This window comes from Streptomyces sp. NPDC050534 (genome assembly GCF_044457745.1).
GTDB lineage: Bacteria > Actinomycetota > Actinomycetes > Streptomycetales > Streptomycetaceae > Streptomyces.
Window position 1 is genome coordinate 455,929 of sequence record NZ_JBITHF010000005.1, and the last position, 56,948, is coordinate 512,876.

At 72.1% G+C, this 56,948-nt stretch carries 48 protein-coding genes and 1 tRNA gene (2 of these 49 only partly in view); 21 read left to right on the forward strand and 28 right to left on the reverse strand.

Translation table 11 applies throughout. From position 1 onward, the window contains the following. Nucleotides 1-709: the 5' portion of a transglycosylase family protein gene (locus ACIBN2_RS19370; RefSeq protein ID WP_399135687.1), read on the reverse strand. The gene continues 470 nt to the left of window position 1, outside the view; the window shows 709 of its 1,179 coding nt (coding positions 1-709); the start codon lies at nt 707-709; its stop codon lies off the left edge, out of view. 279 nt (nt 710-988) lie between these two features. On the opposite strand from ACIBN2_RS19370, the gene gndA reads away from it, so the two are divergent. After that, nucleotides 989-2,428, forward strand: coding sequence for an NADP-dependent phosphogluconate dehydrogenase (gene gndA / locus ACIBN2_RS19375; protein ID WP_399135688.1), 1,440 nt, complete (start codon nt 989-991; stop codon nt 2,426-2,428). A 448-nt stretch (nt 2,429-2,876) separates the two neighbouring features. Here gndA and ACIBN2_RS19380 read toward each other — a convergent pair whose 3' ends face one another. The 6 genes from ACIBN2_RS19380 to ACIBN2_RS19405 form a co-directional block, all read right to left on the reverse strand. Then, nucleotides 2,877-3,545 (reverse strand): aspartate/glutamate racemase family protein, encoded by a 669-nt coding sequence (locus ACIBN2_RS19380; protein WP_399135689.1) that lies wholly within the window; start codon nt 3,543-3,545, stop codon nt 2,877-2,879. 55 nt (nt 3,546-3,600) lie between these two features. Next, on the reverse strand, nt 3,601-3,759 hold the full coding sequence (locus ACIBN2_RS19385) for a hypothetical protein (protein WP_399135690.1): 159 nt from the start codon (nt 3,757-3,759) through the stop codon (nt 3,601-3,603). A 149-nt stretch (nt 3,760-3,908) separates the two neighbouring features. After that, nucleotides 3,909-4,262, reverse strand: coding sequence for a GNAT family N-acetyltransferase (locus tag ACIBN2_RS19390; RefSeq protein ID WP_399135691.1), 354 nt, complete (start codon nt 4,260-4,262; stop codon nt 3,909-3,911). Nucleotides 4,263-4,294: 32 nt separating this feature from the next. After that, a complete protein-coding gene (gene panD / locus ACIBN2_RS19395; RefSeq protein WP_399135692.1) occupies nt 4,295-4,714 on the reverse strand; it encodes an aspartate 1-decarboxylase in 420 nt (139 codons plus the stop codon). 266 nt (nt 4,715-4,980) lie between these two features. After that, nucleotides 4,981-7,842 carry a glycosyl hydrolase gene (locus tag ACIBN2_RS19400; RefSeq protein WP_399135693.1) on the reverse strand — a complete coding sequence of 954 codons (2,862 nt, stop codon included), beginning with the start codon at nt 7,840-7,842 and terminating at the stop codon, nt 4,981-4,983. A gap of 264 nt (nt 7,843-8,106) precedes the next feature. Next, nucleotides 8,107-10,023, reverse strand: coding sequence for an ABC transporter ATP-binding protein (locus tag ACIBN2_RS19405; protein ID WP_399135834.1), 1,917 nt, complete (start codon nt 10,021-10,023; stop codon nt 8,107-8,109). A 174-nt stretch (nt 10,024-10,197) separates the two neighbouring features. Here ACIBN2_RS19405 and ACIBN2_RS19410 point away from each other — a divergent pair, with 174 nt between their 5' ends. Next, nucleotides 10,198-11,175, forward strand: a complete 978-nt coding sequence (locus ACIBN2_RS19410; protein ID WP_399135694.1) for a YbhN family protein — start codon at nt 10,198-10,200, stop codon at nt 11,173-11,175. Nucleotides 11,176-11,212: 37 nt separating this feature from the next. Here the strand turns inward: ACIBN2_RS19410 and ACIBN2_RS19415 are convergent, their stop codons facing one another. Next, nucleotides 11,213-11,926 (reverse strand): SDR family NAD(P)-dependent oxidoreductase, encoded by a 714-nt coding sequence (locus ACIBN2_RS19415; RefSeq protein WP_399135695.1) that lies wholly within the window; start codon nt 11,924-11,926, stop codon nt 11,213-11,215. Between the two features lie 56 nt (nt 11,927-11,982). On the opposite strand from ACIBN2_RS19415, the gene ACIBN2_RS19420 reads away from it, so the two are divergent. Next, complete coding sequence (locus ACIBN2_RS19420; RefSeq protein WP_399135696.1) at nt 11,983-12,747, forward strand: crotonase/enoyl-CoA hydratase family protein; 765 nt, start codon at nt 11,983-11,985, stop codon at nt 12,745-12,747. Between the two features lie 167 nt (nt 12,748-12,914). Next, nucleotides 12,915-14,021, forward strand: a complete 1,107-nt coding sequence (locus tag ACIBN2_RS19425) for a mechanosensitive ion channel family protein (protein WP_399135697.1) — start codon at nt 12,915-12,917, stop codon at nt 14,019-14,021. A gap of 42 nt (nt 14,022-14,063) precedes the next feature. On the opposite strand, the gene ACIBN2_RS19430 is transcribed toward ACIBN2_RS19425, so the two are convergent. Beyond that, the gene (locus ACIBN2_RS19430) at nt 14,064-15,626 is read right to left on the reverse strand and encodes a M1 family metallopeptidase (protein WP_399135698.1); all 1,563 of its coding nucleotides are present in this window, start codon (nt 15,624-15,626) and stop codon (nt 14,064-14,066) included. A 272-nt stretch (nt 15,627-15,898) separates the two neighbouring features. On the opposite strand from ACIBN2_RS19430, the gene ACIBN2_RS19435 reads away from it, so the two are divergent. Continuing rightward, complete coding sequence (locus tag ACIBN2_RS19435) at nt 15,899-18,118, forward strand: NADP-dependent isocitrate dehydrogenase (protein WP_399135699.1); 2,220 nt, start codon at nt 15,899-15,901, stop codon at nt 18,116-18,118. Between the two features lie 157 nt (nt 18,119-18,275). Continuing rightward, a complete protein-coding gene (locus ACIBN2_RS19440) occupies nt 18,276-18,575 on the forward strand; it encodes a hypothetical protein (protein ID WP_399135700.1) in 300 nt (99 codons plus the stop codon). Here the strand turns inward: ACIBN2_RS19440 and ACIBN2_RS19445 are convergent. Then, nucleotides 18,559-19,686 (reverse strand): DNA glycosylase AlkZ-like family protein, encoded by a 1,128-nt coding sequence (locus tag ACIBN2_RS19445; RefSeq protein WP_399135701.1) that lies wholly within the window; start codon nt 19,684-19,686, stop codon nt 18,559-18,561. The genes ACIBN2_RS19440 and ACIBN2_RS19445 overlap by 17 nt on opposite strands. 134 nt (nt 19,687-19,820) lie before the next feature. On the opposite strand from ACIBN2_RS19445, the gene ACIBN2_RS19450 reads away from it, so the two are divergent. Both ACIBN2_RS19450 and ACIBN2_RS19455 read left to right on the forward strand, forming a co-directional pair. Next, on the forward strand, nt 19,821-20,621 hold the full coding sequence (locus ACIBN2_RS19450) for an N-formylglutamate amidohydrolase (RefSeq protein ID WP_399135702.1): 801 nt from the start codon (nt 19,821-19,823) through the stop codon (nt 20,619-20,621). Nucleotides 20,622-20,687: 66 nt separating this feature from the next. Beyond that, the gene (locus ACIBN2_RS19455; RefSeq protein WP_399135703.1) at nt 20,688-21,908 is read left to right on the forward strand and encodes a cytochrome P450; all 1,221 of its coding nucleotides are present in this window, start codon (nt 20,688-20,690) and stop codon (nt 21,906-21,908) included. A gap of 18 nt (nt 21,909-21,926) precedes the next feature. Here the strand turns inward: ACIBN2_RS19455 and ACIBN2_RS19460 are convergent, their stop codons facing one another. Genes ACIBN2_RS19460 through ACIBN2_RS19470 form a run of 3 tightly spaced genes read right to left on the reverse strand, consistent with a single transcriptional unit; the run spans nt 21,927 to nt 24,489 of the window. Next, a complete protein-coding gene (locus ACIBN2_RS19460; protein ID WP_399135704.1) occupies nt 21,927-22,400 on the reverse strand; it encodes a hypothetical protein in 474 nt (157 codons plus the stop codon). A 17-nt stretch (nt 22,401-22,417) separates the two neighbouring features. Beyond that, complete coding sequence (locus tag ACIBN2_RS19465; protein WP_399135705.1) at nt 22,418-22,993, reverse strand: RNA polymerase sigma factor; 576 nt, start codon at nt 22,991-22,993, stop codon at nt 22,418-22,420. A 59-nt stretch (nt 22,994-23,052) separates the two neighbouring features. After that, nucleotides 23,053-24,489 (reverse strand): S8/S53 family peptidase, encoded by a 1,437-nt coding sequence (locus tag ACIBN2_RS19470; protein ID WP_399135706.1) that lies wholly within the window; start codon nt 24,487-24,489, stop codon nt 23,053-23,055. A 148-nt stretch (nt 24,490-24,637) separates the two neighbouring features. Here ACIBN2_RS19470 and ACIBN2_RS19475 point away from each other — a divergent pair, with 148 nt between their 5' ends. Beyond that, nucleotides 24,638-27,202: a CHAT domain-containing protein gene (locus tag ACIBN2_RS19475; protein WP_399135835.1), complete on the forward strand. Its 2,565-nt coding sequence runs from the start codon at nt 24,638-24,640 to the stop codon at nt 27,200-27,202. Nucleotides 27,203-27,296: 94 nt separating this feature from the next. Here ACIBN2_RS19475 and ACIBN2_RS19480 read toward each other — a convergent pair whose 3' ends face one another. Next, a complete protein-coding gene (locus ACIBN2_RS19480) occupies nt 27,297-29,201 on the reverse strand; it encodes a LuxR C-terminal-related transcriptional regulator (protein ID WP_399135707.1) in 1,905 nt (634 codons plus the stop codon). A gap of 71 nt (nt 29,202-29,272) precedes the next feature. On the opposite strand from ACIBN2_RS19480, the gene ACIBN2_RS19485 reads away from it, so the two are divergent. Both ACIBN2_RS19485 and ACIBN2_RS19490 read left to right on the forward strand, forming a co-directional pair. Next, entirely contained in the window at nt 29,273-30,358 is a 1,086-nt protein-coding gene (locus ACIBN2_RS19485; protein ID WP_399135708.1) for a M12 family metallopeptidase, read from the forward strand. Between the two features lie 563 nt (nt 30,359-30,921). Further along, nucleotides 30,922-32,196 carry a hypothetical protein gene (locus ACIBN2_RS19490; RefSeq protein ID WP_399135709.1) on the forward strand — a complete coding sequence of 425 codons (1,275 nt, stop codon included), beginning with the start codon at nt 30,922-30,924 and terminating at the stop codon, nt 32,194-32,196. Between the two features lie 135 nt (nt 32,197-32,331). On the opposite strand, the gene ACIBN2_RS19495 is transcribed toward ACIBN2_RS19490, so the two are convergent. The 4 genes from ACIBN2_RS19495 to ACIBN2_RS19510 form a co-directional block, all read right to left on the reverse strand. Next, the gene (locus tag ACIBN2_RS19495) at nt 32,332-32,922 is read right to left on the reverse strand and encodes a sigma-70 family RNA polymerase sigma factor (RefSeq protein WP_399135710.1); all 591 of its coding nucleotides are present in this window, start codon (nt 32,920-32,922) and stop codon (nt 32,332-32,334) included. A gap of 110 nt (nt 32,923-33,032) precedes the next feature. Further along, nucleotides 33,033-33,698 carry a hypothetical protein gene (locus tag ACIBN2_RS19500; protein WP_399135711.1) on the reverse strand — a complete coding sequence of 222 codons (666 nt, stop codon included), beginning with the start codon at nt 33,696-33,698 and terminating at the stop codon, nt 33,033-33,035. A gap of 31 nt (nt 33,699-33,729) precedes the next feature. Continuing rightward, entirely contained in the window at nt 33,730-35,169 is a 1,440-nt protein-coding gene (locus ACIBN2_RS19505; RefSeq protein ID WP_399135712.1) for an NAD-dependent succinate-semialdehyde dehydrogenase, read from the reverse strand. Between the two features lie 49 nt (nt 35,170-35,218). Beyond that, nucleotides 35,219-36,487 (reverse strand): aspartate aminotransferase family protein, encoded by a 1,269-nt coding sequence (locus ACIBN2_RS19510; protein ID WP_399135713.1) that lies wholly within the window; start codon nt 36,485-36,487, stop codon nt 35,219-35,221. A gap of 226 nt (nt 36,488-36,713) precedes the next feature. On the opposite strand from ACIBN2_RS19510, the gene ACIBN2_RS19515 reads away from it, so the two are divergent. From ACIBN2_RS19515 to ACIBN2_RS19555, 9 genes are all read left to right on the forward strand, one after another. Further along, nucleotides 36,714-38,354, forward strand: coding sequence for a PucR family transcriptional regulator (locus ACIBN2_RS19515; protein ID WP_399135714.1), 1,641 nt, complete (start codon nt 36,714-36,716; stop codon nt 38,352-38,354). A gap of 188 nt (nt 38,355-38,542) precedes the next feature. Next, a complete protein-coding gene (locus tag ACIBN2_RS19520) occupies nt 38,543-39,016 on the forward strand; it encodes a GAF domain-containing protein (RefSeq protein ID WP_399135715.1) in 474 nt (157 codons plus the stop codon). Between the two features lie 216 nt (nt 39,017-39,232). Then, entirely contained in the window at nt 39,233-40,420 is a 1,188-nt protein-coding gene (locus ACIBN2_RS19525) for a glycosyltransferase (protein WP_399135716.1), read from the forward strand. A gap of 345 nt (nt 40,421-40,765) precedes the next feature. Continuing rightward, complete coding sequence (locus ACIBN2_RS19530) at nt 40,766-41,323, forward strand: winged helix-turn-helix domain-containing protein (RefSeq protein ID WP_399135717.1); 558 nt, start codon at nt 40,766-40,768, stop codon at nt 41,321-41,323. A 13-nt stretch (nt 41,324-41,336) separates the two neighbouring features. Then, nucleotides 41,337-42,569 carry an acyl-CoA dehydrogenase family protein gene (locus tag ACIBN2_RS19535; protein WP_399135718.1) on the forward strand — a complete coding sequence of 411 codons (1,233 nt, stop codon included), beginning with the start codon at nt 41,337-41,339 and terminating at the stop codon, nt 42,567-42,569. Between the two features lie 439 nt (nt 42,570-43,008). Further along, on the forward strand, nt 43,009-44,118 hold the full coding sequence (locus ACIBN2_RS19540; RefSeq protein ID WP_399135719.1) for an aliphatic sulfonate ABC transporter substrate-binding protein: 1,110 nt from the start codon (nt 43,009-43,011) through the stop codon (nt 44,116-44,118). A gap of 40 nt (nt 44,119-44,158) precedes the next feature. After that, entirely contained in the window at nt 44,159-44,956 is a 798-nt protein-coding gene (locus tag ACIBN2_RS19545) for an ABC transporter ATP-binding protein (RefSeq protein WP_399135720.1), read from the forward strand. Beyond that, nucleotides 44,943-45,869, forward strand: coding sequence for an ABC transporter permease (locus ACIBN2_RS19550; RefSeq protein ID WP_399135721.1), 927 nt, complete (start codon nt 44,943-44,945; stop codon nt 45,867-45,869). Before ACIBN2_RS19545 ends, ACIBN2_RS19550 begins: the two co-directional genes overlap by 14 nt. Nucleotides 45,870-45,902: 33 nt before the next feature. Then, complete coding sequence (locus ACIBN2_RS19555) at nt 45,903-46,538, forward strand: cation transporter (protein WP_399135722.1); 636 nt, start codon at nt 45,903-45,905, stop codon at nt 46,536-46,538. Between the two features lie 31 nt (nt 46,539-46,569). On the opposite strand, the gene ACIBN2_RS19560 is transcribed toward ACIBN2_RS19555, so the two are convergent. Then, nucleotides 46,570-46,646, reverse strand: a tRNA-Pro gene (locus ACIBN2_RS19560). Nucleotides 46,647-46,756: 110 nt separating this feature from the next. Then, nucleotides 46,757-48,208, reverse strand: coding sequence for an MFS transporter (locus ACIBN2_RS19565; RefSeq protein ID WP_399135723.1), 1,452 nt, complete (start codon nt 48,206-48,208; stop codon nt 46,757-46,759). A gap of 235 nt (nt 48,209-48,443) precedes the next feature. Here ACIBN2_RS19565 and ACIBN2_RS19570 point away from each other — a divergent pair, with 235 nt between their 5' ends. After that, a complete protein-coding gene (locus tag ACIBN2_RS19570; protein ID WP_399135724.1) occupies nt 48,444-49,022 on the forward strand; it encodes a TetR/AcrR family transcriptional regulator in 579 nt (192 codons plus the stop codon). Nucleotides 49,023-49,049: 27 nt separating this feature from the next. Here the strand turns inward: ACIBN2_RS19570 and ACIBN2_RS19575 are convergent, their stop codons facing one another. The 8 genes from ACIBN2_RS19575 to ACIBN2_RS19610 form a co-directional block, all read right to left on the reverse strand. After that, nucleotides 49,050-49,703, reverse strand: coding sequence for a LuxR C-terminal-related transcriptional regulator (locus ACIBN2_RS19575; RefSeq protein ID WP_399135836.1), 654 nt, complete (start codon nt 49,701-49,703; stop codon nt 49,050-49,052). A gap of 41 nt (nt 49,704-49,744) precedes the next feature. After that, a complete protein-coding gene (locus ACIBN2_RS19580) occupies nt 49,745-51,070 on the reverse strand; it encodes a sensor histidine kinase (RefSeq protein WP_399135725.1) in 1,326 nt (441 codons plus the stop codon). Beyond that, nucleotides 51,067-51,960, reverse strand: coding sequence for an alpha/beta fold hydrolase (locus tag ACIBN2_RS19585; RefSeq protein ID WP_399135726.1), 894 nt, complete (start codon nt 51,958-51,960; stop codon nt 51,067-51,069). The genes ACIBN2_RS19580 and ACIBN2_RS19585 overlap by 4 nt, the downstream gene beginning before the upstream one ends. 90 nt (nt 51,961-52,050) lie before the next feature. Further along, complete coding sequence (locus ACIBN2_RS19590; protein ID WP_399135727.1) at nt 52,051-53,373, reverse strand: MFS transporter; 1,323 nt, start codon at nt 53,371-53,373, stop codon at nt 52,051-52,053. Nucleotides 53,374-53,522: 149 nt separating this feature from the next. Continuing rightward, nucleotides 53,523-54,473, reverse strand: a complete 951-nt coding sequence (locus ACIBN2_RS19595) for a catechol 2,3-dioxygenase (RefSeq protein ID WP_399135728.1) — start codon at nt 54,471-54,473, stop codon at nt 53,523-53,525. After that, entirely contained in the window at nt 54,470-55,573 is a 1,104-nt protein-coding gene (locus ACIBN2_RS19600) for a 4-oxalomesaconate tautomerase (protein WP_399135729.1), read from the reverse strand. The genes ACIBN2_RS19595 and ACIBN2_RS19600 overlap by 4 nt, the downstream gene beginning before the upstream one ends. Then, nucleotides 55,570-56,274 carry a 4-carboxy-4-hydroxy-2-oxoadipate aldolase/oxaloacetate decarboxylase gene (locus ACIBN2_RS19605; RefSeq protein ID WP_399135730.1) on the reverse strand — a complete coding sequence of 235 codons (705 nt, stop codon included), beginning with the start codon at nt 56,272-56,274 and terminating at the stop codon, nt 55,570-55,572. Before ACIBN2_RS19605 ends, ACIBN2_RS19600 begins: the two co-directional genes overlap by 4 nt. After that, on the reverse strand, nt 56,271-56,948 hold the 3' portion of the coding sequence (locus ACIBN2_RS19610) for a PIG-L deacetylase family protein (RefSeq protein WP_399135731.1). The gene runs 72 nt beyond the window's last position; 678 of the gene's 750 nt are visible here — the last part of the coding sequence; its start codon lies off the right edge, out of view; its stop codon occupies nt 56,271-56,273. The genes ACIBN2_RS19605 and ACIBN2_RS19610 overlap by 4 nt, the downstream gene beginning before the upstream one ends.

A 56,948-nucleotide genomic window follows, 5' to 3' on the forward strand; every position in this document is an offset into this window, starting at 1 on the left:
TGGGGTGCGTGGACGAGGAGTCGCTCGTCCCGGTGGTGTGCGTCGTGGGGGCCTTGCCGTGCAGGTTCAGCCGCTGGCCCGGCAGGATCAGGTCCGGGTCCGCGCCGATGGTCTTCCGGTTCGCCGCGTACAGCCGGTGCCAGCCGCCGCTCACGTGCTCGGTCTCGGCGATCTCGGAGAGGCTGTCCCCGCGCACCACGGTGTACATCTCGGCGCTGCCCGCCCGCGACTGGGGCGTGGTCTGCGGCTGCACGTCCTGCACCGACGTCTTCTTGACGCTGCTCCGGGTGCTCCGCGCACTCCCGTCGGGGTGGACGGCCGCGGTGTCCCCCACCCGGGCCAGCCCCGCCTTCACCGAGCACACCGGCCAGGCGCGCGGCCCCTGCCCGTCCAGGACCTTCTCGGCGACCGCGATCTGCTGGTCCTTGGTGGCCAGATCCGCGCGCGCCGCGTACTTCGTGCCGCCGTACGCCTCCCAGGTGGACTGGGTGAACTGGAGTCCGCCGTAGAAGCCGTTGCCGGTGTTGACGCTCCAGTTGCTGGTCGACTCGCAGGCGGCGACCTTGTTCCAGGTGGACACGTCGGCGGCATGGGCGGTGCCGGTGCCGATCAGCGGGATCGCCATGCCGGCGCTGCCGGCGGTGACGGTGAGTGAGGCGCGGTTGATCCTGTTCGGCTGGTACCGGCGGTGCCGGCCGCGTAGGGCCATGGAGATCCCCCTCGACATGCGTCAGAAGGGCCAAAAGTAAGCGCCCCGAACAGGCCATGACAAGGCGGCAATCGGCCGCTCTGAACACACAAGCACCCAGACATTCACGCCAGTTGCACACCGGCTGAGGCGGGTGGGGCCCGTGGTGCGTATCTGCCTGCGGCACGTCGGGCACCCCGGACATGCGCACGGCGTACCGGCAAGTCAGGATGGTCGGTGGGGCGATACTGACGGGCACGACCGGCACCACCGATAACGGATCCTTAGGAGCCAAACCGAATGAGCACTTCAGCCCAGATCGGCGTCACGGGACTGGCGGTCATGGGCCGCAACCTCGCCCGTAACTTCGCGCGCAACGGCTACACGGTCGCCTTGCACAACCGGACGGCGGCGCGCACGCACGCCCTGGTCGAGGAGTTCGGAAACGAGGGCGACTTCATCGCGGCCGAGACCGCCAAGGAGTTCGTGGCGGCACTGGAGCGGCCGCGGCGCCTGGTCATCATGGTCAAGGCCGGCGAGCCCACGGACGCGGTGATCCACGAGTTCGCCCCGCTCCTGGAGCCCGGCGACATGATCATCGACGGTGGCAACGCGCACTTCGCGGACACCCGGCGCCGGGAGCGCGAACTGCGCGAGCAGGGCATCCACTTCGTCGGCATGGGCGTCTCCGGCGGCGAGGAGGGCGCGCTCAACGGCCCGAGCATCATGCCCGGCGGCCCCAAGGAGTCCTACGACTCCCTCGGCCCGATGCTGGAGAAGATCTCCGCGAAGGCGAAGGACGGCTCACCCTGCGTGACGCACGTCGGTCCCGACGGCGCCGGCCACTTCGTGAAGATGGTCCACAACGGCATCGAGTACGCCGACATGCAGCTGATCGGCGAGGCGTACCAGCTGCTGCGCGACGTCGCCGGGTACTCCCCCGCCCAGATCGCCGACATCTTCCGCACCTGGAACACGGGCCGTCTCGACTCCTACCTGATCGAGATCACCGCCGAGGTGCTGTCCCATGTGGACGCCGCGACGGGCAAGCCGTTCGTGGATGTCGTGGTGGACCAGGCGGAGCAGAAGGGCACCGGCCGCTGGACCGTCCAGATCGCCCTCGACCTCGGCGTCCCGGTGTCCGGCATCGCGGAGGCGGTCTTCGCCCGCTCCCTGTCCGGGCACGCGGCCCTGCGCGAGGCGTCCCGGGGGCTGGCCGGCCCGAAGGCGGCCCCGCTCTCCGAGTCCGAGGCGGCGGCCTTCGCCGACCGCGTCGAGCAGGCGCTGTACGCGTCGAAGATCGTCTCCTACACCCAGGGCTTCCACGAGGTCCAGGCCGGCAGCGACGAGTACGACTGGGACATCGACCTGGGCGCGGTCTCCGCGATCTGGCGCGGCGGCTGCATCATCCGCGCGGCCTTCCTGGACCGCATCCGCGCCGCGTACGACGCCCGCGCCGAGCTGCCCAGCCTGCTCTCCGACGACACCTTCGCCCAGGAGATCGCGGCCGCGCAGGACGACTGGCGCGAGGTGCTGATCGCGGCGACGCGCCAGGGGGTTCCGACGCCGGGCTTCGCGGCGGCGCTGGCGTACTACGACGCGCTGCGTGCCGAGCGGTTGCCTGCGGCGCTCACGCAGGGGCAGCGGGACTTCTTCGGGGCGCACACGTATCGGCGGGTGGACCAGGACGGTGCGTTCCACACGCTGTGGGGTGGGGACCGGTCCGAGGTTTCCGCCTAGGGGGGTGGGGGGGTTCTTTGATCGCGCGAGTGCCGGTTGTTCTTGGCTGGTCGCGCAGTTCCCCGCGCCCCTGAAGGCGTTGCGGTGGGCGAGTGTTCTCACACTCGCCCACCGCTTTTCCCTTTCCGGCCTGCTACCTCAGGGGTGGGCCCGGCTGAGGGTTCGGGACCGGTTCCGGGCCCGGGGGGACCGGGGACGGGGAGGGGTCCGGGGGCGGAGTGGGCGTCGGGGGCGAGGGCGGCTGCGGCGGCGGAGTGGGCTCCGGGCCGGGCGGCTGCGGAGTCGGGACCGGTGAGGGGTACGGGTCGGGGGGTTGCGGGTCCGGGCCGCCGGGTGTGGGTCCTGGTGGCACGGGCTCGGGGTACGGGTCGGTCATGGGGTCCTCCCGCCAGTCGGTCGACGTCGGCTCTCGACTAATCCCCCGCGTACCCGACGCCCGCCTCCCCACTCACCCGCTCGTAGGACGGTGAGGGCCCCAAGTGGGCGCCTGCCGCTTGCCGATCCGGGCTGCCGCCGCCAGCCCCGGGCGGGGGCTCGACAGGACCGGCACCGTGGTCGACGTCAGGTGTTCGGCCGGGGCCATGGAGCCCTGGGCCAGGACGATCGCGTCGGCGTCGGTGACCGTGTCGATCGCGGCCGCGACGAGACGGGCGCAGCCGTCGGTGTCGCCGGACCCGAAACGCTCCCAGGCGCCCTCGACGAGCCGGGTCCGCACCCGGACCGCGCGTCCGGCCCGCCGGGCCTCCTCCTGGATCAGGGACGTCGTGGGGCCGAACGTGCTCTCCACCGTGGCCAGGACCACGATGCGGGGGCCCGCGGCCACCGCGGCGGCGGCCATCGGGCGGTCGGAGCGCAGCACGGGGACTGCGGCGGCGGCCGCCTCCGCGACGCCGCCGATGGTGGAGCAGGTGCACAGGACGGCCGAAGCACCCTCGCCAACTGCCGTGTCCAGTACGGCGCGCAGCTCGTCCGCCACCGCCTCGGGGCCCTCGCGGCGGGCCCGGGTCAGCAACTCCTCGTCCACGAAGTGCCGTAGCTCCAGGCCCGGGTGGTGCTCGTCGCGCAGGGCGTCGAAGACCGGGACGTGGAGGGGGGAGGTGTGCAGGAGGGCGAGCATGGGGTCGCGGGACCTTTCACGGGCAGGACGGCGGCGGACGTGGTGTGCCAGGTTTTCATGCGCGTGGCAGCAGCCGCACGGCCGTCTCGGCGATCACGTCGGGTGTCGGTCCCACGTCCAGCGAGGCGCCCTTCTCGTCCGGTTCGAGCGGTTCGAGCGCGGCCTCCTGCGAGTCGAGCAGCATGGGGTCCGTCTTGCCCTGCTGGTCAGCCATGCTGCCTCGTCGATCGGCACTGGCTTCCAGAGTCCTGCCTACGTCATCACCTGCGCAGTCCGGACAGGTCCAGAGGGGGGCAGTCCGGTCGAGGGGCGTGGCCGAGGGTGGTTGATCGAAGGTCGATCGGACGGGCCGTACGCGACCTGTCAGAAACGGCCCGGGTGTTCCGTCAGCCAGTGCTTCGCCGCGCGCAGCAGCTCCGGGTCGGCCGCCGGGGCCTCGTCGGGGTGGCGTTCGGCCCATTTGACGACGTACGGGCAGAGGGGGGCGACGACGATTCCCTCGCGTTCGGCGATGGCGTACAGCTCGCGGGCCAGCGAGCCCGCGATGCCCTTCCCCTCGTGCGCCGGCTCCACGATGGTGTGCACGGGGACCAGGGCGCGCGCGGGGGCGTCGAGGACGAAGTACTCGATGTGGCCGACGACTTCGCCTTCCGTGCCGTCGCCGGTCGCCTCCAGGCGGCCCGCCGCCCGGTTGTCGCGGATCTCGATGTCGCTCATCGGCACGCTCCTGGTCCCACGGTCGGTGAAGGTCAGGCCCGTACGGCCTGCGGGCTGCGCTCCTGGTCCGAGCCCGGCACCGGCTCGGACGGGTCGGCGCCCAGGGCCGCGATGCGGTTGTCGCGGTCCACGTGCACGACCCGGGGTTCGAGTGCCCTGGCCTCGGCGTCGGTCACCTGAGCGTAGCTGATGATGATCACCAGGTCGCCGGGGTGCACGAGATGCGCGGCGGCACCGTTGATCCCGATCACACCCGAGCCCCGCTCGCCCTCGATGACGTACGTCTCCAGCCGCGAGCCGTTGGTGATGTCGACGATGTGGACCAGCTCGCCGGGCAGCAGGTCGGCGGCGTCGAGCAGGTCGGCGTCGATGGTCACCGATCCCACGTAGTGCAGGTCGGCCTGCGTGACGGTGGCTCGATGGATCTTGGACTTGAACATGGTGCGCAGCATTCAGTGCTCCCGAAATCCGCTCCCTGCCTGATATGGCCAGGTCAAGGGCTGTGTTTTCAGCCTACAACGGCGCGCTCTGCTTCGGCCCGGCCGTCGGCCGGACCGACATCAGGGTAGGGACCGGCACGCCGGAAGCGCATCGAGATCTGGGTCACGTGGCTCTCTGCGTTCAGCGGGGCGAGTACGAGGTCCGCCCGGAGCCACGGCCTGCTCGGGCAGGGCGCGGCGCCGGACGGAACTCATCGCCTGTGGTGCTGATCAGGCATTCAGTTGTAGGGCAGCTGGACGGTGGACTTGGTGCCGGTGGCGACGGTGCTGGGGGCGTGACCCAGGGCGTTCCAGATCTTGACCTGTACGGTCCCGTTCTTCAGGTCGCAGGAAGTGCCGGTCGCGGAGGCCAGTCCGGCCTTGTCCGTGTAGTGCTCCCAGCCGGGGACGGGGTCGGTGGCGAAGTACCGGTAGGTCTCGACGCGGTCCCACGTCCCGCTGCCGGTGCAGTCGTAGGACACCTGCAGCTGGACTCCGTTGCCGACGTTCTCCTGGGCGTCGACGGCCAGATCGAACTGGGTGGTCCCGCCCGCGTACTTCATGTTCAGCCCGGCGGCGGTGAAGGTCTGCGGTTTGTACGGAGTGCCGTCGTGATTGACGCTGTCGGCCGACGCCACGGTCACGCTGTCCGCGGTCCCGGCCGTGCCCGCCAGCGTCCCGTCGGTGCTCAGATACAGCGTGGGCGACGTCCCCGGGTCCCCGGGCGGCGTGGGTGTCGGGGTCGGCGTGGGGGTGGGCGTGGGGGTTGGGGTGGGATCGGTGCCGCCGGGTCCGCTGCCGCCGGTCCAGGTGTGGGCGCCGGCCGTGACCGTCTTCCCGGCGGGCACCTGCACGGTGGTTCCGTCGGAGAAGTGCACGGTGGTGTCCGCGGCGGTGGTGTTGGCGGCGACGTAGGTGCGTTCGCCGTTCTTGACGAAGACCGCGGTCAGCGGGCTGTCGGCGGTGACGCCGGTGTCCACGGTGCCCAGCGCGGCAAGGTTACGGATCCAGTGGAAGGTGTGGGCCTTGCTCTCGCCCTCCTCTGAGGTGAAGGAGCTGTTGGCGCGGAAGTCGGCCAGGGCCGCGTCGCCGTCGCCCAGCGCCAGGTACTCGTACCAGATGTCGGGCCAGATGCCGGGCTGGGTCTTGCCGGCCTGGTCGAGCATCTCCTGGTAATTGGCCTTCACGTAGGCCGGGTTGTCGCCGAGGTAGAGGTGTCCGCCGGTCACCGGCAGCAGGTTGATGCCCTGGATCTGTTCGGGGGCGCTGGAGAACCAGGTGGAATAGGCGCCTCCGTTGCTCCAGACCATGCCGACCTCCTTGTGCGCGAAGTCGCTCGGGTAGACCTGGTGATGGGTGTCGAACCAGTAGTCCTCGATGGCGGCGGCCTGAGTGGTGTACATGTAGATGCCCGCGTCCCGGACGGCCTTGTTCCCGGTGACGGTGCCCCACTGGATGAGCGCGTTGTCGAAGTTCATCCCCTCGGAGGACGACTCCTGGTTGTTGCCCGCGGCGAACGAGCCGTGCCCGGAGGCCCAGTCGTGGCCGGCGTAGATGTCGAAGTCCCGCAGGTAGGGGAACCGCTTGTCGGTGCGGTCGTAGTTGTTGGCGTCCCGGATGAGCAGGTCCACCATGCCGCCGTAATGGTCGGCGTCGGCCCAGGTGGGGTCGAACCTCGCGAGGGTCGCGGCCGCGGCGATGTAGTAGCCGTAGTGGAAGTGGTGGTCGTTCAGCTCCTGGTCGGACCCGTAGGAGGCCGGATATCCGATCAGGGTGCCCCACTTGCCGTCGTAGTAGAACAGGTGGCCCGTCTTGCCCGGCGAGGCGGTGAACCAGTCCGTGAGCTTGGACTTGATCGCGGACAGGGCGGCGTCGCGGACGGCGGTGTCACCGCTCTGGTCGGCGATCTCCGCCAGTCGTGCGGCGCGCCCCAGGCCCTTGCCGGTCCAGTACGTGTCGTCGCTCTGCTGGCGCGTCGGGTCGGCCTTCTCGGCGTCGAGGTAGTTCTGCAGCGTCGCCGCGTCGGCGCCGGAACTGTCGGCGACCCCCGGTACCTCGGGCAGCACTCCATGGAAGACCATCGACGTCGAGAAGGACGTGACGCCGGTGAGCACCTTCAGCGGGCCACGGGAGGAGATGTACGTCTGCGGCAGCGGACTGCCCTCGGACAGGTGGCGCCACTGGTGCGGCAGCAGGGCCGCGACCGTGCCGGTGGCCGACCCCTCGAGGGCCGTGGTCGTGTAGCGGTAGGTGGTGGTGACCGTGCTGTCGGCCTCGTCGTACCGGTAGGACACGGAGGTGCCGGTGACGTGGTCGTAGGCGTACTTGGCGTACTCGGTCGCGAGCGCGGCCCGGTCGGCGCTCGAGGTGGACGGCGTCGTCGGCAGTACGGCGACGGAGAAGTAGTCCTTGCCCGCGAGCGAGGAGGTGAAGGTGGATCCACCGACCGACCAGGAGGCCCCGCTCGGGGCGAAGGCGACGTAGTCGTGTCCGCCGACCGTGTAGCCGATCATGGAGCCGGAGTTGGACCAGATGTCCACGGTCGCGTCGGCGGCGGCCTTGATCTGCGCGGCGCCGCCCGTCGCACGGAAGTAGGCGAACGGCAGGCCGGAGCCGATGGTCGCGCGCAGGGTGTGCGCACCGTCGCTGAGGTACGGACTGACGGTCCAGTCGGTCCAGTCGTCGACCTTCACCTCGGGGGCGGCCAGGCCGGAGACGCCGACGACGAAGTCCTCCTTGTAGTCGAAGTGGTACTCGCCCACGCCCTTGCCGCTGCCGGAGATCGTCGGCTTGGTGCTGTAGGAGACCCCCAGCCCGCCGGACTGTGCCCGGAAACCGAGCGGCTGCGCGAACAGCGGCTCTCCGTAAGCGCAGTTGGTGCGCTTCCACAGGATCGACGACCACCAGTCGTTGGTGGGTACGGCGCCTGACGGGGCGTCGGACGTCACCCAGTGGCGCGGGTCGGTGGACAGGTCCGCGCACCCCGAGGGCAGCGGGCCGGGTGCCGTGGTGGTGTAGCTGCCGGCGCCCACCGTGTCGGCGCCGGCCGACGCGGAGCCGAGCACCGTGAGGACGGCGCTGAGGAGAGCGACGACGGCCACGAACACGGCCGCCCGCCGCCGGGGCGCGGACCACGGCGCCGTTCTTAACGGCTGAACTCTGTACGGCTGAACTGTGTCTCTTGACATCGGTGCACCCTTCGGCAGGAGGGAAAGCAGTACTTTCGTTTCCCAGGTCTAGGCCATACATGACCCGGGCTCTTGCAAATTGAGAGCGCTCTCAAGCCGGGAAGGCTAGGATCACTCCGGGTGACCGTCAATACAGTGCGCAATGATTGTTCGACCCGACGCCCCTGACGCCGGCTGTTACGCCACCGCCTCCCCGGCGGCGATGTCCGTCACGCCGGCGGTCTCCGTCACGTCGGCGGTCTGCTGCTCGAACTGCGTCTGATACAGCTCCGCGTACCGCCCGCCCGCTGCGAGCAACTCCTCGTGCGTCCCCCGCTCGACGATCGATCCGCCCTCGATCACCAGGATCACGTCCGCCGCCCGCACGGTCGACAGCCGGTGGGCGATGACGACCGCGGTGCGGCCGGCCAGGGCCTCGGTCAGGGCCTCCTGGACCGCGGCCTCGGAGGTGTTGTCGAGGTGGGCGGTGGCCTCGTCGAGGATGACGACACGCTGGCGGGCCAGCAGCAGGCGGGCGATGGTCATGCGCTGGCGCTCGCCGCCGGAGAGGCGGTAGCCGCGTTCGCCGACGACCGTCTCCAGGCCGTCGGGCAGGGACCGTACGAGATCGTCGAGGCGGGAGCGGCGCAGCGCGTCCCACAGCTGGGCGTCAGTGGCCTCGGGGGCCGCGAGCAGGAGGTTGGCGCGGACGGTGTCGTGGAAGAGGTGGCCGTCCTGGGTGACCATGCCGAGCGTGGCCCGCAGCGAGGCGGCCGTGAGGTCGCGGACGTCGGTGCCGCCGATGCGTACGGCGCCCTCGTCCACGTCGTACAGGCGCGGCAGCAGTTGCGCGATGGTCGACTTGCCCGCGCCGGAGGAGCCGACGATGGCGACCGTCTGGCCCGGTTCGGCGCGGAAGGAGACGCCGTGCAGGACCTCCGTGCCGCCGCGGGTGTCGAGGGAGGCGACCTCCTCCAGGGAGGCGAGGGAGACCTTGTCGGCGGACGGGTAGCCGAAGCGGACGTCGTCGAACTCGACGGAGACCGGGCCGTCGGGCACGGCGCGCGCGTCCGGCTTCTCCTCGATCAGCGGTTTGAGGTCGAGCACCTCGAAGACGCGCTCGAAGCTGACCAGGGCGCTCATCACCTCGACGCGTGCGCCGGCGAGCGCGGTGAGCGGCGCGTACATGCGGGTCAGCAGCAGCGCCAGTGAGACGACCGCGCCCGGCTGCAGGCTGCCGCGCAGGGCGAACCAGCCGCCGAGGCCGTACACCAGGGCGAGGGCCAGCGAGGAGACCAGGGTCAGGGCGGTGATGAACACCGACTGGGCGGTGGCGGTCCGTACGCCGATCTCGGCGACCCGGCGGGCGCGCCCGGCGAACTCCACGGACTCCTCCTCGGGACGTCCGAAGAGCTTGACCAGGGTGGCTCCGGGGGCGGAGAACCGTTCGGTCATACGGGTGCCCATCGACGCGTTCAGCTCGGCCGCCTCCCGCTGCATACGGGCCATCCGGCTGCCCATGCGCCGGGCCGGCACCACGAAGACCGGGAGCAGGACGAGTGCGAGCAGGGTGATCTGCCAGGACAGGGTGAGCATCACGACGAGCGTGAGCACCAGGGTGACCAGGTTGGTGACCACGCCGGACAGGGTGTTGCTGAAGGCACGCTGCGCGCCGATGACGTCGTTGTTGAGTCGGGAGACCAGCGCGCCCGTACGTGTGCGTGTGAAGAACGCGACCGGCATCCGCTGCACATGATCGAACACGGCCGTCCGCAGGTCGAGGATGAGCCCCTCGCCGAGCGTCGACGAGAGCCTCCGGCCGAGAATGCCCAGGGCCGCCTCCGCCACCGCGATCAGCGCGATGAGCAGGGCAAGTCGTACGACCTTGCCCTCGTCGTCGCCCGACACGATCGCGTTCACGACGCGCCCGGCCAGGACGGGGGTCGCGACGGCGAGCAGCGCCGTCACCACCCCGAGCAGCACGAACTGCGCCATACGGGCGCGGTGCGGGCGGGCGAAAGTGGCGATACGGCGCAGCGTGGCACGCGCCACAGGATGCCGTTGCTGCTGGGCCGTCATGACACTGTGCAGCTGTGTCCAGGCTGTGGTCTCCATGCTCATGGGAGAGACCGTAGAACCTCGAGCGTTGTTGAGGTCAACACTTCCGCTGCTCCGTCCCCACGCACGAAGGACCCCATGGCTCTCCCTCCCCACCCGCTTCCCGTCCGTAAGACGCTGTCCGCGATCCCGCAACCCGCAGTTGGCGCGGTGCGGAGAACCTCTCCAGGTGTGACCGCGGTTCAACTCCCCCAAGGCCCTCCTCCGGGACGACTCCCCCGTCGCGTCCCGGTCCGCCGGATCCTCTGCCTGGTTCCGCTCCTGCTGGTCGCCGTCGTCGCCGTGCAGCACCGGTCGGTGCTCGAGGAGGGCTTCGGTCATCTGCGGGCCGCGGAGTGGCCGTGGCTGCTGGCGGCCGCCGGTGCCACCTGTCTGACCTGGGTGGCGGCCGCCTTCACCCGGCAGGGCGCGGTCGTCGACCGGCTGCCCAGGCGGCGGCTGCTCGCCACGCAGTTCGCGGCCGGCTCGGCCAACCACCTGCTGCCGACCGGCCTCGGCGCGGGGGCGGTGAACCTGCGCTTCATGACGGTCTGCGGCATCCCGCTCGCCCGCTCCTCGGCCGCCCTGGCCCTGTATCTGCTGGCGGAGTCGGTCACCCGCGTGGCCCTGCTGATCACGCTGCTGCTCGCCTTCCCCGGCGCGCTGCGCTTCGGCAGCCTGCTGCCCCAGGGCTCGACGGGCCCGCTGCTGCTCGCCGTCGCCGCGGTCGTGCTGGCGGCCGCCGCACTCCTGCTTCTCGTACGACGGCTGCGGACGGCCGCGCTGTCCTTCCTGCGCACGGCGCTGGGCGAGCTGCGCTCGGTGCACACCCGTCCCTCCCGGGCGCTGGCCCTGTGGGGCGGTTCGCTCGCCTTCCCCGCGCTCCAGGCGGCCGGGCTGGTCCTGGTCGGCCTGTCGCTGGGGCTGCCGGTGCCGCCCGTGCACATGGCCGTGGCGTACCTGGCGGCGACGGTCGCCGTCGCGGTGGTGCCGACGCCGGGCGGGATCGGCTCGGTGGAGGCCGCGCTGATCGTGGCCCTGGTGGCGGCTGGCGCCCCGGCCACCGTGGCCACGGCCGTCGTCCTCGCCTACCGGATCATCACGGTGTGGCTGCCGCTGGTGCCGGGGGCGCTGACGCTGGGCGCGCTGGTGCGGCTGAAGGTCATCTGAACCGGGCGGGGTGTCACCAGCGCTGTCACCAGGGCTGTCACCAGGGCACGGGCTCGCCGTCCCGGAAGAAGCCCCCGCTCGGTCCGTCGTCGGGCAGTGTCGCCGCCCAGACGATCCCGGCGGCGCCCTCTCGCACGGGGCGGCCGCCGCGGCCGCCCATGTCGGTGGCGACCCAGCCGGGGCAGATCGCGTTGACGAGGACGCGCTGCCCGCTCAGCTCACCGGCGAGCAGCCGGGTCAGCGCGTTCAGTGCGGCCTTGGAGACGCTGTAGGCGGGCGTCCCGCCGCTCATCGACGCCAGCGAACCGCCCTCGCTGCTCACCATGACCACGCGAGGGTGCGGGCTGCGCCGAAGCAGCGGCAGCAGCGCCTGGGTGACGCGCCAGGCCCCGAACAGGTTGGTGTCCAGGGCGCGTTGGACCTCGCCGAGGTCGGCGGAGCGGGCCCGGGCCCAGGTGTCGTAGAGGATGGCGGCGTTGTTGACGACGACGTCCGTGCGCCCGAACTCGCGGGTGACCCGCTCGGCCATGGCGGCCACGCTCGCGGCGTCGGCGACGTCGAGCTGTACGGCGAGAACCCGATCCCCGCTCGGGTCGATGCGCGCGGCGGCGGCGCGTCCCTTGCCGAGGTCGCGCGAGCCGAGCACCACGCGGTGGTCGCATCCGGCGAGCTGCCGTACGACCTCGAAACCGATGCCGCGGTTGGCTCCGGTCACGACGGCGACCGGCAGTCCCACGCCTTCGACCGCCATCAGGAACACTCCCTCTGTAGGGAACATCAGCGTCGCACGAGGAAAGGGGACCCGAGATGCCGGTCCGTACCGAGCGCCAGGGGCACGTCACCACCGTCGTCCTCTCCCGCCCCGAGGCCCGCAACGCGGTGGACGGCCCGACGGCCGCCGAACTCGCGCACGCCTTCCGGGAGTTCGAGGCGGACGAGGAGGCGCGGGTGGCGGTGCTGTGGGGCGAGGGCGGCACGTTCTGCGCGGGCGCCGACCTCAAGGCGATCGGCACCGGACGCGGCAACCGTGTCGCGGAGGACGGCGACGGCCCGATGGGTCCCACCCGGCTGCGGCTGTCCAAGCCGGTGATCGCCGCGGTCGCGGGACACGCGGTGGCGGGCGGCCTGGAGCTGGCCCTGTGGTGCGATCTGCGGGTGGCCGAGGAGGACGCTGTCTTCGGCGTGTTCTGCCGCCGCTGGGGCGTGCCGCTGATCGACGGCGGCACGGTCCGCCTCCCCCGTCTGATCGGGCAGAGCCGCGCGATGGACATGATCCTCACGGGCCGCCCGGTCCCGGCCCGGGAGGCACACGACATGGGCCTCGCCAACCGCGTGGTCCCCACCGGCACGGCGCGCACCGAGGCCGAGGCACTCGCCACGGAGATCGCCCGCTTCCCGCAGGCATGCCTGCGGGGCGACCGGGCGTCGGTACTGGAACAGGACGGCAAGGACGAGACCGACGCGATGCGCGGTGAACTCCGCCATGGAATGGCCGTGTTGGCGGAGAGCTTGGAGGGGGCGGCACGGTTCGCCTCCGGGGCGGGTCGGCACGGGTCGTTCCGGGACATGTGACGGACCCCGGTTCGGCCGCGATGCGTTCCCGTGCGGAACCACGTTGCCCCATACGGCAGGATGGGCGGCCGTACATTCGAGATTCGAGCAGGTGGAAACGTGACGACACTTCACATCCGGTACTCCGCGGCGCCGTCCGCCGCAGAACTGCTTTCCGGAGGTGACCGGTGAACCGCGCAGTCACCGTGGACGACCTGGTCATCGCCGGAATCGCGGTGGCAGCGGGCCTGCTGGCCGCGTTCCTGATGCGCATTCTGATGCGCTGGCTGGGCAAGCACGCCGACCGCACCCGCTGGAGCGGCGACGACGTCATCGTCGACGCGCTGCGTACGGTCCTGCCGTGGGCGGCGATCGTCGGAGGCGCCGCCTCCGCCGGTGCGGCGCTGCCGCTGACCAGAACCGTTCAGAACCACGTCAACCAGGTGCTGACGGTGGTGCTCATCTTCGTCGTCACGGTGACGGCGGCCCGGGTGATCGCCGGCCTGGTGCGGATGGTCACCACCTCCCGATCCGGCGTCGCCGGATCGGCCACGATCTTCGTCAACATCACCCGCGTGCTGGTCCTGGCGATCGGCTTCCTGGTGGTGCTCCAGACGCTGGGCATCTCCATAGCGCCGATGCTCACCGCCTTGGGCGTGGGTGGTCTCGCGGTCGCGCTCGCGCTGCAGGACACGCTCGCCAACCTCTTCGCCGGCATCCACATCCTCGCCTCCAAGACCGTGCAGCCCGGCGACTACATCCAGCTGAGCAGCGGTGAGGAGGGCTACGTCGAGGACATCAACTGGCGTCAGACCACGGTCCGCGCGCTCTCCAACAACCTCGTCGTCATCCCCAACGGCGAGCTCGCCCGGACGAACATGACCAACTACATGCGTCCCGAGCAGCGGCTGACGATCCTGGTCCAGGTGGGCGTCGCGTACGACAGCGACCTCGACCAGGTGGAGCGGGTGACGACGGAGGTCATCGCTGACGTGATGACGCGGGTCGACGGCGCGATCCCGGAGCACGAGCCCGCGATCCGCTTCCACACCTTCGGCGACTCGCGCATCGGCTTCACGGTCATCCTGGGCGTGGGCGAGTTCAGCGACCAGTTCCGTATCAAGCACGAGTTCATCAAGGCGCTGCACCGGCGCTACCGCGAGGAGGGCATCCGCATCCCGGCGCCCGCGCGGACCGTGGCGCTCCAGCAGGGCTCGGTGGTGATCCCGCAGCAGCGCCACGCCGAGCCGGCCGGCGTCGAGGCGGACGAGGTGTCCCCCGCCCGCCGCGACTGACAACTACCGCCCGGCGTCAGGCCGTCGACGGCTCACGTCGGGTCAGAGCGTCGCCGAGTTGTCGTGGTGGTGCCCGCCCCTGCGGCTGTGCGGTGAGGCGAGCGCCGAGTTCACCGGCGTGACCGTCCAGTCCGGGTGGCCGGGCATCCGCGGCGTCTTCGTGCCGTACAGCCAGTCCGTCAGGAAACCGGACTGGTCCTGACCGGAGACCTCCGAGGCGACGGCGATGTAGTCCTGCGTCGTCGCCGAGGAGTTGCGGTGCCGGTCCAGGAAGGTCCGCTCGATCGCGCTGAAGACGTCCTCGCCGACCGCCTGGCGCAGGGCGTACAGGACCAGCACGCCGCCGAGGTAGCGCTGGCTGTCGAACAGGTCGGCCGCGTTCGGCGCGGCCACCGGGCCCGAGTCGTGGCGCCACTGGTCGCCGCGGGCGTAGGTGTCCTTCATCCGGGCTTCCATACTGGTCAGGCCGAGGGAGTCGGCCCAGCCGCGTTCGTAGCGGTACAGCAGCCCGTAGAAGTCGGCGTGACCCTCGTTCAGCCACAGGTCGGCCCAGTTGCCCGGGCTGACGAGGTTGCCGAACCAGGAGTGGACCAGCTCGTGCATCATGTGCGAGCCGATGCTCTTCTCCGGCTGGAGCAGGAAGTTCGGCTTGTACAGGGTGAGGGTCTGCGTCTCCAGGCCGGTGAAGTCGAAGGCGGCCGCGTCGTCGGAGTTGCACGGCAGCAGCCCGTACGTCTCGAACGGGAAGGCGCCCAGGCGCACTTCGAGCCACTGGACCAGGTTCGGGGTGAGCGCGAGCGCCGGTTCGAGGGCGGCGGCGCGGGCGGTGGGCACGACGTCCCGCAGCGGCAGGCCGTTCGGGCCCTGCCGCTCCTTGATCACGTAGTCGCCGACGGTTATCTGCACCAGCTCGGTGGCGATCGGCGAGCGGGACCGGTAGCAGTACGCCGTACGGCCGTCGGCGAGGGCCTCGGTACCGGTCAGGACGCCGTTCGCGACGCCGCGCAGCCCGCTCGGGACCGTGATGCGGAAGCTGAAGTCCGCTTTGTCCGACGGGTGGTCGTTGCACGGGAAGGCGGTGTGCGCGGAGTCCGGCTGCGGGCACAGCGCGAAGCCGTCCGGCGTGGGCACCCAGGCGGTGTGGGCCAGGGTGCGGCGCGGGTCGGCGGAGTACTCCACCCGGACCCTGACCCGGGCCTGCGGGGCCAGGGCGGTCTTCGGCGTGATGCGCAGCTTCTCGCCGGACTGCTCGAAGGCGGCCTTGTGCCCGTCGACGCGGACCGTGCGGATGTCGAGGCCGAGGGCGTCGAGGGAGAAGCGGCTCAGTGCCTGGGTCGTGGTCAGCGAGATCGTCGCCGCGGCGTCGACCAGCCGGTTCGTGTCGTCGTAGGCGATGTCGAGGTGGTAGGCCGAGACGCGGTAACCGTCGTTGCCGAGGCCGGGGAAGACGGAGTCGCCGAGGGTCTCGGGGCCCGGCGTGCCGGGGTCCTTCCCGGCGTCCTTCAGGGTGGAGGGGCGAGCGTGGGCCGCGTTCCCCGTGGTCAGTGCGGCGGCGGTACCGATCAGGGCGGCCGCGGGGGCCGTCACTCTGGTGCGATATCTCATGGTCAGCTTTCGTTCGGGCGGCCGGGTGGTCAGATCCGGCCGTCGACGATCAAATGCACGATCAACTTGCAGGACCCGGCAGGGCCCCCTTTGGTTGCACCAGCGGCGGTTTTGCCGCAGCACAGGGGGGGCTTCGATCGCCCGGAGCGGGTACCGGAGTGCGGGAATCGGGTACCGGAGTGCGGGATCTGTGGCCGACCCCTTTCGAGCGCGCCCCGATCACGAGATATCTTGATGTCGAGCAATGTTGCAGACGTGGAGCGGAGCACCCGGTGACTGACTCGACCATCTTCTATACGCACACTGACGAGGCCCCGGCCCTGGCGACGTATTCCTTCCTGCCGGTGGTCCAGGCGTACGCCTCGCAGGCGGGTGTCTCCGTGGAGACCCGTGACATCTCGCTGGCCGGGCGGATCATCGCCCTGTTCCCGGAGTACCTGACCGAGGACCAGCGGATCCCGGACGCCCTCCACGAGCTGGGCGAGCTGGCCAAGACGCCCGAGGCGAACATCGTCAAGTTGCCGAACGTCTCGGCGTCGATCCCGCAGCTCAAGGCCGCGGTCGCCGAGCTGCAGGGCCAGGGCTACGCGCTGCCGAACTACCCGGACGACCCGAAGACCGACGAGGAGCGGGAGATCCAGGCCCGCTACGACAAGGTCAAGGGCTCCGCCGTGAACCCGGTCCTGCGTGAGGGCAACTCCGACCGCCGCGCCCCCGCCTCGGTCAAGAACTACGCCAAGACCCACCCGCACCGCATGGGCGCCTGGTCCTCGGACTCCAGGACCGAGGTCGCGACGATGGGGCAGAACGACTTCCGCTCCACCGAGAAGTCCGTGGTGATCTCCGAGGCCGGCTCCCTGCGGATCGAGCTGGTCGCCGAGGACGGCACCACCACCGCGCTGCGCGAGTCCGTACCCGTCCTCGAGGGCGAGGTCGTCGACGCCTCCGTGATGCGCGCCGCCGCGCTGAACGAGTTCCTCGCAGCGCAGGTCGCCCGTGCCAAGCAGGACGGCGTCCTGTTCTCCGTGCACCTCAAGGCGACGATGATGAAGGTCTCCGACCCGATCATCTTCGGCCACGTCGTGCGCGCCTTCTTCCCGAAGACCTTCGCGAAGTACGGCGAGACGCTCGCCGCGGCCGGCCTGTCCCCGAACGACGGTCTGGGCGGCATCTACAAGGGCCTGGAGGCCCTGCCGGAGGGCGCCGAGATCAAGGCCTCCTTCGACGCCGAGATCGCCGACGGCCCGGAGCTGGCGATGGTCGACTCCGACCGCGGCATCACCAACCTGCACGTGCCGTCCGACGTGATCGTCGACGCCTCGATGCCGGCCATGATCCGCACCTCCGGCCACATGTGGGGCCCGGACGGCCAGGAGGCCGACACCCTCGCGGTCCTGCCCGACTCCTCGTACGCGGGCGTCTACCAGGCCGTCATCGAGGACTGCCGGGCCAACGGCGCCTACGACCCCTCGACCATGGGCTCGGTGCCGAACGTCGGCCTGATGGCGCAGAAGGCCGAGGAGTACGGCTCCCACGACAAGACCTTCGAGATCAAGACCGCCGGCACGGTCCGCCTGGTCGACCAGGCCGGCAACGTCGTGATCGAGCAGCCGGTCGCCCCCGGTGACATCTTCCGCGCCTGCCAGACCAAGGACGCCCCGATCAAGGACTGGGTGAAGCTGGCCGTCACCCGTGCCCGCGCCACCGGCGACCCGGCGGTGTTCTGGCTGGACGAGACCCGCGCGCACGACGCCAACCTCATCGCCAAGGTCAACGCCTACCTGCCGGAGCACGACACCGAGGGCCTGGACATCCGCATCCTCGCCCCGGTCGACGCGACGAAGCTGTCGGTCGAGCGCATCCGCCGCGGCGAGGACACCATCTCGGTGACCGGCAACGTGCTGCGTGACTACCTCACCGACCTCTTCCCGATCCTGGAGCTGGGCACCAGCGCCAAGATGCTGTCGGTCGTCCCGCTGATGGCGGGCGGCGGCCTGTTCGAGACCGGCGCCGGCGGCTCCGCGCCGAAGCACGTCCAGCAGCTGGTCAAGGAGAACTACCTGCGCTGGGACTCCCTCGGCGAGTTCTTCGCCCTGGTCCCCGCCTTCGAGCAGTACGCCACGGCCACCGGCAACACTCGCGCCAAGGTCCTGGCCGACACCCTCGACCGCGCCACGGCGACCTTCCTCAACGAGGACAAGTCCCCGACCCGTCGCGTCGGCGGCATCGACAACCGCGGCAGCCACTTCTTCCTGTCTCTGTACTGGGCCCAGGAGCTGGCCGGGCAGACCGACGACGCCGACCTGGCGAAGGCCTTCGCGCCGCTCGCCGAGACGCTCGCCGCGAACGAGCAGAAGATCGTCGACGAGCTGATCGCCGTCCAGGGCAAGCAGGCCGACATCGGCGGCTACTACCAGCCCGACCCGGCCAAGGCCGCCGCGGTCATGCGCCCGTCCGCCACGTGGAACGAGGCTCTGGCGTCGCTGAGCTGACGCGCCGGGCCTCGACGGCCCGTTCCTGACCTCGCCCCGGCCGGCACGCTGCCCGGCCGGGGCGAAGCCGTGTCACGAACGGCGTAGCACGGCAGGTGATCGGTGGCCTGGCTCGGTGTACTGAGCGCAGTGGAAACCGAACAGAGGAGGCCGTCCCATGGCTGTTGTGCTGTCCCTCACCTGGCCGGGGCTCACGCCCGACGACTACGACACCCTGCGAAACTCGGTCGACTGGGAGAACGACCAGCCCGAGGGCATCGTCCTGCACGCGGCCTGGTTCGACGGAGGTGCGCTGCACGTCACCGACGTATGGAACGCTCAGGCTGACTTCGAGCGCTTCTTCGCCGAGCGGCTGATGCCCGCCATCAAGCAAGCCGGCATCACCGGCGAGCCCGAGTCCACGTTCTCGCCGATGCACCGGCGTTTCGTCGCCTCCAAAGTCAGCGGCGTCGGCTGACATCCGTCCGGCCGGGCAGGACGAGCTCCAGCTCCAGCCAGCGGGCCAGGCCCTCGATCTCCCGGCCGATCTCCGCGCTCATGGCCTTCGTGAACGAGACATCCTCGTGGACGGCGTTGACGCGCAGGACGCCGGCCTTGCGGTCGGCCGCGGCGTCGAGCTTGCCGACCAGCCGGTCGCCGTACAGGACCGGCAGCGCGAAGTAACCCCAGCGGCGCTTGGCGGCGGGTTTGTACATCTCCAGCTGGTACTCGTACTCGAACAGCTCCGTCATCCGCTTGCGGTCGTGCACGAGCCGGTCGAAGGGGGACAGCAGGGCCCCGCGCCCCTCGAAGGGCAGCCCCAACTGGGCCGGATCCACTCGCCACTTGCCCCGGACGCCCTCGACGACGGCCGGCTCGCCCGCCTCGCCCACGTCGGCGGGCTCGACCTGGCACTCCGGTCCGCGGGCGCGGGCGACGCCGAGGGCTCTCAGCCGGCGCTCGTCGCGGATGCGCAGCGCGTCCTCGACCGGCACGGGCACCGCCGCGGGATAGACCCGGTCGGCCAGGTCCCACAGCCGGTCGCCGCCCCGGCGGCCGGCGACGGCGACCTCACCGCGCTGCACCATCAGCTCCAGGAGCTTGGTGACGTTGCGGTTGTCGGTCCAGCCGCTCGACCTCCACGACTCGGCGCAGGTGTCCGGCAGCGCGCGGGAGGGCAGCGGTCCCCCGGCGGCGAGCCGGTCGAGGATGTCCCGGCGGCAGGCGTCGTTGGCCGCCACCCACCTCCCGTGATACTCCCGCCACGACGACGGCGTCCCGCGCTCGGGCCACTCGGCCATCTCGGCGCGGTACAGCGCGAGATCCTCGGCCGGCCGGAGCATCGCCTGCAGCTCCACCAGCGTCCGCTTCTCCCGTGCCTCGGCCAGCTCGCCGGGCGCGTAGGCCGGTCCGAGCCTGCTCCACGCGACGAGGTCGGCGTTGGGCGCGACGGCGGCGATCGGGTCGATCTGCAGCAGGGTCAGCCCGCGCACCACGTCGAGCAGCCCGTCCGGCCGTGCGGCGTCCAGGAGTTGGGCGCGGACGGCGATACGCCGGGCGTCGGTACGCGAGAGCTCGTGGACGGTCATGGATCGAGACTAGGCGAAGGGTCTGACAAGCCGACCCCGTACCGAGGCCGGTGCGGGCGGGACTGCTGCGCGATCATTGGCCGTGGGTCGTTTCCGCGGCCCCGGCCGCAACACCGCCCCAGGAGCAGCAGCCCATGCCCCACAGCGCCCCGTCGTTCACGTACCTGCCCGGCGCCGACGGCTCCCCCGTGATCCTGCATGTGCCGCACTCGGCGCGGGACATACCGGCCGACGTGCGTGCGGGCATCGTGCTGGACGACGCGGCGCTGGAGCGGGAGCTCGACCACATCACCGACGCGCACACGGCCGAGATCGCCGAGGCTGCGGCCAAGCTCTCGGCGGTGACTCCCTGGAGGTTCGTCAACTGGCTCTCGCGGCTGGTCGTCGACCCCGAGCGCTTCCCCGACGAGCGGGAGGAGATGCTGTCGGTCGGCATGGGCGCGGTCTACACCCGTACCACCCACCGCGAGGCACTACGGCCCACGACCACCGATCCCGAGCCGCTGATCGCCCGCTACTTCCGGCCGTACGCCCACGCCATGACCGAGGCGGTCACAGACCGTCTCTCCGCCACGGGACGAGCCGTGATCATCGACGTCCACTCCTACCCGACCACACCACTCCCCTACGAACTCCACGGCACGGGCCCCCGCCCACCGGTCTGCCTCGGCACCGACGCCTTCCACACACCGCCCGAACTGCTCGCCGCGGCGAGGGAAGCGTTCGCACCCTGCGGGCAAACGGCCCTCGACAGCCCCTTCGGCGGCGCCTACGTACCGCTGGGGTTCTACGGCAAGGACACCCGGGTCAGCGCCCTGATGGTGGAGATCCGCCGCGACACGTACATGACCGAACCGGGTGGCCCCGCCGGCCCCGGACTCACCCGGCCGGCATCGGCCCTGGCGGCACTCGTCGACGCGGTGACGGGTTCCTGACGGGCCGGCATCCGCCTGGAGCACTCCGGCGCGACAGTCCCCGCGCGCAGGCCCAGGGTGGGAGGCATGACCGAGGAGATCAGCACGTTGACGGAGCAGGTGCCGCCGCCGGTGCGGGAGTGGCCCGCGCTCGATCTGGACGGGACGGAGTTCGATCCGGTGCTCGCGGGGCTGATGCGTGAGGGGCCGTTGACGCGGATCCGGCTGCCGCACGGTGAGGGCTGGGCCTGGCTGGCGACCCGGTACGACGACGTGAAGCTGATCACGAACGATCCGCGGTTCAGCCGGACCGAGGTCACCCGCCGTCAGGTGACCCGGCTCGCCCCCAACTTCGCTCCCCGGCCCGGCTCGCTCGCCTGGGCCGACCAGCCGGACCACAACCGGCTGCGCAAGCCGATCGCGGGCGCGTTCACGGTGGGTGCGATGAAGCGGCTGCGGCCCCGTGCGCAGACGATCCTCGACGGGCTGGTCGACGGCGTCGTACACGACGGGCCGCCGGCCGATCTGGTCGAGCGGGTGCTGGAGCCGTTCCCGGTCACCGTGGTCAGCGAGGTGATGGGCGTGCCCGTGGCGGACCGGGAACGGGTGCACGCCTGGACGCGGCAGATCATCTCCACCTCCGGCGGGGCCGAGGCCGCCGACCGTGCCAAGAAGGGCTTGTACGGGTGGATCACCGACACCGTGCGCGCGCGGGCCGGCAGCACGGACGAGGACGTGTACGCGCTGCTGGGTGCCGCCGTCGGCCGCGGCGAGATCAGTGAGGAGGAGGCCGTGGGCCTCGCCGGGCCGCTGCAGATCGGCGGCGAGGCGGTCACCCACAACTGCGGTCAGATGCTGTTCCTGATGCTCTCCCGGCCGGAGTTGGCCGAGCGGGTGCGGGAGCCGGAGGCGCGCGGGCCCGTGCTCGACGAGCTGCTGCGCTTCATCCCGCACCGCGCGTCGGTCGGGCTGGCCCGTATCGCCCTGGAGGACGTGGAGCTGCACGGCCACCGCATCGGCGCGGGCGAGCCCGTGTACGTCTCCTACCTGGCCGCCAACCGCGACCCGGAGGTCTTCCCCGACCCGGACCGGATCGACCCCGACCGCGCCCCCGACGCGCATCTGGCGTTCGGCAACGGCCCGCATTACTGCACCGGAGCCGTCCTCGCCCGCCTGCAGACCGAACTCCTCGTCGACACGCTGCTGGAGCGGCTGCCCGGACTGCGGCTCGCGGTGCCCGCCGACGAGGTCGTCTGGCGCCGCAGGACCATGATCCGCGGACCGCAGACCCTGCCCGTCACCTGGTGAGGGCAGGGTCCCGCGTCCTCAGACCGTCAGCCAGTCCGTGACGAGCACGCCCTCGCCGGTCCGCAGCCGTAGCGCGAACGGTCCGGCGGGAGGTTCGCCGTAGGTGAAGCGCCCCATGGCGTCGGTCTCCAGGGGCGAGCCCGAGACCGGGCCGCCGAGCACCTCGATCCCGGCCGTCTGGGGCGGCAGCACCTGCCCCATCAGGCCGTGCGCGGACAGTTCCACGTCGACGGTCACCCCGCCCGCGTGGAACGTCAGCATCCGCGGCACGTCCACCGCTCCCCGCACCGGGATCGCGTCGACCACCGAGTCGAAGGTCAGCTCGGCGATCTTCGCGTCGAGGTCGTGCAGCGCGAACGCCTCGACCGCGATCTGGCGCAGTTCGGGCGGCACCGGGTCCAGGATGGCCGTGGCCCGGCGCAGTTCCTCCTCCAGCAGGTCGAGGCCCAGGTCCTCGCCCTCGAAGGCGTCCTCGCCGCCGATGTCACTCATGTCGTCGTCCATGTCCCTCACACCGCTCCCCGTGCCTCGAGTCGTGCCCGCAGGCGCCGCAGACAGCGCTGGCGGAGCGGTCCGATGCTGCCCACGGCGATCCCCAGCGCCGCGGACACCTCCTGGTAACTGGGCGGCGGTGTGGCCATCAGGACCCGCAGCAACTGCCTGCAGCGTTCGCCCAGTTCCTCGAACTCCTGCCACAGGTGGCGGATCCGCTCGCTCTGGGCGGCCGCCTCCTCCAGGTCGAGGAACGACTGCTCGGGCGTACGGTCGTCACTGACCCGGTCGAGCAGTTGCGGATCGTCCGTCGGGGTCAGTCGCCTTAAACTCTTGAGCACCTTCAGGCTCTCGTGCCGCGCGGTACTGGCCAGCCATGCCCCGGCCTTCTCCGGTTCCCGGATCCGACCCAGGTGCTGGGCGAAACGGAACCAGGCCGTCTGGTACACCTCGTGCGCATCGGCCTCGGAGAGCCGGTGCGAGCGCACGACGGACCACACCAGTGGGCTCAGCCCTTCCACGAGCGCCTTCCAGGCCGCCGCGTCACCGTCGACGGCGGACTCGACCAGCGCGCCGACATCTGCTCGGTCCACGGTTCCACCCCTCGAGTACGGCATGACATCGTACGCCGTGGAAGGGGCCGTTCCGGACCTCATGCTCCGGGGGACAGCTGTACGACCGAAGCCGGGCGCCAGCCTGCCGGGCGCAGCGCCGGTACATGCGCCCCGCGCACCTCCGCGAACTCGTTGTTCCCCGCGAGCAGTTGCCTGCACGCGGCGCGCGGGTCGCCCTCCTTGTTGGCCGTCATGTAGGCGGCGACCATGCCCGCGGCCACGGGCGCCGCGAAGGAGGTGCCGCTCCAGTGCGCGTAGCCCTCGAACATCACCTGGTCGGCCTTGGCGGCGGTGGGCGTGCCGGCCTCGCTGAGCGCCCCGGTGTGGCGCGGGTACTGGCAGGTGCAGGCGTAGGTGAAGCCGAAGCGGCAGGCCTCGTACGTGGAGTGCTGGTAGAGGTACGGCACCGGTGCGTCGAACCCGGTCAGCGCGCTGGTCAGGCGCTCGCCGGGGGCGAAGGCGCTCACCCAGGCGCCGTGGTTGGAGAAGCAGGCGCCGAACTCGCCGTCGCTGCGCAGCGCGCCGACCGAGAGGACGACGTCCGCGAAGTCGGGCAGGGAGGCGTAGGCGGCAGGCCAGAACGGGGTGGCGCTGGCGTTGTTGCCGGCCGCGGCGACCATCAGGGTGCGCCGGCCGCGCAGGTCCTGCATGAAGCCCTCGACGCCGAGCAGGCCGTCCACTCGGCCGTTGGAGGTGCCGGCGGAGAGGCTGATGATGTCCGGCCAGCCGTGCTCGTCGACCGCCGCGAACAGCCGCTCGCCGAACTCGGACTCCAGGATCGCGCCGGCGTCGTTGAGGGTGCTGCGCACGGTGATGTTCGTGTTGGGCGCGACGGCGGCGAGCAGGCCGGCGATGAAGGTGCCGTGGCCGACGTACTGCAGCAGGTTGCCCTGATCGTCGGTCTCGGTGCCGTGCAGGTCGCCCTGGACGTGGGCGAGGAGGGGCACCGCGCCGTAGTCGTGGGTGAGGCCGTTGTCGATGACCAGGACGCCCACGGCGCTGTCCGCGTCGTGCCGACCCTCGGCCGCGACCGGGTTGGTGCCCTGGGTGAGCGGGGCGGGCACCGGCTCGTCACCGGGACAGGAGTTGACCGCGATCGACACCACGTGGTTGCGGCTGACCAGCCGGCGCCGCTGCCGTCCCTCGTGCTCGCGCATGGCCCGCAGGGCGTGCGCGACCGCCCGGTCGCCGTGCCGGTCGCCGTGGCCCGGGTCGCCGACCTGGATGCGGGTGATGCCCGAGCGGTTGGTCTCAGGGCTGATCCGCTGCACACGGTCGGCGGTCAGGCCGGTCGCCTCGGTGAAGTGGGTGCGCACGGTGTCCTCGACGAGCCGCGCCTCCTCGCCGTCACGAGCCAGGACCACACCCTTCTCGTAGATGAACTCGGCCGCGTCGTCGGGCCCCAGGGCCAGGGAGACGTCGGGCATCGAGCGCTGGATCTGGTCGAATTGCTCTCGGAATCGCTGAGGCGCCATGGCAGGTCCTCCCGTTGAGGCGGCAGTCGTCAATCAGAGTCTCGGGGCCTTTGGTTGATACAGCACCAAACCGGTGTGGCCGCTACCAGGGGCCACTACTATCCGTGGAGTGACAGGGGCAAGCGACACGGTGCTCGAACTGCTGCCGATGGTGTTCGCCGACCCGGGCGAGGCCCGGGCCCGGGCGCAGGGCGTGCTCGACGCCGATCCGTCGCCCTGGCGCGCCTCCGTCGCCCACCAGGTGATCGGCATCTGGCAGCGCGACTGGGGCGACATGAAGATGGCCCTGCACCATCTGCGCCAGGCCCGCGACCTCGCGGCACGCGCGCAGGCGCCTGACCGGGAGGCGGACGTCCTGGCCGCGCTCGGGGTGGCGCTGGTGCACGCGGGGCGCACACGGCAGGGCCTGGAGGCGCTGGAGCGGGGCGTCACGGTCAGCAGCGGCCACACCCGCGCGCGGGTGCTGTTCCGGCGGGCCTACGCCTCCTGGGTGCTCGGCCGGCACCGCGAGGCGCTGGAGGACGTACGCCGGGCCATCCCGGTGCTGCGTCAGGCCGACGACGTCATCTGGACGGCACGGGCACTGACGTTGCGGGCCACCGTGCATCTGGCGCTCGGCGCGGTGGACCGGGCGGACGCCGACTTCACCGCGGCCGAGGCGCTGTGGGACACCACCGGCCAGGACCACGACAAGGCGGACGTGGTGGAGAGCCGGGGCCTGGCCGCCTTCCGCCAGGGCGACATCCCGGCGGCGCTGCGGCTCATGGACGAGGCAGAGGAGCGCTACGCGAAGCTCGGCACGCCGTCCTTCATGCTCTCCATCCGCCGCTGCGACGTCCTGATGGCGGCCGGGCTCGCCCCCGAGGCGCTCACCGTCGCGGACGCCGCGATCGGGGCGCTGGACGGCATCGGCGGGCAGTCCACGCGCAAGGCGGAGCTGCTGCTGGTCGCCGCGTCCGCGGCCCGGCTCGCCGGCGATCCGCACACCGCGATCGCGCGCGCGGCGCTGGCGGTTCGGTTGTTCGCCGGTCAGCGCCGCCCCTGGTGGGAGACGCACGCCCAACTGGTCCTGCTGCAGGCTCGGGTGGCCTCCGGGCGCCGCTCGGGGCGCCTGGTCGCGGACGCGGCGGCGGTGGCCGAACGGCTGGCGTCCTTCGGCGCGCCGGCCGCTCCGGAGGCCTCGCTGCTGGCGGGCCGGATCGCGCTGGGGCTGGGCTGGACGGCGGACGCGGAGCGGCATCTGGCCGTCGCCGCCCGCAGCCGGCACGGCGGGCCGCCGCTCGCGCGGATGACGGGCTGGGCCGCGCAGGCGCTGCGCGCCCGGGCGGCCGGCTCCGGGCGGGGCGTCCTGGAGGCGTGCCGGCGCGGGCTCGACGTGCTCGACGACCACCGGATGACGCTGGGCGCCTCGGAGCTCAGGGCCCGCGCCACCGAGCAGGGCGCCGAACTCGCCGCGCTGGCGCAGCAGGCGAGCCTCGAATCCGGCGGCCCGCGCCGCCTGCTGACGTGGAGCGAGCGCTGGCGGGCCACCGTCCTGACCGCGCCACCGACCAGGCCGCCCGCCGACCCCGCCCTGCTCGGCGACCTGACTGCGTTCCGGGAGATCGCCGCACGCGCCGAGGAGGGGCGCAGGGACGGCCGCCCGATCCCGGTCCTGGAGCGCGAACAGCGGCGCCTGGAGCGGGAGATCCGAGCCCGGACCCTGCATCTGCGCGGCGCCGCGCCCGGTGCCGAGGACCGCTTCGCACCCGCCCGGCTGCTGCGCCGGCTGGGCGAGGTACGGCTGGTGGAGCTCGCCGTGCTCGACGGGCGCGTGCAGGTGCTGCTGTGCGGGCAGGGGCGGGTGCGGCGGTTCGAGGCAGGACGGCTCGCCGACGCCGAGACCGAGGCCGAGCACGTCCAGGCCGGGCTGCGCCGGCTCGCCCACCCCGGCGCGGAGGGCCGGCTCCCGGTGGTCGAGGCCATGGGCCGCCGCCTGGAGGAGCTGCTGCTGGGCCCGGCCGCCGAGCACCTGGGTTCCGGGCCGGTCGTCATCGTGCCGCCGGGCCGGCTGCACAGCGTGCCGTGGGCGCTGCTGCCCAGCTTGCGCGAACGGGTGCTGAGCGTGTCCCCGTCGGCCAGCAGCTGGCTGCGGGCCCGCGAGACCGAACCGCCGCCCGGCGGCCGCCATGTCCTGGTGCGCGGCCCGGGGCTGGCCACCGGCGGCGCGGAGGTGTCCGAACTCGCCGACCGCCCCGGCACGCCGCTGCTGCTCGAGGAGGACGACGCGCGTGCGACGCGCGTGCTCGAGGAGCTCGACGGCGCGGCGCTGGCGCACATCGCCGCGCACGGCACGTTCCGGGCCGACAGCCCGCTGTTCTCCTCGCTGCGGATGGCCGACGGCCCGCTCATCGTCCACGACTTCGAGCGCCTGGACCGCAGCCCGTACCGGATCATCCTGTCCTGCTGCGACACCGCCCGGCTCGCCTCGGTCGGCGCGGACGAGCTCCTCGGCCTGGTCACCGCGCTGCTGCCGCTGGGCACGGCGGGCGTCGTCGCCAGCAGCGCGCCCGTCAACGACGCCGCCGTGGTGCCGTTGATGCTCGCGCTGCACAAGGGGCTGGACACGGGCCTGTCGCTGGCGGAGGCGCTGCGCGACGCACGCGCCGCGCTGCCCGGTGACGCGCTGCACCAGGCGACGGGCTGGGCGTTCACGGCGTTCGGCGCGGCCTGAACCGCCCCCTGCCGCACCGGTGTTGCGGCACAAGGCGGCGGCCTGACCCCTCCCCCGAATACTGGGGGTCAGACCGCCGGTTCATGGGCGCGGCTCAGGCGGGCTGCACCTCCGGCAGCTCGACGAGCCACGGCAGCGCACCTCGGTCGCTCGCGCCGAGGCGGGCGTAGGCGCTGTAGAGGTGGTTGCCCACCGTGCGGATGGACAGCGTGAGCTTTTCGGCGATCTGCCGGTTGCTCAGGCCCGCGGCCGCGAGGGTGACGATCTGGCGCTGGCGGGCGGTCAGTTCGCCCAGGACCAGGCCGGACAGGGCCGGGGTGCGGGCGCCCTGGCAGCGCCGGGCCAGTGCGACGGCACGCGTGCGTGAGGTGCGTGCGGCGTGCGGGTCGCGGTGCACGCGGACGGCCTGCGCGTGTGCCTCGGCGGCGAACAGCAGGAACCCGCGCTCCTCCAGCGCCTCGGCCGCCCGGTCCAGGGCCGGCCCGTCCGCGCGCGCCAGCGCCTCGGCGTGCCGGGCGAACACGCCGTCTGCCGGAAGGCGCCCGGCGGCCTTCTCCGGGGCTCCGAGACGTACGAGGTCGTAGAGCGCGAACGCGGTGTCCGTGCAGTCGCCGCCCGCGCCGTACGTCTGCACCATGCCGTCGGTGGCGTCACCGATGGCCGCCACGGCGGCGTCGGCGTCCCCGCGGGCCGCGGCCAGCCAGGCGGACGGCTCCGGAAGGTCCGGGCAGTCCGCCACGGCCTCCTGAGCCGTTGCCGCGTCCCCCGACTGCGCGGCGGCCAGGGCGAGTTCGGTGCGGCAGGACACGTCGTGCACGGCGTCCCGCAGCCCCTCCCTCGCCCAGGCCGCCGCTTCGCGCAGCTCCCCCCGAAGCCGCGCGAACCGGGCGCGCACGGCCGCGTACCCCGCGGGTACCGTCGCGCCCTCCTGGGCCAGCCACTCCCCCACCGGCGTGGCCGCAGGTCGTACGTCCCCCCGCTCGATCCGCCCGGTCAGCGTGGCCGCCTCGGCGGCGAGCGCCGCGTCGCACTGGGCCGGCGTACGGGACAGGCGGGCCGCCCTGAGCCGGCCGGCCGCGGCGCGCAGCACCGGGCCGTGCAGCGGGTGCGCGAGGCGGACCGTGCCCTGGTCGCAGATGCGGATCAGCTCGTCGGCCTCCAGGTTCTCGAGGACGCGCAGGTCGAGGTCGTCCAGGTGCAGGGGCAGGGGCTCGGCGAAGGCGAGCCGTTCGAGCGTCCCGCGCTTCTCCGGGCCCGCGCCTGCCAGGTCCCCGGCGGTGCGCTCGCGGACGGTCGCCGTGACCGGCACCGGGCCGCGCCAGACCCAGGTGTCCGTGTCCGCGGCGCGGTTGAGGAGGCCGCGCTCGCGCACCGCGTCCACCAGGTCGCGCAGCAGCCTCAGATCGCCCCGGCACAGGTGCTGGAGGCGGTTCAGGGTGAGCGGCTCCACACCGCCGCCGACGCCCGCGGCGAGCAGGTGCTCGGTGTCCTCGCGGGGCAGCGGCTCCAGGGAGAGGCGCGGGAGCAGTTCGCCGGTCCACAGCCGCGAGACCGCGCCGGGGCACGGGCCGCCGTCCGCGACGACGGCGACCAGCCGGGTGCGGCCGTGCACGGCGAGCTGGTGCACGAGGGCGGCGGAGGCGTCGTCGAGCAGGTGCGCGTCGTCGACGACCAGCAGCCGTACGCCGGACAGGAGTTGGACCGCCCGGTGCAGGGAGACCGCCTCGGGCAGCAGGTGAGCGAACGCGGCGAAGGGGATGTGCCGGGTCTCGGGCGTGCCGGCCGCGCGGGCGCGGTCGCTGCCCCGCACGGCCTCGGTGACGAGCCGGGTCTTGCCGGAGCCGGCCGGGCCGGTCACCACGATGCCGTGGTGACCGGCGCTCAGGGACCGGCGGACCAGCTCGAGCTCGTCCTCACGTCCGGTGAACGGCCAGGGCAGTTCCAGGGTCTTCGCTTCGCGTTCGAAGGTCGTCACGGGAGTATGAGTGCGAGTACTCATTCCTGATACAGGGCGACTTGAGTAGACCTCGACTCAGGCGCCCGTGCCGTCTCTCACGGCAGTCTGTGCGCATGACCGGACGCTACTGCTCCCTCGCGCAGCAGTCGGCCCCCGCTTTCACACCGGGGCTGACCGCCGAGCGGCTCGGTGCGCTCGTCGCCGGGCGGGCGATGTGGGTCAACGGCACGGTCCTGCACTACTACTTCTTCGACGGCGATGAGGACGGGTCGGTCATCTCCGTACCGGGGACGGGCCAGTCCCGCCGGGTGTCGTGGGTCGGCGCCAAGGAGCAGCGGGACGTCGTGCGCGAGTGCTTCCGGGAGTGGCAGGACCTCGGCACAGGGCTCTCCTTCGTCGAGGTCGGCGACCGCTCCGAGGCCGAGCTGCGCATCGGCTTCCAGCTCGGGGACGGCTCCTGGTCTGCCGTGGGCAAGGACTGCCTGCTGGCCGGGCAGCAGGAGCGCACCATGAACTTCGGCTGGGACCTGACCGCGCCCGGGGAGCGCGGGACGGCCCTGCACGAGATCGGGCACGCGCTCGGCATGCTGCACGAGCACCAGAGCCCGTTCGCCGGCATCCACTGGGACGACGAGGCGGTCTACGCCGATCTGGCGGGCCCGCCGAACTTCTGGAGCCGGGACACGACGTTCTTCAACATCCTGCGCAAGCTGGACTCCGCCGAGGTCAACGGCTCGGTCTGGGACCCGCAGTCGATCATGGAGTATCCGTTCACGGGCGGGCTGATCCTGGAGCCGGAGCAGTTCCGTGCGGGCCTGAACCCGCCGGGTACGCTCTCGCCCGCCGACAAGGAGTTCGCGCTGCGCTGGTACCCGCCGGCCGAGCTGCCGAAGCTGCCCGCGCTGGAGCCCTTCCGCTCGGCGCCGCTGCGTCTCACACCCGGCGATCAGGCCGACTTCGTGATCGACCCGCCGGAGACGCGCGAGTACACCCTGGGCACCTTCGGCGCGAACGACTCCGTCCTGGTCCTGTTCGAGGAACGGGACGACGTGCCCCGCTACGTCGCAGGCCGCGACGACGGCGGAGAGCCGCACAACGCCACGATGAAGGCCCGCCTGGTCAAGGGCCGCCGCTATTACGTCCGCATCCGTCTGTACTCCGCGTGGGGTCCGGGGGAGACAGCGGTCATGTGCTGGTGACAGCACGGACCGCCACCCCACGCGGTCGGCCGGCCCACAGTCCGGCGCCGGGGGAGCGGTTGGAGGACGTCACCTTCGGGGGAGGGGGACGTCCTCCAACCCATGTCCGCCCACGTGAGGGAGCGGCGCATGATCAGCGGCTTCATCATCGGCGAGTCCATCCGGGCCGGCGCGGCCTTCCAGCCGCTGGGGCGAATCCAACTCACCTAGCATGACGACGAGTTGGGCCGCCGTCACGACGCCACCCGCACCCCGTCGCCCTCCGCGTCGGGGTGCGCGAGGCCCAGATGGTCCCGGAGGGTCGAGCCCTCGAACTCCGTGCGGAACAACGCTCGATGCCGTCGAGGTCAAGGTGCGGGCCGAAGGCCGGGTGTGCGCGGACCCATGTCAAGAGAGCCGTCCCGCATCGCGGACACCTCCATGGAACGCGCCCCTCGCATCACCGGCGCGCCCTGACGTCCCGGTGCAACCATCCGGCACTCCCGTATGTCTCCCGTGGTGGAACTCGCGTTCCCACGCAGTTCGTTCGCACGCCGTCGACGCTTCACCAGAGGACCCCCCACATGCTCCAGAGCTCTTCCGGCCCCCGCCCGATCCGCCAGACCGCCGGAGCGGTCGGTGCCGTCGCCCTGATCGCGCTGGGTGCCGCACCGGCTGTCGCCGACGGCGGCTCCGCGGCGGTGAGACTGGGCGCAGTGGCCCCGATGGACGGGGTGAAGCCGGGCAGCAGCGTCGACGTTCCGGTCACCTTCACCAACACGGGCACCGCGGCGGCGGACAAGGTCTGGCTCTCGTACACCGTGACGCGCGGCCTGAGCCACACCGAACTGCCCTCCAACTGCCTTCGCTACGAGGTCCCCGCCTACGACGAGGAGCCGAGCCGGTCCGAGGCGGTCTGCGAGTTCGACCAGACCGTCAAGCCCGGCACGGTCTACGCACCCGAGAAGGCGCTGACGCTGAAGGTCCTCGACCACGCGCTCTACGACCGGCTGCGCGTGGTGGTGGAGACGACCGAACCCGGCCTCGACGACAACGCGAGCGAGCCCGTGCGCGGCACCGCCCCCGCGGTCGAGCTCGTCGAGCGGCCCGACGCCACCCCGGCGGGCCCGAGCGGCGACCACCCCGACTGGGACGACGCCAACGTGAAGGTGACCGCCGACAACACGGCCGACTTCAAGGTGACGGGCGACCGGCTCAAGGGTGGCGTCGGCGACACGGTCGGCCTCAAGGTGAAGTTCACCAACGCGGGGCCGGGCTGGGTGCTGCGGGACGGGACCGTCTCGGTGACCAAGGTCCGGATCAAGATGCCGGCCGGTACGACGGTGACCAAGGGCCACGGCTACTGCGACAAGGTGACTCCCGGCACCTACGAGTGCGGCACCAGCGAGTCCTGGGAGAACGAGGGCGGCAGTGAGACCTACACCTTCAAGCTGAGGATCGACAAGGCGGTGCCGGGGACCAAGGGCTCGGTGGCGCTGGCCGGGGAGCCCCGGCCGTTCGACGGGAACACGGCCGACGACACCGCCGCCATCACGCTCGCCGTCGCGGGCGGCGGCGGTTCGACGGGCGGCTCCGGATCCACGACCGGCGGCTCCGGCTCGACGGGCGGTTCCGGGGGCTCCTCGACCTCCACCCCGAGCGCGGGCGCCGGCTCCGGCGACGGCTCCTCGGGCGGGGACTCCACCGGCGGCACCTCTAACTCCCCTTCCGCGGAAGGGGACTTGGCAAGCACCGGGTCCGGCTCGACGCTGCCCCTCGCGGGGGCGGCGGCTGCGGCCGTCGCCGCCGGCGCGGGAGCGGTGCTGGTGGCGCGTCGGCGTCGGGCCGCTCGGCCGTAGAGCCGCGGCTCGGCTGACTGAGGCCGGTTCATCGCTGCGGGTGCATCAGGGCTGGTCGCGCAGTTCCCCGCGCCCCTATGGGTCGGCTGCACCCACCGGCCCTCACATGCGCCGCATGTGAGGGCCGGTCCTCGTTCATGTGCGCGCGGGTTCGTCCAGTTCGTTCAGCAGCGCCTCGCGGGCCCGCGCCACTCGCGAACGAACCGTTCCGACACGGCAGTTGGCGACGCCAGCCGCCTCGGCGTAGGACAGGCCGAGAAGTTGGGTCAGGACGAAGGCCTGGCGGCGTTCCTCGGGCAGTGCGGCCAGGAGGTCGAGCAGGGCGATGCCGTCCTCGAAGCCGGGCAGGCCCCGCGGTTGGGCCCTCTCCACCGCCAGTTGCCAGTCCGTCACGTCGGACAGGCGGGGCCGGGCGGCGGCGTACCGGTAGCTGTCGGTCACCGCGCGACGGGCGATGGCCAGCAGCCAGGCGCGGGCCGAGGAACGGCCCTCGAACCGGTGCAGGCTGCCGAGGGCACGCAGGAACGTGTCCTGCGCCAGGTCGTCGACCGCCTGCGGATCGGCGCACAGGTGGGCGACGTAGCGCCGGACGTCTCGGTGCAGGGCGCGGACGAAGTGGTCCACGGCGACGGCGTCGCCGCCGCGGGCGGCCAGCGCCCAGGCCGTTGTCGACTCGTCCTGTGCGGCGCGGCCGGGGCGGGTGGAGCGGAGGGCAGGAGTGATCACCTGATGTCCTTCTCGGGTGGTCCGCAACGGGAGACGGCCGCACGGCGCCTGCGCGCGCGTACGGCCTTGATCCGAGGCGCGGTTGGGCGGCCCCGGGGTACCGGCTGTCTTCAGACGACAGCGGTCCCGGGAGGCGGGCCCCGAGAGGTGATCGCGTGGACGAGGAGGAGCCGCGGCGCCCGTTCCGAGCGGCGACGGCGGGCGCGGATGCGCGGGCGATCCGGGGTGTCGGGCGTGGCGAGCAGCAGCCGCAGCGGGGCCGTCAGCCACCCGGCCAGCGCCCGCAGGATGCGGAAGGCGGCGCGTTCGCCGTGGGCCAGCCACAGCCCGCAGAGGAGCGCGGCGAGGAGGTGGGCGGCGAGCATGCCGAACGACGAGGCGCCGCCGGTGAATTGGCCCGCGTGATGCACGGGATCCATGCCCTCCATGCCCTCCATGTTCATCTGCCCCGTGGGCATGGAGGGCATGGAGGTCATGGATCCCATCGAGGACATCGCGTCCATGGAGTCCGTGCCGCCCGTCGCCGACCGGGCCAGCGAGAACGCCGAGTGCAGCGCCGCCTGGGCGGCGACCACGACCGTCACGATCAGCGGGAGGCCGCGTTCGCGGTCCGCCAGGCACCAGCCCGCGCCACCCGTGACGGCCAGGCCGGCGGCAAGTGCCCACGCGGGCACGTCCGTTCCGGACATCATGACGTGACCGAGGGCGGCGAGCAGCACGCAGACGACCGCGAACACCGCGGCCCGTAGCGTGCGAGAACACCGCCCTGCTGTCATGGCGCCCTCATCCTCGCATCCGGCGCGGTGGTCAGCGCACGGGTACCACCACGTACTGGTACTCCAGGAACTCCTCGATGCCGACCCGGCCGCCCTCGCGCCCGAGCCCCGACTGCTTGACGCCTCCGAAGGGGGCCGCCGGGTTGGAGACCAGACCCGTGTTGAGGCCGACCATGCCGACCTCCAGCCGTTCGCTGATGCGCAGGGCCCGGTCCAGGCCCTCCGTGAAGAGGTAACCGACCAGCCCCCAGGGCGTGTCGTTGGCGCGGCCGACGACCTCGTCCTCCTCCTCGAAGGTGAGGATCGCCGCCACCGGGCCGAAGATCTCCGTGTCCATCAGGCGGCTGTCCGGGGCGACGTCCATGAGCACGGTGGGCGGATAGAAGCAGCCCGGTCCCTCAGGCGTACGGCCGCCGACGAGCACACGGGCGCCGCGCTGCACCGCGTCGGCCACCAGCTCCTCGACCTTGGCGCGGCCCGCCGCGTCGATGAGCGGGCCGACGTCGACGCCGTCGCGCGTGCCGGGGCCCACCACGAGCGCGCCCATCCGCACCGCCAGCCGCCGCGCGAACTCCCCGGCCACGGAACGGTGGACGAAGAAGCGGTTCGCCGCCGTGCAGGCCTCCCCCATGTTGCGCATCTTGGCGACCATCGCACCGTCCACGGCCACGTCGAGGTCGGCGTCGTCGAAGACGATGAACGGCGCGTTGCCGCCCAGCTCCATCGAGGTCCGTACGACGGTCTCGGCGCACTGCGCGAGCAGCAGCCGGCCGACGGCCGTGGAGCCGGTGAAGGAGAGCTTGCGGATGCGCCCGCCCCGCAGGAGCGGTTCGCACACCTCCCCGGCCCGGGAGGTGGTGACGACGTTCAGCACGCCGTCCGGCAGCCCGGCCTCCTTGAGGATCGCGGCGAGGGCCAGGCTGGACAGGGGGGTCTGCGGGGCCGGTTTGAGCACCATGGTGCAGCCTGCCGCGATGGCGGGGCCGATCTTGCGCGTGCCCATGGCGAGGGGGAAGTTCCACGGGGTGATGAGCAGGCAGGGGCCCACCGGGCGGCGGGTGAGCAGCATGCGGTTGCGGCCGTCGGGCAGGGTGCCGCAGCCGCCGTCGATGCGGACCGCCTCCTCCGAGAACCAGCGGAAGAACTCGGCGGCGTAGGCGACTTCGCCGCGCGCCTCGGCCAGCGGCTTGCCCATCTCGGCGGTCATCAGGCGGGCGAGTTCGTCGGTGCGGTCGAGGATGATCTCGTGGGCGCGGCGCAGGATCTCGCTCCGGGCCCGAGGCGCCGTACGGGCCCACTCCTGCTGGGCGTCGACGGCCGCGTCCTCCGCGAGCCGGGCGTCCTTGGGGCCGGCGTCGGCGACGTGCACGAGGATCTCGCCGGTCGCGGGGTCGTCGACGGGCATGGTGGCGCCGTCCAGTGCATCGACCCAGGTCCCGCCGATGAACAACTGCGTGGGTGTGCCGGTCATGGGGTGCCTCCTGGTGACTGGGCCTGCGGTGCGAAGGGGCGGGCGTCCGTCATCGGCCCGCCCGCCCGGCCGTCCCGGCCTCCACCGCCTTCGCCCACGCCTGGAGTCCCTCGTCCACCGCGCTCTCGTCGATGACCAGCGCGGGGATCATCCGCACGACCTGGTTCCAGGCCCCGCACAGCAGCAGAAGCAGGCCCTCGTCGACGGCGGCACGCTGCACACGGGAGGCGGTGTCCGGGTCGGGGCTGCCGTCCTCGGTGACGAACTCGCTGGCCAGCATGAGGCCGAGGCCGCGCACGTCGCCGATGGCGGGCGTACGGCCGGCGACATCCTCAAGACCGGCACGCAGGCGTGCGCCCATGGCGTCGGCGTTCTCCACGAGTTTCTCCTCGCGTACGACGTCGAGGGTGGCGCAGGCGGCCGCGCAGGCGACGGCGTTGGCGCCGTACGTGCCGCCCTGGGAGCCCGGCCATGCCTTGCTCATCAGCTCCCCGGAGGCGGCGATGCCCGACAGGGGGAAGCCGCTGGCGAGGCCCTTGGCGGTGACGAGGACGTCGGGGGTGACGCCGAAGTGGTCGTGGCCCCAGAAGCGGCCGGTGCGGCCGACTCCGGTCTGCACCTCGTCGAGGATCAGCAGGAAGCCGTGGCGGTCGGCCCGCTCGCGCAGGCCCTCCAGGAAGGCGCGGTTCGCGGGCACGTAGCCGCCCTCGCCGAGGACCGGTTCGACGATGACGGCGGCGGTGTCGGCGGGCGAGGAGATGGTCTGGAGGGTGTAGTCGAGTTCCGCCAGGGCGAAGCGGGTCGCGGTCTCCTCGTCCCAGCCGTAGCGGAACGCCGTGGGGAACGGGGTGACGACCACGCCGCCCATCAGCGGGGAGAAGCCGGAGCGGAAGCGGATGCCGGAGGTGGTCATGGAGGCGGCGGCGACGGTACGCCCGTGGAAGCCGCCGTGGCAGACGAGCACGTTCGGGCGTCCGGTGGCCTGGCGGGCGAGCCGCAGCGCCGCCTCGACGGCCTCGCTGCCGGAGTTGGTGAAGAACAGGCTGTCCAGGCCGGCCGGCAGCACCTCGCCGAGCTTGTCCACGAGCTGCCTGAGGGGCCGGTGCATGACGGTCGTGTACTGGCCGTGGATGAGCGTGCCGACCTGTTCCTGAGCCGCGGCCACGACGGTGGGGTGGCAGTGGCCGGTGCTGGTGACGCCGATGCCGGCGGTGAAGTCGAGGTAGCGGCGGCCGTCCTCGTCGTAGAGGTGGACGCCCTCGCCCCGGGCCGCCACGACGGGGGTGGCCTGGCGGAGGTGCGGCGACAGTGCGGTCATGGTGGCCTCCTGGGCCGTACGGGGTACTCCGTTCCTTCGAGCGTCCCGGCCGCCGCGGGCGGCGACAACGCCTGAACTGTCCATCCGGAGGACGGTGTTCGGACGTTGTGTCAGCCGCCCCGCGCCCCGGCACGCCCGCCGGGCCGGGGCGCCGGGACGGGGGTCCGGTCCCCCGTGTGCAGGTCAGCGTCGCTTGTCACCGTGTCCGGGCGGGCAGGAAGGCCCCATGCGCGAGAACGACTCCCCCCTGCGCCGGACCACCGACACGGCAAGCCGTCCGCTCACCGTCGCCGACGCGCTGGCCCTGCCCGTCCTCGCCGCCGGACAGCCGCAGGTCGTCACGGGGGTGGCCCACCTCGACCGGCCGGTGCGCTGGGTGCACATCACCGAACTGACGGACCCGGCGTCCTTCCTCAAGGGCGGCGAACTCGTCCTGACCACCGGCATGCCGCTGCCCGAGGAGCCGGCGGGCGTGCGCCGGTACGTCGACGAGCTCGCCGACGTCGGGGCCGCGGCCCTGGTGATCGAGCTCGTGCGGCGCTACCACCGCCCGCCGTCCGCCCTCGTGGACGCCTGCCGGGCCCGCGGCCTGCCGCTGGTCACGCTCGCCGCGGACGTCAACTTCCTGGACGTGACCCAGGTCGTCCACGCGCTGCTCCTGGGCAGCCAGGCGGACGCGATGCGCCGCACCCAGCGCATCCACGAGGCGTTCACCGCGCTGACGCTGCGCGGTGCGGGGCCCGAGGAGGTGGTGCGCGCGGCGGCGGAGATGAGCGGCCGGACCGTCGTCCTGGAGAACCTGGTGCACCAGGCGCTGATGTGCGAGCCCTCCGGCTGCACGGTGGAGGAGGCGCTCACCGGCTGGGAACGGCGCTCCAGGGCCGTACCGTCCCGCGAACGCACCGAGGTGTGCGGCCCCGAGAGCTGGCTCGTGGCGCCGGTGGAGTACCAGGGCGAGCGCTGGGGACGTGCGGTCATGCTCCCGGCCCTCGCGGGTTCCGCCGCCTTCGGGCCGCAGGACGTCACCGTCCTGGAGCGCACGGCGATGGCCCTGACCATCGCCCGCCTCATCCACGCCACGCCCTGGGAGCGCACCGCCCACCGAGGGGCCCTGCGCGACCTGGCCGAACAGCGCCACCGCTCCCCCGCGGACGCGCACGCCCGGTTCGCCGCGCTGGGCCTGCCCGTCGCGGACTGCTCCTTCATCGCCGTACGGGTGGACACGCGCACGCAGACCGGCGACGCGGAGGCGGAGAGCCTGCTGTCCGAGGACCTGCGGGCGGCCGGCGTGCCGGCACTCGTCGGCGTCCTGGCGCCCGGCCGGCTCGGCGTCCTGCTCGCCCTGCGCGCCGCCGCGGGGTCCTGGCGCCCGACGGTCGAGCGGTTGAGCCGCGCTGTGCTCGCGGTCGATCCGTCGGCGGTGGTCTGCGTCGGCTCCGAGGCCACGGACCTCTCCGACGCCACCCGTTCCTTTCGCGAGGCAGGCCGCGTGGCGGAGGCGGTGCCGCCCGGCGCGCCGCCGCCCGGGGGCCGCTCCTTCCACGAACTGTCCGACATCGGCCTGCGCCGCCTGCTGTTCGCGCTGCGCGAGGACGTCCGCGTCCAGGAGTACGCCGAGCGCATCCTCGGCCGCCTGGTCGACCACGACACCCGGCACGGCACGGACCTCCTGACGACACTGCGCCACTACCTCGACTCGGCCGGAAACAAGACCACCACGGCCCGCCGCGGCAACCTCTCCCGCGAAACGGTCTACCAGCGGCTGCGCACCGTCGAACGGCTGCTGGAGTGCGACCTGGAATCGGGCGAACAGCGCACCGAACTGCATGTGGCGCTGGCGGCGCTCGACGTTCTGCGGAGTGGCTGACCGCAGTCCGGCTCCTCAGCCGTCGACGGGCACGTGGCTCCTGGCGGCATCTCGGACTCGAGAGGCGTTTTCCGGCCATCCGGGCGTAGCGTGCCCTGTGTGAGTGATTGCTAGGTGTGTGAGTGATTGCCAGCCGCCCTGATCGACCCGGCCGTGCCGTGGTCTCCCGATCGTCGAAGGAGGCCGGCATGGCGGGATACAGGGAGGGCAGGCGGCCGAGGCAGCCGAACCTCCCCGATCTGCACATGCGGCTGCGGTCCGAGCTGGGCCGGATCGACGAGCAGTTGCGCGCGCTGCTGTCCACCATGGACCGGCTGCAGGGCCTGCTGGACGCGGTGATGGCCATCAGCCGCGAGGTGGAACTGCCGGCGGTGCTGCATCGCATCGTGACCACGGCCATGGACCTGGTCGGCGCCCGCTACGGAGCGCTGGGCGTGCTCGACGAGTCCGGAGAGCGCCTGGAGCAGTTCATCACGGCGGGCCTGTCCGACCAGGAGCACCATGCCCTGGACGAGATCGATCTGCCCCGTGGCCTGGGGGTCCTCGGCCACCTGATCCGCCACCCCGGCCCCCTGCGGGTCGACGACATTCCGGCCCACCCGTCCTCCGCCGGATTCCCTCCCGGCCATCCGCACCTGCACAAGACGTCGAGCCGGGCGTGAGGGGTCTCGACCGGCCCGGCCCGGGCCGTCTGCGCGCGGGGCTGAACCCCGCTGCATGCGGCGGGCCGTGTCGCGGACGCGCCGGACGGCCGCCTCGTCCCCGCCCGTCAACACCCGTGTCGGGCCCACCACTTCGGCTCCGCCCCGGCACGGCACGGCACACTGGCCATGGCCGCAGTCGACGTAGGTGTGGCGAGCCGGAACGGGGAGAATCACATGCGGATCGTGCTGACCAGCATGCCGGTCATGTCTCATCTGGTGCCGCTGGTGGTGCCATTGGCGCAGGCTCTTGGGCGGGCCGGGCACGAGGTGGTGGTCGCGACGGGTGCCGCCATGGCCGAGGAACTCGATCGGCACGGGGTGCGGCATCTGCCGCTGCGACGCGCGCTCGCCCCGGACCAGTTCGGGCAGGATCCGGAGCTGGCGAGGAGCATCGGGCTGGACGCGAACGGGGCACCGATCGCCGACGCGGCGCCGACCGATCCCGGTGAGGCGTTCGGCCGGCTCTTCGCGGGCGCGTACGCCGTGCGCTCCGCCGAGGATCTCCTCGAGGCGCTCGACGGGTGGCAGCCGGACCTCGTCGTCCGGGAGTGCACCGAGTTCGGCGGCTACCTGGCGGGCGAGCGGCTCGGCGTCCGGCAGGCCGTGCTCGACCATGTACCGCTGGTGCCCACCCGCCACCCGGGAATGCTCGGCCGGCTGAACAAGTCGCGGGCGGCACTCGGCCTGCCGTCGGTCACCGACGTGGCCGCGGCTCTCACCCGCCATCCCTGGATCGGGGCGATGCCCGCGCAGTGGTCCCCCTCCGCGTCACCGTCCTCCGCCGAACGCCACTACCGGCTGACCGCCGCCCCGGACCAGGATCCCCTCGACCCGGCGATCGCCGCTCTGCCGTCGGATCGTCCGCTGGTGTTGGCGACCCTGGGGTCGAACACCGGTCACATGCTGACCGGCGACCCGGTCCTGGAGCACGTCGTCGAAGCGCTCGGGGCGCTCCCGTGCCAGGGTGTGGTGGCGCTCGGCGCCCATCAAGACCCTCGTGACTGGACCGGGCCGCGGCCCGGCAACGTCCACCTCACCTCCTTCGTCCAGCAGCGGCTACTGCTGCCCGCCTGCAACCTGTTCGTCACTCATGCCGGGGCCAACGGCATCCGCGAATCCCTGGCCGCCGGCGTGCCGATGGTCGCCGTTCCGCTCTTCGCCGACCAGCCGGTCAACGCGGCCAGGCTGGCCGACCTCGGGCTCGGTCTCACGGTGCGGCCCGAGGACGTCGCCACGGCCCTCGCAGACACCTGTCGCCGCGTGCTCGACGACCCCGGCTTCCGGCAGCGCGCACGCGGATTCCAGCGGCAGATGCTCGCGCTTCCCGGAGTGGATCAGCTGATCGCGGACCTCACCAGGTAGCCGTCGACCGGGGCGAGAAGACGCTGCGGGCGAGCGCTCGGCGCCGTCCCGCTTCGTATCGCTTCTCACAGTGTGAGACTTTCCCTACTTTCCCTATCGAATTACTAGGGAAAGCTTGACGGCGTTCGACGCGGGTGCGCAGCATGATGGACATGTCCCGTACGCAGCAACGACTCGTTCGTCGTCGGCATGTCGACTTCGGTCACGTCGTCAGCGCCGCCTGCTGTCACGCGTAAGGCACCCGGCCCACCCCTTCACCGGTGCCGCTCCGCCCCCTTCCCAGGCGATCGGGCGAACTCACCCACTGCGCCCGACGGCTCGACACACTTCCGAGGGACAACCCCCATGACCGCAGCACTTCCGGCCCAGGCCGCCCCGCACGATCAGTCACTGCCCGACGCGCGCCATCTCCGCCTGGTGGGCGACACCGGGGACCGGACGTCCGCACCGCTCGTCGGCTATCTCGTCCTCGTCCCCGAGGGCACCGATCCCGCCGACCTCTTCGCCAAGGACCGGCCGCGGCCCGAGATCCGACCGGTCGTCACCGCGGCCCCGGACCCGGTCCGGCCCACGGAAAACGACGACGTCGTACGCATCGATCCCGCGCGCCATGTCGCCGAGGTGGACGGACGCGAACTCGACCTCACCTACCTGGAGTTCGGGCTGCTGGCGCAGCTCGTGCGGCACCCCCACCACGTGCAGTCGCGCGACCGGCTGGTGGCCGCGGTCTGGGGTTACGACCACATCGGCGACGGCCGCACCGTGGACGTCCACATCGCCCGCCTGCGCCGCAAGCTGGGCGCGGCGAACCGGAACCGGATCGTCACCGTACGGCGCCTGGGCTACAAGTACGTGCCCGACCAGCAGCAGGGCGCCGACGCCGCACACTGCCGCCGAGACTGAGGAGAGCACTCCCATGGGCCTGGCCTCGCCGCCCTTCCGCCCCACCTCGCCGTCCGCCCGCCCCGGGCCGGGCCACGCGCACTGGCTGCGCGTGGCCCGGGAGGCGGCGGACGACCTCGCCACGGACACGGTGGCCAGGGAGCAGGCGGGCAAGGTCCCCTTCGACGAGGTGTCCCGGCTGCGTGAGGCGGGGCTGCTGACGCTCCTCGCGCAGGCCGGGCCGGGAAGCGGCGGCGCGGACCTGTCCACGGCCTACGCCGTGGTCCGGGAGATCGCCGCGGCCGACGGCGCGATCGGCCAACTCCTCGGCTGCCACTACTTCTTGTCGTACAGCGCCCGGCTCCTCGCCGAACCCGCTCTCGCCGCGCGGATCGAGGAGCGCTCCGCGGCCGGGGAGTGGTGCTGGGGCGGCGCCCTCGCGCGCCAGGAGCCGCCGCTGCCGCTGGCCCGGACCTCCCGCGGCCTGGTGCTCAACGGCCGGCAGAGCTACACGTCCGGGGTCCTGGTCGCCGACCGCCTCGCCGTGCGCGCCGTACGCGAGGACACGGGTGAACCCTTCGCCGTCCTGGTCGATCCCGCCCATCGCGGTGTGCGGATCGACGGCGACACCGACACCTTCGGCCAGCGCCTCGCGGCCGGCGGCAGCGTGGAGTTCGACGACGTACCGGTGAAGGCCGACGACGTGCTCGGCTCGCTGTCCACCGACGAGGACATCCTGTCGCCCCGGTCCGCCCTGGCATCGCCGGTCGGGCGCCTCGTCTCCGTGCAGCTCTGTCTCGGCATGGCCGAGGGGGTGCTCGCCGAGATCCGTGAGTACAGCCGCACGGGACACGCGCCCTGGCAGCACCCCACCTGGCCGGTCGGCACCTCCCATGACCCGCAGGTCCTGACCTCCTACGGTGAACTCACCGTGCTCACCCGCTCCGCCTCAGCCCTCGCCGATCAGGCGGTGGACGCCGTCCAGGACCTGCTGGCACACGGCGAGGACGTCACCTACGACGAGTACGCCGACACAGCCGCCCTCGTGGCCATGGCCGAAGCCGCCGCCTCCCGGGCCGCACAGGAGTCCACCGCCCGCGCCCTCGACATCGTCGGCGCCCGCTCCACGTCCGCACGGCTGGGCTTCGACGGCTTCTGGCGCAACGCGCGGGCGCACACGCTGCACGCGCCCGTCGCCCACCGGCTCCGCGACGTCGGGGACTACGTCCTCAACGGCGCCCACCCGCCGTTCGTCCTGCCTTACTGACCTGGACGAACAGCCCAAAACGTACCTCTATCCCACATCGCGAGATGATGGCGTCCAAAATATGAACGCGCCCTTGGGGTAGGCGCCACTTTCTGTCACGATCCCTACCAGCCAGGTAGGAATACTAGGGATCGGGGAGCCATGAGAACGCTCAAGCGCGCAACGCGGCCGATTCCCCTGCTGACCTCGCGTCGCCACATCGACTTCGGCCGCACGTCCAGCGCCATCTGTCGACCCGCCTGAAGGCCGTCCGCAGAACATTCCTCGGCCGGCCCCGCGCCACGCACCTCCGCCGCCGAACCCGCGACGCACTCCTGCCACCGCGGGCGGCGAGCGGAGCGCCCGTGCGCGCCCTTCGGCTGCACACCTCGCGCCGTGGCTGTACGCCTCGCGCCCATCGGCATCCCCCTGATCCGCCCGTTCCCGAGAGGACACCTCCGTGTCTGCCGTACGACCGCTCAAGACCCTGCGCACCCTCGCTGTCATCACAGCGCTTCCCCTTCTGCTCACCGCCTGCGGCTACGGGTCGAAGTCCACCGACGACGACAGCAAGCAGAACGCGGTCGCGGCAGGGGCCAAGAAGCTCTCCGCCGACGAGGTGAAGATCGGCTACTTCCCCAACCTCACGCACGCGACCGCCCTGGTGGGCGTCCAGGAGGGCCTGTTCCAGAAGGAGTTGGGCGGCACCCAGATCAAGCCGTCGACCTTCAACGCGGGCCCGTCCGAGATCGAGGCGCTCAACGCCGGTTCCATCGACATCGGCTGGATCGGCCCCTCCCCCGCCATCAACGGCTACACCAAGTCGAACGGCAAGAGCCTGAGGATCATCGGCGGTTCGGCGTCCGGCGGCGTGAAGCTCGTCGTCAACCCGAAGAAGATCAAGTCCCTCGACGACGTCAAGGGCAAGAAGATCGCCACGCCTCAGCTCGGCAACACGCAGGACGTCGCGTTCCTCAACTGGATCGCGGAGAAGGGCTGGAAGGTCGACCCGCAGAGCGGCAAGGGTGACGTCTCCGTCGTCCGTACGGACAACAAGATCACCCCGGACGCCTACAAGTCCGGTTCGATCGACGGGGCCTGGGTGCCGGAACCGACCGCCTCGAAGCTGGTCGCCGAGGGCGGCAAGGTGCTGCTCGACGAGTCGTCGCTGTGGCCGGACAAGAAGTTCGTGATCACGAACATCATCGTGTCGCAGAAGTTCCTCAAGGAGCACCCGGACGTCGTCGAGGCCGTGCTGCGCGGTTCGGTGAAGACCAATCAGTGGATCAACGCCAACCCCGCGAAGGCGAAGGCGTCCGCCAACACGGCGCTGCAGAAGCTGTCGGGCAAGGCCCTGCCCGCCGAGGTCGTCGACCCTGCCTGGAAGTCGATCCAGTTCACCGACGACCCGCTGGCCTCGACCCTCAACACCGAGGCGGAACACGCGGTGAAGGCCGGACTGCTGGACAAGAGCGACCTGAAGGGCATCTACGACCTCGCGCCGCTGAACAAGGTCCTCAAGGCCGAGGGCAAGGCCACGGTCGACGACGCCGGTCTCGGCGCCCAGTAACGACCCACCGCACCGGACGAGTTCCCAGGAGATGACGACCATGGCCACCGCGATCGGCAAGGCGGTCGAGGACACGACGGCGGTGACGAACGCCGCCCGCATCGAGCATGTCTCGAAGTCCTTCCCCGCCCCGGGCACGCCCGGCGGACAGCAACTCGTGCTGGACGACGTCACGCTCGATGTCGCACCGGGCGAGTTCGTCACCCTCCTGGGGGCTTCCGGCTGCGGCAAGTCCACCCTGCTCAACCTGGTCGCGGGGCTGGACCTGCCGTCGGCCGGCACCATCGGCACCGACGGCCGGCCCGCCCTGATGTTCCAGGAGCACGCCCTGTTCCCGTGGCTGACCGCGGGCAAGAACATCGAACTCGCGCTGAAGCTGCGCGGGGTCGCCAAGCCGGAGCGCCGCGCCGAGGCGGAACGGCTGCTGGAACTCGTACGGCTGAAGGGCGCGTACGGCAAGCGGGTGCACGAACTGTCGGGCGGTATGCGCCAGCGCGTCGCACTGGCCCGCGCGCTGGCCCAGGACAGCCGGCTGCTGCTGATGGACGAGCCGTTCGCGGCGCTGGACGCCATCACGCGGGACGTGCTGCACGACGAACTGACCCGCATCTGGGCGGAGACCGGCCTCTCCGTGCTCTTCGTGACGCACAACGTGCGCGAGGCCGTACGGCTGGCCCAGCGCGTGGTCCTGCTGTCCTCCCGTCCGGGCCGGATCGCCCGCGAGTGGACGGTCGGCATCCCGCAGCCGCGCCGCATCGAGGACGCCGCGGTCGCCGAGCTGTCCGTCGAGATCACCGAAGAACTGCGTGGGGAGATCCGCCGCCATGGCCAGCACTGACACCGGCGTCGACGTCACCAAGGGCGACGCCTCCGCGGCCGGGGAGCCCCGGCCCGCGAGCGGACTGGCGGGACTGGAGGCCGGGCTGGACGCCCTGGACTCGGTACAGACCGGCCGGACGCCGCTGCGCGAGACCCTGACCCGCAAGGTCCTGCCGCCGCTCACCGCGATCGCCCTGGTGCTGGTGATCTGGCAGTCGCTGGTGTGGAGCGGGACCGTCCCCGACTACAAACTGGCCTCGCCGGCCGAAGTGTGGGGCGAGCTGCGCACGGCCTGGCTCCAGGGCACGCTGCTCGACTACATCTGGACCAGCGTCTCGCGCGGTCTGCTCGGCTTCCTGCTGGCGCTCGTCATCGGTACACCGCTCGGTCTGCTCGTCGCCCGCGTGCCCTTCGTCCGGGCGGCCATCGGCCCCGTCCTGTCCGGCCTGCAGTCGCTGCCGTCGGTGGCCTGGGTGCCGCCCGCCGTGATCTGGCTGGGCCTGGACGACTCGATGATGTACGCCGTGATCCTGCTCGGAGCCGTGCCCTCCATCGCCAACGGCCTCGTCGCCGGCATCGACCAGATCCCCCCGCTGTACCTGCGCGCCGGGCGCACGCTCGGCGCGACCGGGCTGCGCGGGGCCTGGCACATCGTCATGCCGGGGGCGCTGCCCGGTTATCTGGCCGGGCTGAAGCAGGGCTGGGCGTTCGCCTGGCGGTCCCTGATGGCCGCCGAGATCATCGCCTCCTCGCCCGATCTGGGCGTCGGCCTGGGCCAGTTGCTGGAGAACGGGCGCACCAACAGCAGCATGCCGCAGGTGTTCCTGGCGATCTTCCTGATCCTGCTCGTCGGCATCGCCATCGACCTGCTGATCTTCAGCCCGCTGGAGCGGTGGGTGCTGCGCAGCCGCGGCCTGCTGGTCACCCGCTGACTCCACGCTGTCCGGTCCTGCCACACTCATGCGATGACCAGCACCGATGAAGATGCCCGCCAGGCCCTGCTGCGGCGCGGCTTCGCCCTGGAGTACGCCACCCTCGGCTGGAACGTCGTCGGCATCCTGGTCCTCGCCTACGCCGCGGCCTCGGCGAGATCGGTGGCGCTCGCCGGCTTCGGCCTGGACTCCCTGATCGAGATCGGTGCCTCCACCGTGGTGATCTGGGAGCTGTCGGGAACGGGCGAGGACCGCCGGCGCCGCGCCCTGCGCCTGATCGGTGTCAGTTTCGCACTGCTCGCCCTCTACCTGCTGGTGCAGTCCACGTGGGTGCTGGCCACCGGCTTCCGCCCCCGGCACTCGGCGCTGGGCATCGGCTGGACCGCGGGCACCGCGGTGGTGATGTTCGCCCTCGCCCGCGGCAAGACCCGCACCGGCGCGGCCCTCGGCAACCCCGTGCTGGCCACCGAGGGCCGGGTCACCCTGATCGACGGACTGCTGGCCGCCGCGGTGCTGCTCGGCCTGGTCCTCAACACCACGGCCGGCTGGTGGTGGGCGGATCCGGCGGCCGGCTACGTCCTGGTCCACTACGCGGCCCGTGAGGTGCGGGAGATCTTCCCCGGCGCCGCGCCTGTTCCCGGGCACAAGGAAAAGCCGCCCTCCCATTGATGAGAGAACGGCCTTCGACCTGCGTCAAAGCTGGTCGGGACGACAGGATTTGAACCTGCGACCCCTTGACCCCCAGTCAAGTGCGCTACCAAGCTGCGCCACGTCCCGGTGCGTCTCGCGCGGTGAACCGCGTGATCGCGCAGGTCGACCTTACCGTACGGGCAGCGGTGTTCGCGTCGGCCCGGCGCCCGGGTGAGGGGCCGGGCCGACGCCGTACGTCAGCCGCGGGTGGCGGGCACTGCCGCCTGCGCCTCCGCGGGGGCCGGGATGTCCGTGGAGCTCGCCGCGGGGGTGCGGCGCCCGGGGCGGGCCGCCGGGACGAGCAGCGCCGCGAGTGCAGCGCCCAGGCAGAGGACGGCCAGCAGGGTGAAGCCGTGGGTGTAGCCGGAGGCGTACGGCAGGCCCGAGGGCTGGAGGTGGCCGGTGACCAGGACGCTGGTCACGGCGGCGCCGATGGAGCCGCCGATCGTGCGGATGTTGGCGTTCATGCCGGTCGCGGCGCCGGTCTGGGAGGCCGGGACGCTGCCCACGACCAGGTTGGCCATCGAGGCGAAGGCCAGTCCGATGCCGAGGCCGAACACCCCGGAGACGAGGGCGACTTGCCACTGCTGGTCGTGCCAGAGGGCGAGCATGCCGAGGGCGACGGCGCCAAGCGCGGCACCCGCCGTCAGCAGGGTCTTGGCGCCCACGACCGGCTCCAGGCGGCCGCTGAGGATGCCGGAGCAGAACATGGTCACCAGCATGGGCAGCATCAGCAGGCCGGAGGCCGTGACGCCGGCGCCGAAGCCGTATCCCGCGGAGCTCGGCGTCTGCACGAAGCCGGGCAGGAAGGACCACAGCGCGTACATGCCCGCGCCGAACAGCAGGGCCACGGTGTTGGTGGTCCACACGGCGGGCAGCCGCATGACGCGCAGGTCGATCAGCGGGGTGCGGGAGCGGGCCTCGGTCAGCAGCCACGCCGTGAACAGGACGACCGCCGCGGCGAACAGACCGACCACCTTGACCGAACCCCAGCCCCAGGTGCCCGCCTGGCTCAGCGGCAGCAGCAGCGCCACGAGCCAGGCCGACAGCAGGCCCGCGCCCAGCCAACTGACGCTGCCCTCGGCCCTGTTGGGCGACTCGGGAACGTAGCGCAGCGCGATCAGGACGGTGGCCGCGACGACGGCGACGGGGATCCAGAACAGCCAGCGGTAGTCGAGCGCGGACACGATCGGCCCGGCGGCGACGATGCCGACGCCGCCGCCCGCGGCGATCACGGCGGACAGGTTGCTGATGCTGCCGCTGACCTGCGAGGCGGCGAACTCGTCGCGGATGATGCCGAAGGAGAGCGGGAAGAGCGCGCCGCCGACGCCCTGGACGACGCGGGCGACGATCAGTACGCCGATGGTCGGGGCGAGCGCGGCGAGCAGACAGCCGAGCAGCACGACGAACAGGACGGCGACGAGCGTGCGCTTCTTGCCGATCAGGTCGCCGACGCGGCCGAGGATCGGGGTGAAGACGGAGGCGGACAGCAGGTAGGCCGTCATCACCCAGGTCGCGGTGGACTGCGAGGTGTGCAGCGCGTGCTGGACCGTCGGCAGCGCCGGCGCTATCAGCGACTGCAGCATGGCGAACACACCGGCGCCGGTCGCGAGGACGGCGAAGGTGAGACGGGTGGACTTGCGGGGCATGGAAGTGCCTCTCCGAACGAACGGGGTGCGGCCGAGGTTCTCGGGCGCGGTCGTACGGGCCCGCGGCGCCTGCTGGGCGCCTGTGGGCACGCCGACGGCCGAGCGGTCGCGGAAAGGTAGGGAAGGTAGGGGGTGTGCCGCGTGCGGCCGCACTCGCACTGGTAAAGTGGAGGTACACCTCCACTGTAGCGGAGGTACACCTCCGGTTCAATCTCGTCCCGCCCGGGAGGCAGCAGTGTCGGCCCAGCCGTACCCCGTCCGTGAGCTCGTGGCGTCCCGGCGCCCGCACCGGAAGGACGCCGCGCGCAACTACGACGCCCTGCTGGCCGCCGCGCGCGAGGCGTTCGCCGAGCACGGCGCCGAGGCGTCCCTGGAGGACATCGCCCGGCGCGCGGGCGTCGGCATCGGCACCCTGTACCGGAACTTCCCCTCCCGCCGCGAGCTGTTCGAGAGCGTGTACGCGGACGAGGTCAACGAACTCGTCCGGGTCGCCGAGGAGCTGGCCGACCGGGAGCCGTGGGAGGCGCTGACGTCCTGGCTCGCGCGGTTCACCGACTACATGGTGACCAAGCGGGCGGTGCGCGAGGCGCTGGACGAGGAGTCCGAGATCTTCGACGCCTGCCGCGAGTCGATGTACGCCGCCGGCGGGCCGCTGTTCACTCGCGCGCAGGAGGCCGGCGTGGCCCGCGAGGACATGGACTTCGGCGACCTGATCCGCATGGTCGCCGGCATCACCGGGACGGTGTTCGCCGACGACACCCAGCGGGACCGGGTGCTGGCCATCGCGCTGGACGGGGTGCGGACCGGGGGCTGAGGCACCGGCCCCGGCCGGCGCGGGGGCTCAGGCGCCGAGTGCCCCGAGATACCGCAGCACCGCCAGCACCCTCCGGTTCGCGTCCTCCGACGCCGGGAGGCCCAACTTGCCGAAGACGGCGGCCACATGCTTCTCCACCGTGCCGGCCGACACCGCCAGCGTCTGGGCGATCGCGGCGTTGGACCGGCCCTCCGCCATCAGCGCCAGCACCTCGCGCTCGCGTGCCGTCAGTTGTTCGAGGGCCTCTGCGCCGCGGGCGGCGCCGGCGAGCTGGGTGACGACCTCGGGGTCGAGGGCCGTGCCGCCGCCCGCCACGCGGTGGAGGGCGTCGGTGAACTCGGCCACGTTCGCGACCCGGTCCTTGAGCAGATAGCCCACTCCGGCCGAGCCCGCGGCCAGCAGTCTCGTCGCGTACTTCGTCTCGATGTACTGGGAGAACAGCAGCACCCCGGTGCCGGGGAACTCCTGGCGGACGGCGATGGCCGCGCGCAGGCCCTCGTCGGTGTGGGTGGGCGGCATCCGGATGTCCACGACGCCGACGTCCGGCCGGTGCTCGGCCACGGCCGCCCTGAGCGCGTCGGCGTCACCGACGGCCGCGCACACCTCGTGGCCGCGGTCGGTGAGCATCAGGGTCAGCAACTCCCGTAGCACTGCGGCATCTTCGGCGATCACGATGCGCATGACGGGCATGCTCTCACGGCTGTCGGCCTCCCGATCGTCGGTCATGCGTGCAGCGGCAGCGAGATCGTCACGGCCGTCGGGCCGCCCTCTGGGCTGCTGATGTCCAGGATGCCGTCGACCGTGCGTGCCCGCTGCGCCAGGCCCGCCAGACCGCTGCCCGCGCCGAGCGCCGCGCCGCCGTGGCCGTCGTCCGTCATCCGCAGGCGCAGCAGTCCGTCCTCCTGGGTCACGCGGAGGACCGCCCGGCCGGCGCCGCTGTGCTTGATGACGTTGGTGAGCAGTTCGGCGGCGCAGAAGTAGGCGATGGTCTCGATCGCCGGGGTGGGCCGCTCGGGGACTTCCACGGCCAGCTCCACGGGTACGGTGCTGCGCGCCGCCAGCGTGGCCAGGGCGTCGGGCAGCCCGTCGTCCAGTACGGGCGGGTGGAGACCGCGGGCCAGGTCGCGCAGTTCGGTGAGGGCTTCGGTGGCGTTGGTGTGGGCGGTCTCGATCAGCCGGCGCAGCCGCTCGGGGTCGGCGACGGGTTCGCCCTCCGCGCCCAGTCGCTCCCTCGCCATGTCGAGGCTCATCGCCAGCGCGACGAGCCGTACCTGCGCGCCGTCGTGCAGGTCGCGCTCCAGGCGGCGCAGCAGGGCCGCGGAGTCGTCGACGGCGAGGGCGCGGGTTTCCTCCAAGTTCCGTACGCGCTGGGCGAGTTCGCCCGGCCCCAGCAATGCGCGGACCAGCCAGCGGTCCACGGCGACGATGCCGCGGGTGAGCCATGGCGCCGCGAGCAGCGTGGCGGCGCCGATCGCGGCGGCCACGAAGGTCCCCGCGAAGCTCGTGCTGTGCGGGGCGCCGCCGCCGACCGGGATGGGGGTGACGGTCGCCATGCCTTCCCCACCAGGGTGCGGGCGCTGGCCGAAGGTGGCCCAGCGCAGTGGCGCGGAGAGGTTGAGCAGGCCGGTGACCCACCAGCTCAGGGCGTAGTACTCGACGGCGGCGACGGGCAGCTTGACCAGAACGTACGCCACCGAGCGCCATCCGGCGGCGTCCCGCAGCCGCGCGAACGCCCTGCCCGCGGGCCTCAGTTGCGGGGGTCCCGGCAACCGCTCCCCCAGCAGTCGCGCGGCCAGCCCACGGTGCGCGACGGCGAACGCACGCGCGAGCCCCGTCGCCGTGACGACGAGCAGCAGCCCGAGCACCGCCCCCACGAGGGAGACGGTGAAGGCGGCGCCGAGCGCGAGCAGCACGAGGACGAGAACGAACCCGACGAGCGCGACCGGAAGGCCGGCCAGACAGTAGGCGGCCTCGCGCCAGGCACGAGCGGTGAACGGAGCACGCAGCACGGCCCGCACTTGAGCCGCCCCCGTGTGTGTGTCGTTCATGGCCCCAGTGTCCCGTCAACAGACACAACAACGCCCGGAAGCGGCCGGCCACCGTCCTCACGTGGAGGATTTCCCCCATCCCGTCGCCGCGACCGCGTCCACGACGACGTCGGCGACCTGTGCGGGCCGCTCGACCAGCACGGCGTGCCCGGCGTCGGGCACCGTGACCATGCTGACGTGCGGGCAGGCTTCCAGGTCCCGCCGCTCGCAGGGCAGGCTTCCAGGTCCCGCCGCTCGCCCTCGGTCAGGCCGATCTCGTCGTGGTCGCCGCGGACGACCCAGGCCGGAACGGCGGTGTCGCACAGGCGTGGGACCAGGGACGGATGGCGGTCCAGATACTCGTAGTAGCGCCGTACGATCCGGCGGCAGGTGGCCGGGTCGTTGGCGGCCATGTCCGCGGCCAGGGCCTCGGCGCGATGCGCGGGCAGTTCGCGTTTCATGGCCTTCGGCAGCAGCTTCAGCATGAGGGTCCAGCCCGCGATGCCGAGTCCGGGCACCCTGCCCAGGGCGTTCATCACCCCCAGGAACGTCGCCTCGTCCGCGCGCGAGAAGGTCGGCGACAGCAGCACCAGCGGCCCCATGAACAGGCCTGCCGCCGCCATCTCGATGGCCACGTTCGCGCCGAGGCTGTGCCCCACGACGACGTCGCAGCCCGAGTCGGCGGCGAACCGCGCCAGCAGCCGGGCGTAGTGCTCCACGCTCACGTCCTCGGGCGCCGTGGTCCCGCCGAAGCCGGGCATGGTGACCGCGACCAACCCCACTCGGGACAGGGCGGGTTCGGCCATGATGTCCGCGTAGAACTCGGTCGAGCACAGCCCGCCCGGGATCATCAGCACCCGGTGCGGTGCCGGCTCCGGGCCGGCACGGCGGACGTCCCACCGCTCGCTCATACTTCGAGCGTGACGCCGGACGCCGGCCCCCGCATCCGCTGCGGTGGCCGGCGTCCGCGCTCGTCCTCCCTGACCGGGGACGACCGCTGCTCAGTGGGCGGTGACCAGTTCCTGGTCGCTGCTGGCCGGCGTGCCGGACTTCGCGGTGCGCAGGGCCGCGATGCCGATGAAGATCATGGACGAGACTCCGGCGAGGGCGAAGGCGGTGAAGCCCCAGCCGCCGTGGCCCGCGGCGAGGAGCTGGCCGCCGAGCCAGGGGCCGAAGACGGCGCCGAAGCGGCCCATGCCGGACGTCCAGCCGACGGCGGTGGCACGGTTGTCCGGGGTGGAGCGGATGGACACGGTGGCGTAGATCATCGTCTGCGCGCTGTTGAGGAAGACGCCGGTGAGGAAGACGACCAGCGTGGTGACGCCCATCGGCATGTGGACGCTGAGCAGGGCGACGCCTGCGGCGGTCAGCGCGAACCAGATCGCCGAGATGCGCGGGGCGCCGAACCTGTCGGCCGCGCGGCCGGCCACCAGCATGCCCACGATGCCGCCGAGGTTGAAGACGACGACGAAGGTCAGGGCGTTGGCCAGCTCGTAGCCCTGGGTGCGCATCAGGGTGGGCAGCCAGGTGGCGACGCCGTAGACCAGGAGCAGGCCGCCGAAGGAGGCCAGCCAGTACAGCAGGGTCTGGATCCACTCGCCCCCGCGGAAGAGGCCGATCAGGGCGTCCCAGCGGTCGGCGGCGGTCTTCCTGCCGGTGGCGGCGGGCAGTTCGACCTCGTAGCGGTCGGCCAGCGCGCGTGCCTCGTCCGTACGGCCCTTGGCGACGAGGAAGCTCAGCGACTCGGGCAGGAACCTGAACAACACCGGCGTGAAGACGAGCGGGACGACGCAGACCCAGAAGGCGGCGCGCCAACCGACCGGGTCGACCAGCCACTTGGCCACGTACGCGGAGAGGATGCCGCCCGCGTGGTGCGCGGTCATCAGCAGGCCGATGACGAGGGCGCCGCGGCCGCGCGGGGCGTAGTCGGAGACCATGCTGATCGCGGTGGGCAGCAGACCCCCGAGGCCGACGCCCGCCAGCGTCCGGCCGACGCCGAAGACGGCGACGCTGCCGGAGATCGCGCAGATGCCGGACGCCAGCGAGAACAGCGTCACGCAGCCGATCATCAGCTTCTTGCGGCCGATCCGGTCCGCGACCGTCCCCGCGGCGAGCGCGCCGACCAGCATGCCGAAGGTGGCGTAACTGCCGAGGTCGCCGGCCTGGCCGGGGGTGAGGCCGAAGGTCTTCGTCTCCAGCAGGTGCGGCAGGACGGAGCCGTAGATGAACATGTCGAGGCCGTCGAAGAGCACGGCCAGCCAGCACAGGCCGACGACCAGGAGGGCCAGTCTGCTGCCGCGGGCGGACGGAGCGAGGGGGGACATCTTTGTTCTTCCTCTCGTGCGGGTGCGCCAGACGTTAAGGAGCCACGCCCAAAGAGTCAACGTTTTTGTCAACAATCTCATCGACAATCCAGGAAGTCCCTGGACACGACGGCTCCGGGGTGGCTCCTACGGCGTTTTCGCGGGCGCTGCTAGGCGACCGGCGGCGTCCCGTGCGTGTGGAACGACTCGATGGTCTTCAGGCCCCAGGCCTGCCCCTTCTTGCGCTCCTCCTCGGTCCAGGTGATCAGCGGCCAGTCGGGCGCCAGGACGAGGCGGGTTAGCGGGTTGCACAGCTCGATGCGGTTGCCGCCCGGCTCGTAGACGTACAGGAAGAACGTCTGCTGGATGGCGTGCTTGTGCGGCCCCGTCTCGATGAACACGCCGCTGTCGATGGCGAGATCCGCGGCGCGCAGGATGTCCTCGCGGGTGTCGGTGGCGAAGGCGATGTGGTGCAGCCGGCCCTCGGAGCCGGTCCAGTCCTCCGTGTAGACGACGTCGTACGACTTGTTCGTGTACGTCAGCCAACGCGCCGCGATCCGGCCGGAGTCGAGCCGGATCTGCTCCGTGGCCCGGGCTCCCAGCACCTGTTGCTGGAACCCGGCGTTCGCGAGCACGTCGGCGGCGAGGAAGTTGATGTGGTCCAGGCGGCGCACGCCCACGCCCCGGTTGGGCTTGGCCTGCGGCTGGTTCTTCAGCGCCGGGCGCAGTTCCGGGGGTGCCTGGTAGTGCTCGCTCTCCCAGTACAGCGCGTGCTCGTGGCCGTCGGGGTCGGTGGTCACGTACAGCTTGCCCAGGCCGGGTTCGTCCTCGACCCAGTGGCCGCTGCCGCCCGCCTCCTCGACCGCCCTGACACGGCGGTGCAGGGCCTCCTCGCCGGAGGCGCGCAGGGCGAGCCGGCCGAGGCCGGGCTGCTCGCGGGCGGTGAGGACCAGGCTGTGATGCTCGTAGTCGTCGAAGGTCCGCAGGTAGACCGTGCCGCCGTCCTGGCCGTTGACGGTGAGGCCGAGGTAGTCGGTGAAGAAGGCGACGCTGGCGTCCAGGTCGGGCGTGAACAGCTGGGCGTGGCCGATGTGGGCGATGTCGCCGAGCGGCGGAGTCATCGTCGACCTCCTTGGGCTTGCGGGGGGATCGGTGCCGTCTCGGCGGAGCGCGGGAACACGGTCCCGTCGAAGATCTTCCGTGCGGTGCGGACCACGGCGGTGCGGCCGGCCGAGGGCAGGCCGTCGGCGGTGGCGGCGAGGCTGCTCTCGATGTCCAGGAACCCCGTGGGGTGTTCGATACGGACCCGGTCGCTGCCCGCGTCGAGACGCGCGAGGTCCGCGCCCACGCTGCCCTCGATCCGCAGCCCGGCGGCCACGCCGGCCGCGCCGAGCACGCCGATCGAGGTGTGGCAGCGGATCGGGATGAAGGTGCGGGTGGTGACCGCGCCGCCGTCGCGCGGCGGGGCGAGCAGCGTCAGCTTGGGCACGGTGGTGTCGGAGACGTCACCGAGGCCCATCAGCCGGCCGGCCTCGAGGCGGATCTCGCGCAGCCGGTCGGCGAGCGCCAGGTCCTCCTCCAGGTCCTTGGGCGACTCGTAGCCGGTCACTTTCAGCGACGTGGCCTCGATGAGCACCGTCGGCATGCCGTTGTCGACACAGGTCACGGGCACGCCGGCGATCTCGTCGCGGACGTTGCCGGTGGGCAGCAGCGGGTTGGCGCCCGGCGGGAACTCGATCACCACGGCCGCGGCCGTCCCGGGCACGCCCGAGATCTCGGCGTCGCCCGTGTAGTCCACACGGCCGCCCGGAGTGGGGAAGGTCGCGGTGGCGTAGTCGCCGGAGTTGACCATGCGAATACGGACGGACGTCCGCTCCCCCTCCGCCGGGACCAGTCCGCGCTCGACGGCGAACGGCCCGATGCCCGCGAGCAGGTTGCCGCAGTTCTGACGGTCGCTCACCTCGGGCCGGTCGACGGCGACTTGCAGGAAGAGGTAGTCGACGTCGGCCCGCGGGTCGGCGGAGGGCGAGACGACGGCCACCTTGCTGGTGAGCGGGTGCGCACCGCCCAGGCCGTCGATCTGCCGGTCGTCGGGGCTGCCCATGACGCGCAGCAACAGCGCGTCGCGCAGGGCGGGTTCGGCGGGCAGGTCGCGGGCGAGGAAGTAGGCGCCCTTGGAGGTGCCGCCGCGCATCAGCAGACAGGGCAGTTCCTCGGTCACGGCCGTACTCCCTCGTACTCCTCGTACGTCCGGTACTCGACGCCGAGCTCCTTCAGCTTCTCGCGCAAGTTGTAGCGGTCCAGGCCGAGTTGGCCCTCCAGGAAGGCGGAGCGCGTGCTGGCCTCCTTGGCCTCGCGGGCCTCGGACCTCTCGACGGTCTCGCGGGCGCGTTCACGCGGGACGACGACCACGCCGTCGTCGTCGGCGAGGATCACGTCACCGGGGCGGATCACCTGGCCGTCGATGGCGACGGGCACGTTGACCGAGCCGGCGGTGGCCTTGACGGTGCCCTGCGCCGAGACGGCACGGGCCCAGGCGGCGAAGCCCATCTCGCGCAGCTCCTGGGTGTCCCGGATGCCGGCGTTGGTGATCACGCCCTTGACGCCCCGTTTGTGCAGCGCGGTGGCGAACAGCTCGCCGAACATGCCGTCGGTGGAAGGGGAGGTGGTGGTGACGACGAGCAAGTCGCCCTCGCCGCACTGCTCCACGGCCGCGTGGATCATGAGGTTGTCGCCGGGCCAGCTCAGCACGGTGACCGCGGTGCCCGCGACGCGTACGCCTTGCTGGATCGGGCGGATCTGCGGGCCGAGCAGGCCGGTGCGGCCCATCGCCTCGCTGACCGTGGCCACGCCGTAGCCGGCCAGCGCCTCGACGTCCTCGGCGTCGGCCTTCGGCGGGTTGGTGACGATGACGCCGCTCATGCCAGCTCCTTCGCGATCTGCGGGTAGGGGCGCATGTACGCCTCGGCCATGGTCTTGTGGGCCAGCCCCAGGTTGGGGCCGGCGTTGCGCTTGAGCTGCACGCCGCGGCGTACCGCGAGGTCGGTGTAGTAGTCCCACAGGTGCTGCTGGGCGCCCAGGCACTCCATCGCCTTGCGCTTGGTGTCCCAGACCTCGGTGATGTCGAGCAGCACCTCGGGCCTGAAGCCGCTCATCTCGGGCTGGTGCGGCTCGAAGTAGAAGACCGGCGGTGCGCCGATGATGTCGCCCTCGCCCGGGTAGCCGATGGCCTGCGCGAGGATGCGGGCCTCCATCGCCATGCGGTGGGCGGCCGGGTGGTCGCCGTTGTACGGGTCCTCGACGGGGTGGGTGAGCACGACGTCGGGCTGGGTGTCGCGGTAGACGGCGACGAGCCGGTCGGTCAGCTCGGCGGTGGCCACCAGCGGGTAGTCGCCGGCGTCGAAGAAGCGGACCTCGGCGCCGAGGGCGGCCGCGGCGCGCTCGGCCTCGTCCCGGCGTATCGCCTTGATCTCCTCCAGCTTCCTGCCCTCGCGCCACGCCTTGGCGGACTCGCCGCGCTCGCCGAAGGTCAGACAGGCGACGGTGACCTTCTCGCCTCGGGAGGCGGCCAGGGCGATGGCGCCACCCGCTCTCCA

Bases quoted from the DNA above. Each gene is read 5' to 3' on its own strand.
- ACIBN2_RS19595 (WP_399135728.1), bottom strand. From the start codon at position 54,473: ATGACTCCGCCGCTCGGCGACATCGCCCACATCGGCCACGCCCAGCTG.
- ACIBN2_RS19545 (WP_399135720.1), top strand. From the start codon at position 44,159: ATGGCCACCGCGATCGGCAAGGCGGTCGAGGACACGACGGCGGTGACG.
- ACIBN2_RS19380 (WP_399135689.1), bottom strand. From the start codon at position 3,545: ATGCTCGCCCTCCTGCACACCTCCCCCCTCCACGTCCCGGTCTTCGAC.
- ACIBN2_RS19390 (WP_399135691.1), bottom strand. From the start codon at position 4,262: ATGAGCGACATCGAGATCCGCGACAACCGGGCGGCGGGCCGCCTGGAG.
- gndA (WP_399135688.1), top strand. From the start codon at position 989: ATGAGCACTTCAGCCCAGATCGGCGTCACGGGACTGGCGGTCATGGGC.
- ACIBN2_RS19420 (WP_399135696.1), top strand. From the start codon at position 11,983: ATGCCGGTCCGTACCGAGCGCCAGGGGCACGTCACCACCGTCGTCCTC.
- ACIBN2_RS19575 (WP_399135836.1), bottom strand. From the start codon at position 49,703: ATGCGCATCGTGATCGCCGAAGATGCCGCAGTGCTACGGGAGTTGCTG.
- ACIBN2_RS19405 (WP_399135834.1), bottom strand. From the start codon at position 10,023: ATGGAGACCACAGCCTGGACACAGCTGCACAGTGTCATGACGGCCCAG.
- ACIBN2_RS19530 (WP_399135717.1), top strand. From the start codon at position 40,766: ATGACCGCAGCACTTCCGGCCCAGGCCGCCCCGCACGATCAGTCACTG.
- ACIBN2_RS19580 (WP_399135725.1), bottom strand. From the start codon at position 51,070: ATGAACGACACACACACGGGGGCGGCTCAAGTGCGGGCCGTGCTGCGT.
- ACIBN2_RS19455 (WP_399135703.1), top strand. From the start codon at position 20,688: ATGACCGAGGAGATCAGCACGTTGACGGAGCAGGTGCCGCCGCCGGTG.
- ACIBN2_RS19485 (WP_399135708.1), top strand. From the start codon at position 29,273: ATGACCGGACGCTACTGCTCCCTCGCGCAGCAGTCGGCCCCCGCTTTC.
- ACIBN2_RS19535 (WP_399135718.1), top strand. From the start codon at position 41,337: ATGGGCCTGGCCTCGCCGCCCTTCCGCCCCACCTCGCCGTCCGCCCGC.
- ACIBN2_RS19515 (WP_399135714.1), top strand. From the start codon at position 36,714: ATGCGCGAGAACGACTCCCCCCTGCGCCGGACCACCGACACGGCAAGC.
- ACIBN2_RS19450 (WP_399135702.1), top strand. From the start codon at position 19,821: ATGCCCCACAGCGCCCCGTCGTTCACGTACCTGCCCGGCGCCGACGGC.
- ACIBN2_RS19505 (WP_399135712.1), bottom strand. From the start codon at position 35,169: ATGACCGGCACACCCACGCAGTTGTTCATCGGCGGGACCTGGGTCGAT.
- ACIBN2_RS19470 (WP_399135706.1), bottom strand. From the start codon at position 24,489: ATGGCGCCTCAGCGATTCCGAGAGCAATTCGACCAGATCCAGCGCTCG.
- ACIBN2_RS19500 (WP_399135711.1), bottom strand. From the start codon at position 33,698: ATGACAGCAGGGCGGTGTTCTCGCACGCTACGGGCCGCGGTGTTCGCG.
- ACIBN2_RS19480 (WP_399135707.1), bottom strand. From the start codon at position 29,201: ATGAGTACTCGCACTCATACTCCCGTGACGACCTTCGAACGCGAAGCG.
- ACIBN2_RS19490 (WP_399135709.1), top strand. From the start codon at position 30,922: ATGCTCCAGAGCTCTTCCGGCCCCCGCCCGATCCGCCAGACCGCCGGA.
- ACIBN2_RS19460 (WP_399135704.1), bottom strand. From the start codon at position 22,400: ATGAGTGACATCGGCGGCGAGGACGCCTTCGAGGGCGAGGACCTGGGC.
- ACIBN2_RS19385 (WP_399135690.1), bottom strand. From the start codon at position 3,759: ATGGCTGACCAGCAGGGCAAGACGGACCCCATGCTGCTCGACTCGCAG.
- ACIBN2_RS19445 (WP_399135701.1), bottom strand. From the start codon at position 19,686: ATGACCGTCCACGAGCTCTCGCGTACCGACGCCCGGCGTATCGCCGTC.
- ACIBN2_RS19565 (WP_399135723.1), bottom strand. From the start codon at position 48,208: ATGCCCCGCAAGTCCACCCGTCTCACCTTCGCCGTCCTCGCGACCGGC.
- ACIBN2_RS19475 (WP_399135835.1), top strand. From the start codon at position 24,638: ATGGTGTTCGCCGACCCGGGCGAGGCCCGGGCCCGGGCGCAGGGCGTG.
- ACIBN2_RS19590 (WP_399135727.1), bottom strand. From the start codon at position 53,373: ATGTCCCCCCTCGCTCCGTCCGCCCGCGGCAGCAGACTGGCCCTCCTG.
- ACIBN2_RS19440 (WP_399135700.1), top strand. From the start codon at position 18,276: ATGGCTGTTGTGCTGTCCCTCACCTGGCCGGGGCTCACGCCCGACGAC.
- ACIBN2_RS19415 (WP_399135695.1), bottom strand. From the start codon at position 11,926: ATGGCGGTCGAAGGCGTGGGACTGCCGGTCGCCGTCGTGACCGGAGCC.
- ACIBN2_RS19520 (WP_399135715.1), top strand. From the start codon at position 38,543: ATGGCGGGATACAGGGAGGGCAGGCGGCCGAGGCAGCCGAACCTCCCC.
- ACIBN2_RS19555 (WP_399135722.1), top strand. From the start codon at position 45,903: ATGACCAGCACCGATGAAGATGCCCGCCAGGCCCTGCTGCGGCGCGGC.
- ACIBN2_RS19605 (WP_399135730.1), bottom strand. From the start codon at position 56,274: ATGAGCGGCGTCATCGTCACCAACCCGCCGAAGGCCGACGCCGAGGAC.
- ACIBN2_RS19430 (WP_399135698.1), bottom strand. From the start codon at position 15,626: ATGAGATATCGCACCAGAGTGACGGCCCCCGCGGCCGCCCTGATCGGT.
- panD (WP_399135692.1), bottom strand. From the start codon at position 4,714: ATGCTGCGCACCATGTTCAAGTCCAAGATCCATCGAGCCACCGTCACG.
- ACIBN2_RS19510 (WP_399135713.1), bottom strand. From the start codon at position 36,487: ATGACCGCACTGTCGCCGCACCTCCGCCAGGCCACCCCCGTCGTGGCG.
- ACIBN2_RS19525 (WP_399135716.1), top strand. From the start codon at position 39,233: ATGCGGATCGTGCTGACCAGCATGCCGGTCATGTCTCATCTGGTGCCG.
- ACIBN2_RS19550 (WP_399135721.1), top strand. From the start codon at position 44,943: ATGGCCAGCACTGACACCGGCGTCGACGTCACCAAGGGCGACGCCTCC.
- ACIBN2_RS19585 (WP_399135726.1), bottom strand. From the start codon at position 51,960: ATGAGCGAGCGGTGGGACGTCCGCCGTGCCGGCCCGGAGCCGGCACCG.